At 36.5% G+C, this 57671-nt stretch carries 45 protein-coding genes and 3 pseudogenes (1 of these 48 only partly in view); 7 read left to right on the forward strand and 41 right to left on the reverse strand.

The window, feature by feature from the left end:
- Window positions 1-671: 671 nt before the first annotated feature.
- From IGJ49_RS08545 to IGJ49_RS08570, 6 genes are all read right to left on the reverse strand, one after another.
- Window positions 672-2408 (reverse strand): glycosyl hydrolase family 28-related protein, encoded by a 1737-nt coding sequence (locus IGJ49_RS08545; RefSeq protein ID WP_438723119.1) that lies wholly within the window; start codon window positions 2406-2408, stop codon window positions 672-674.
- Window positions 2409-2689: 281 nt separating this feature from the next.
- A complete protein-coding gene (locus IGJ49_RS08550; protein WP_010735208.1) occupies window positions 2690-3703 on the reverse strand; it encodes an RnfABCDGE type electron transport complex subunit D in 1014 nt (337 codons plus the stop codon).
- Complete coding sequence (locus IGJ49_RS08555) at window positions 3700-4293, reverse strand: SLBB domain-containing protein (RefSeq protein ID WP_349519696.1); 594 nt, start codon at window positions 4291-4293, stop codon at window positions 3700-3702. The genes IGJ49_RS08550 and IGJ49_RS08555 overlap by 4 nt, the downstream gene beginning before the upstream one ends.
- A complete protein-coding gene (locus tag IGJ49_RS08560; protein WP_224434845.1) occupies window positions 4293-4970 on the reverse strand; it encodes a hypothetical protein in 678 nt (225 codons plus the stop codon). The genes IGJ49_RS08555 and IGJ49_RS08560 overlap by 1 nt, the downstream gene beginning before the upstream one ends.
- A 522-nt stretch (window positions 4971-5492) precedes the next feature.
- Entirely contained in the window at window positions 5493-6389 is an 897-nt protein-coding gene (locus tag IGJ49_RS08565; protein ID WP_023519838.1) for a 6-phosphofructokinase, read from the reverse strand.
- A gap of 596 nt (window positions 6390-6985) precedes the next feature.
- Window positions 6986-7243 (reverse strand): hypothetical protein, encoded by a 258-nt coding sequence (locus IGJ49_RS08570; protein ID WP_023519839.1) that lies wholly within the window; start codon window positions 7241-7243, stop codon window positions 6986-6988.
- Window positions 7244-8349: 1106 nt separating this feature from the next.
- Here IGJ49_RS08570 and IGJ49_RS08575 point away from each other — a divergent pair.
- Window positions 8350-8808, forward strand: coding sequence for a helix-turn-helix domain-containing protein (locus IGJ49_RS08575; RefSeq protein WP_023519840.1), 459 nt, complete (start codon window positions 8350-8352; stop codon window positions 8806-8808).
- A gap of 49 nt (window positions 8809-8857) precedes the next feature.
- On the opposite strand, the gene IGJ49_RS08580 is transcribed toward IGJ49_RS08575, so the two are convergent.
- The 20 genes and pseudogenes from IGJ49_RS08580 to rpsB form a co-directional block, all read right to left on the reverse strand.
- Window positions 8858-9709, reverse strand: a complete 852-nt coding sequence (locus IGJ49_RS08580) for a GRP family sugar transporter (RefSeq protein ID WP_169058790.1) — start codon at window positions 9707-9709, stop codon at window positions 8858-8860.
- A gap of 10 nt (window positions 9710-9719) precedes the next feature.
- The gene (locus IGJ49_RS08585; RefSeq protein ID WP_010735201.1) at window positions 9720-10505 is read right to left on the reverse strand and encodes a glucose-1-dehydrogenase; all 786 of its coding nucleotides are present in this window, start codon (window positions 10503-10505) and stop codon (window positions 9720-9722) included.
- A gap of 190 nt (window positions 10506-10695) precedes the next feature.
- Complete coding sequence (gene ribF, locus IGJ49_RS08590) at window positions 10696-11640, reverse strand: riboflavin biosynthesis protein RibF (protein ID WP_062805094.1); 945 nt, start codon at window positions 11638-11640, stop codon at window positions 10696-10698.
- 7 nt (window positions 11641-11647) lie between these two features.
- Window positions 11648-12571 (reverse strand): tRNA pseudouridine(55) synthase TruB, encoded by a 924-nt coding sequence (gene truB, locus IGJ49_RS08595; RefSeq protein ID WP_438723125.1) that lies wholly within the window; start codon window positions 12569-12571, stop codon window positions 11648-11650.
- Between the two features lie 504 nt (window positions 12572-13075).
- Complete coding sequence (gene rbfA / locus IGJ49_RS08600; RefSeq protein ID WP_010735198.1) at window positions 13076-13423, reverse strand: 30S ribosome-binding factor RbfA; 348 nt, start codon at window positions 13421-13423, stop codon at window positions 13076-13078.
- Window positions 13424-13447: 24 nt separating this feature from the next.
- Window positions 13448-15337, reverse strand: a pseudogene (gene infB / locus IGJ49_RS08605) (translation initiation factor IF-2); the annotation flags it as partial.
- A 138-nt stretch (window positions 15338-15475) separates the two neighbouring features.
- Window positions 15476-15898: pseudogene (locus IGJ49_RS08610) on the reverse strand (translation initiation factor IF-2 N-terminal domain-containing protein); the annotation flags it as partial.
- Between the two features lie 12 nt (window positions 15899-15910).
- On the reverse strand, window positions 15911-16222 hold the full coding sequence (locus IGJ49_RS08615) for a YlxQ-related RNA-binding protein (protein ID WP_010735196.1): 312 nt from the start codon (window positions 16220-16222) through the stop codon (window positions 15911-15913).
- Complete coding sequence (gene rnpM, locus IGJ49_RS08620; RefSeq protein ID WP_010735195.1) at window positions 16219-16512, reverse strand: RNase P modulator RnpM; 294 nt, start codon at window positions 16510-16512, stop codon at window positions 16219-16221. The genes IGJ49_RS08615 and rnpM overlap by 4 nt, the downstream gene beginning before the upstream one ends.
- Window positions 16513-16535: 23 nt before the next feature.
- Window positions 16536-17723 (reverse strand): transcription termination factor NusA, encoded by a 1188-nt coding sequence (gene nusA, locus IGJ49_RS08625; protein ID WP_010735194.1) that lies wholly within the window; start codon window positions 17721-17723, stop codon window positions 16536-16538.
- Between the two features lie 21 nt (window positions 17724-17744).
- Complete coding sequence (gene rimP, locus IGJ49_RS08630; protein WP_010735193.1) at window positions 17745-18218, reverse strand: ribosome maturation factor RimP; 474 nt, start codon at window positions 18216-18218, stop codon at window positions 17745-17747.
- A 205-nt stretch (window positions 18219-18423) separates the two neighbouring features.
- A complete protein-coding gene (locus tag IGJ49_RS08635) occupies window positions 18424-22776 on the reverse strand; it encodes a PolC-type DNA polymerase III (protein WP_137072540.1) in 4353 nt (1450 codons plus the stop codon).
- A 404-nt stretch (window positions 22777-23180) separates the two neighbouring features.
- The gene (locus tag IGJ49_RS08640; protein WP_010735191.1) at window positions 23181-24890 is read right to left on the reverse strand and encodes a proline--tRNA ligase; all 1710 of its coding nucleotides are present in this window, start codon (window positions 24888-24890) and stop codon (window positions 23181-23183) included.
- Between the two features lie 58 nt (window positions 24891-24948).
- Window positions 24949-26217: an RIP metalloprotease RseP gene (gene rseP / locus IGJ49_RS08645; protein ID WP_062805088.1), complete on the reverse strand. Its 1269-nt coding sequence runs from the start codon at window positions 26215-26217 to the stop codon at window positions 24949-24951.
- A 200-nt stretch (window positions 26218-26417) separates the two neighbouring features.
- On the reverse strand, window positions 26418-27218 hold the full coding sequence (locus tag IGJ49_RS08650; RefSeq protein WP_023519848.1) for a phosphatidate cytidylyltransferase: 801 nt from the start codon (window positions 27216-27218) through the stop codon (window positions 26418-26420).
- On the reverse strand, window positions 27215-28021 hold the full coding sequence (locus tag IGJ49_RS08655) for an isoprenyl transferase (RefSeq protein ID WP_010735188.1): 807 nt from the start codon (window positions 28019-28021) through the stop codon (window positions 27215-27217). The genes IGJ49_RS08650 and IGJ49_RS08655 overlap by 4 nt, the downstream gene beginning before the upstream one ends.
- A 180-nt stretch (window positions 28022-28201) precedes the next feature.
- A complete protein-coding gene (gene frr, locus IGJ49_RS08660; protein ID WP_023519849.1) occupies window positions 28202-28759 on the reverse strand; it encodes a ribosome recycling factor in 558 nt (185 codons plus the stop codon).
- Between the two features lie 3 nt (window positions 28760-28762).
- Window positions 28763-29485 (reverse strand): UMP kinase, encoded by a 723-nt coding sequence (gene pyrH / locus IGJ49_RS08665; protein WP_010735186.1) that lies wholly within the window; start codon window positions 29483-29485, stop codon window positions 28763-28765.
- Between the two features lie 234 nt (window positions 29486-29719).
- Entirely contained in the window at window positions 29720-30601 is an 882-nt protein-coding gene (tsf, locus tag IGJ49_RS08670) for a translation elongation factor Ts (protein ID WP_010735185.1), read from the reverse strand.
- Between the two features lie 102 nt (window positions 30602-30703).
- The gene (rpsB, locus tag IGJ49_RS08675) at window positions 30704-31486 is read right to left on the reverse strand and encodes a 30S ribosomal protein S2 (protein ID WP_010735184.1); all 783 of its coding nucleotides are present in this window, start codon (window positions 31484-31486) and stop codon (window positions 30704-30706) included.
- Between the two features lie 374 nt (window positions 31487-31860).
- Here rpsB and IGJ49_RS08680 point away from each other — a divergent pair, with 374 nt between their 5' ends.
- The 4 genes and pseudogenes from IGJ49_RS08680 to IGJ49_RS08695 all read left to right on the forward strand — a co-directional run bounded on the left by IGJ49_RS08680 (window position 31861) and on the right by IGJ49_RS08695 (window position 36214).
- Window positions 31861-32340: an arginine repressor gene (locus IGJ49_RS08680; RefSeq protein ID WP_010735183.1), complete on the forward strand. Its 480-nt coding sequence runs from the start codon at window positions 31861-31863 to the stop codon at window positions 32338-32340.
- Between the two features lie 400 nt (window positions 32341-32740).
- On the forward strand, window positions 32741-33724 hold the full coding sequence (locus IGJ49_RS08685; protein WP_438723133.1) for a hypothetical protein: 984 nt from the start codon (window positions 32741-32743) through the stop codon (window positions 33722-33724).
- Between the two features lie 53 nt (window positions 33725-33777).
- Window positions 33778-34776, forward strand: a pseudogene (locus IGJ49_RS08690) (hypothetical protein).
- Window positions 34777-35230: 454 nt separating this feature from the next.
- A complete protein-coding gene (locus IGJ49_RS08695; RefSeq protein ID WP_023519855.1) occupies window positions 35231-36214 on the forward strand; it encodes a hypothetical protein in 984 nt (327 codons plus the stop codon).
- 333 nt (window positions 36215-36547) lie between these two features.
- On the opposite strand, the gene IGJ49_RS08700 is transcribed toward IGJ49_RS08695, so the two are convergent.
- The 5 genes from IGJ49_RS08700 to arcA all read right to left on the reverse strand — a co-directional run bounded on the left by IGJ49_RS08700 (window position 36548) and on the right by arcA (window position 44510).
- Window positions 36548-38581 carry an EndoU domain-containing protein gene (locus IGJ49_RS08700; RefSeq protein ID WP_438723135.1) on the reverse strand — a complete coding sequence of 678 codons (2034 nt, stop codon included), beginning with the start codon at window positions 38579-38581 and terminating at the stop codon, window positions 36548-36550.
- A gap of 356 nt (window positions 38582-38937) precedes the next feature.
- Complete coding sequence (argS, locus tag IGJ49_RS08705; protein WP_010735177.1) at window positions 38938-40629, reverse strand: arginine--tRNA ligase; 1692 nt, start codon at window positions 40627-40629, stop codon at window positions 38938-38940.
- Between the two features lie 459 nt (window positions 40630-41088).
- A complete protein-coding gene (arcC, locus tag IGJ49_RS08710; RefSeq protein ID WP_438723138.1) occupies window positions 41089-42042 on the reverse strand; it encodes a carbamate kinase in 954 nt (317 codons plus the stop codon).
- 113 nt (window positions 42043-42155) lie between these two features.
- A complete protein-coding gene (gene argF, locus IGJ49_RS08715; RefSeq protein WP_438723140.1) occupies window positions 42156-43175 on the reverse strand; it encodes an ornithine carbamoyltransferase in 1020 nt (339 codons plus the stop codon).
- Between the two features lie 105 nt (window positions 43176-43280).
- Window positions 43281-44510 (reverse strand): arginine deiminase, encoded by a 1230-nt coding sequence (gene arcA, locus IGJ49_RS08720; RefSeq protein ID WP_062805084.1) that lies wholly within the window; start codon window positions 44508-44510, stop codon window positions 43281-43283.
- A gap of 459 nt (window positions 44511-44969) precedes the next feature.
- Here arcA and IGJ49_RS08725 point away from each other — a divergent pair, with 459 nt between their 5' ends.
- On the forward strand, window positions 44970-45671 hold the full coding sequence (locus IGJ49_RS08725) for a Crp/Fnr family transcriptional regulator (protein WP_023519859.1): 702 nt from the start codon (window positions 44970-44972) through the stop codon (window positions 45669-45671).
- A 504-nt stretch (window positions 45672-46175) separates the two neighbouring features.
- Window positions 46176-46292: a transposase gene (locus IGJ49_RS08730; protein WP_438723142.1), complete on the forward strand. Its 117-nt coding sequence runs from the start codon at window positions 46176-46178 to the stop codon at window positions 46290-46292.
- Between the two features lie 230 nt (window positions 46293-46522).
- On the opposite strand, the gene IGJ49_RS08735 is transcribed toward IGJ49_RS08730, so the two are convergent.
- The 10 genes in view from IGJ49_RS08735 to IGJ49_RS08780 are tightly spaced (at most 16 nt apart) and all read right to left on the reverse strand, a layout consistent with a single transcriptional unit that may run on beyond the window.
- Entirely contained in the window at window positions 46523-47947 is a 1425-nt protein-coding gene (locus IGJ49_RS08735) for a lipopolysaccharide biosynthesis protein (RefSeq protein WP_438723144.1), read from the reverse strand.
- Window positions 47922-49049 carry a polysaccharide pyruvyl transferase family protein gene (locus tag IGJ49_RS08740; RefSeq protein ID WP_438723146.1) on the reverse strand — a complete coding sequence of 376 codons (1128 nt, stop codon included), beginning with the start codon at window positions 49047-49049 and terminating at the stop codon, window positions 47922-47924. Before IGJ49_RS08740 ends, IGJ49_RS08735 begins: the two co-directional genes overlap by 26 nt.
- 11 nt (window positions 49050-49060) lie before the next feature.
- Complete coding sequence (locus IGJ49_RS08745; protein WP_438723148.1) at window positions 49061-50221, reverse strand: glycosyltransferase family 4 protein; 1161 nt, start codon at window positions 50219-50221, stop codon at window positions 49061-49063.
- A 16-nt stretch (window positions 50222-50237) separates the two neighbouring features.
- The gene (locus tag IGJ49_RS08750) at window positions 50238-51395 is read right to left on the reverse strand and encodes a glycosyltransferase (protein WP_438723150.1); all 1158 of its coding nucleotides are present in this window, start codon (window positions 51393-51395) and stop codon (window positions 50238-50240) included.
- Complete coding sequence (locus tag IGJ49_RS08755; RefSeq protein ID WP_438723152.1) at window positions 51373-52581, reverse strand: O-antigen ligase family protein; 1209 nt, start codon at window positions 52579-52581, stop codon at window positions 51373-51375. Before IGJ49_RS08755 ends, IGJ49_RS08750 begins: the two co-directional genes overlap by 23 nt.
- Entirely contained in the window at window positions 52574-53659 is a 1086-nt protein-coding gene (locus tag IGJ49_RS08760) for a glycosyltransferase (RefSeq protein ID WP_438723154.1), read from the reverse strand. Before IGJ49_RS08760 ends, IGJ49_RS08755 begins: the two co-directional genes overlap by 8 nt.
- Window positions 53656-54780, reverse strand: a complete 1125-nt coding sequence (gene wecB / locus IGJ49_RS08765) for a non-hydrolyzing UDP-N-acetylglucosamine 2-epimerase (protein WP_438723156.1) — start codon at window positions 54778-54780, stop codon at window positions 53656-53658. Before wecB ends, IGJ49_RS08760 begins: the two co-directional genes overlap by 4 nt.
- 3 nt (window positions 54781-54783) lie before the next feature.
- Entirely contained in the window at window positions 54784-55893 is a 1110-nt protein-coding gene (locus IGJ49_RS08770) for a capsular polysaccharide biosynthesis protein CapF (protein ID WP_438723157.1), read from the reverse strand.
- Window positions 55890-56912 (reverse strand): polysaccharide biosynthesis protein, encoded by a 1023-nt coding sequence (locus tag IGJ49_RS08775; protein ID WP_438723159.1) that lies wholly within the window; start codon window positions 56910-56912, stop codon window positions 55890-55892. The genes IGJ49_RS08770 and IGJ49_RS08775 overlap by 4 nt, the downstream gene beginning before the upstream one ends.
- A 2-nt stretch (window positions 56913-56914) precedes the next feature.
- A protein-coding gene (locus tag IGJ49_RS08780) for a glycosyltransferase family 4 protein (RefSeq protein WP_438723161.1) crosses the window boundary here: on the reverse strand, window positions 56915-57671 show its 3' portion. Its footprint extends 455 nt past the window's final position; the window shows 757 of its 1212 coding nt (coding positions 456-1212); its start codon lies off the right edge, out of view — the gene reads right to left on this strand; its stop codon occupies window positions 56915-56917.

Raw genomic sequence — 57671 nt, forward strand, 5'->3', positions numbered from 1 at the left:
AACCTAATAACATAGTTATTATTCAAACTAATCATAAAAACTTATTTTGAACGCATAAACGTTAAATTTATCTCAATCAAGTATGATAAAATCAGCAAAACAAAAAAAGCCATACACATATTTCTTGGATGACTTCAGTATCCAATCCATTTTACCCTAACCAACTAATCCTTTCTGTCTTTTATTCGCTTCATCTGTTACATATTTCATTCCAGCATAAAATTCTTTCGCTATGACAATCTCTACTAAATCCACAATACTTTTATTTTACATTTCTTGTACCTTTTCCTTTTCACTTTATAAGTGTATTTTTATTTAACTGATTGATAAACTACTTAGGCAAAATAAAAATCAGTTGAACATCCTCCGTCTTTATACTATGTCTATAAAAAGAAGGAATGTTCAACCAACCTTGTTTTTTGGTGCGAAAAAATAGAAGAGATATAAGTAATTTCATGCATCTGTTCTTTTGTCGAAATCACCTATTTAGCCAAGCTCATTAACACCGCCTTTTCAATCGAAAATTAAGCGGTAAAAACTTGGTATTTCTGATAAAATGACTACTTGTAAATCTTTATCGAGCGAAAATATTTCTAACTCTTTCGACTTTGGCTAGAAAATGATATGCCAAGAAGTTTCAACTGGTTTTTGAATCGCTTGAACTTTTTATATTATTGAAACATGACTGTCACATTTGCAACCACACGCACTGTTCGTCCATTTGGATATGAAAGCATTAGCTCTAGCTTATGTTGACCAACTTTTGATAGAACTTCAGGATTCAAAATAGTGATTTCAGGACGATCGTTTTCTTCTATATGGGTTTGCTCAACAAAATCAAATGGATCATAAGATTCACCTAAAATAATCTCAACCGTCCGACCAACAGGAAATGCATCTTGTATTGGTATTTGCGTTTCTTTATATTGATCATACATTGTAGAATCGATCAAACTTCTCCAATCCTTTGGCATTTTGTCATACTCTGCTGAGGTCCAATACTCAACATTTAATTGACGATCAGATGTGTCATCACGTGTATTGCCAGAAACATATGTTGACTCTCCTTTAAAACCTTCAGAAGCTTGATTCATGATCAATAGCTCTCTCCGGCGGTTGGCTGGAATATTGTGATAATTGATAAATTTATTATCAATAAATACCCCATTGTATACGTTGTCCTTTCCAGTATGCCGATTATACTCTATCCCAATCGCGTATTTATCCTGCCACTCTTTAAAATCAAACACGTTATTTGCTACGAACCAATTCGATAACTCAGCTACTTGACCTTGAGCAAAACTATCTCCTAATCCAAATTCTGGTGTTTCATACATGATAATACCGGTATTACGTAGATAATTATTCATGATCGTGATGTTACGTCCTGATTTGAATTTAAATCCACCATAAGGTCCATTGTGCAATCCACGAACGTGATTGCCTACAACCTGTACATTCTGTGATCCTCTTAGATAGATGGCATGATCACCTACCACACCATATCGATCCTCGTTCTCGTACATCTGCTGGAAGAAATTATTTTTTATCAAAACATTCTTCGAATTACTATATGAATTGACACCACAAGAAAGATAGTTTTGTTCGTTATGTTCAAGAGACATTTGCTCAGACTCCAATGCAGATTGTAGACGATTGATGGTTTTGATAATCTCAGGATTGCTAAAGCTCTTGATTGCTTCTAACTCATTGATCCGTAATCCAAATAGATTATCTGTAATCTGTACATTTTCCATATACTCATATCTTCCAACCGTCGAAAAACCACCAATATAGATTGCCCGATTTTCTGTATCTGGCGTGGCATGTTCATGATCTCTCATAAATATATTATTTTGCATAGTTGCCCCATTGGATGTCTGTAGGTTGATCGGATATAAAGAGACAGGATGATAAAACACATTATCATTGATGGTAATGTTATTTGCTAAACGTGTAAAAATTCCTACTCCATCGAAAAACAATGAATGAATCTCAATATTGTAGCTTGTCTGGTAATTTTCATCTGACAAATAAACGTTTTGTCCTGTTTCATTTTTCAGTATCGTTGGATTCTCTTCTTCTCCTTTGATCTTAAGACCGCTTCTTAACACTACATTTTTGTTGATAATATACGTACCAGCTGGAATATATAACTGTTTTGTTAAAGAATTGGCATGATCAATAATCGCTTGTAATTGATTTGACTGATCTTCTAAACTCTCACGTCGCAGCGCGTGCTCTCCAAAAATCGTCGCATCTGTTGCATCTAACCATTCGGTGTGCTGAGCCGAAAAAGTTTTTTGGCCCTCTAACTCATTCGTTGCTTCTGCGTTTATATTTGCTGGTATGCTTATTACAAACAGAACCAGAAAACATAACATCATTTTTAGTTGTCGTTTGTTCATTTGTCTCTCCATTCTTTTTAGCTGTGATTGGCTATCGTTCTAAACAGGAAGTATTCTTTTATTTTTGATGTTAGGTACCTTTTGTTTTAAGACACTATAAAATAACGAACGATATCCATTTGTAGATTAGCAGATAAATAAATAGTTTGGCACTCAATAATTTCATTCACAGGTGAAATTATTGAGTTCTTTCACAAAAAAAATAGTTGAGCAACAGTTTTACCTAAAAAGACCCGACTAAATTTCTCTAGTCGGGTAACAGTCCTATTCCTTATAAATTATCACTTGAAACTTGATAATCCTTTTCTATTTTCTTTATCAATCATCGGGGTTATCTTAAACTCTTTTTCACTATACACCCGATGCATCGTCCACTGATCAATGAATGGTACCGCTAGATTCATGACAACAATCGCTACGCCGATCCCCCCTGGCAAATCTAAGACGATTCTTAAAACAGCACATAGTAAACCACAGCCGATAGCGAAATAATACTTCCCTTTATCGGTTGCAGGTGAAGTCGTATAGTCTGTTACCATGAAAACAGCTGCCATGATCAATGCTCCACTAAGCAAATGAGCTGTAGCAAAGCTAAAATTAAACCCACTATAAATTAAAATCGCTAGATAGAAAGAGCTTAGGGTCAACAGAGGAACGAATGGATGGATGATTTTTCGCACGATCAAATAGCCCCCTGCAATCAATAAGAGCAGTTTACTTGTTTCCCCCATTGGACCGCCTAGATCAATCCCTAAGAAAAGTTTCCACCATTCAGGTGTGGTCGCGCTGATTTCTCGAGAAAAATGAGCAAGTGCCACAAGTGGCGTCACAGTAGTGATCACATCTGGTCCTGGTGCGATCCAATTGGTGATCCAAGGAGATAAAAAGAGCTTTAGAAGGACTCGTGCTGCTACTGCGGGATTGATCCAGTTCCTTCCTAACCCGCCTCCTAGATGCTTTACAAGGACGATAGCAATAAAGTCTCCGACAAGCACTGTCCATAATGGTGCACTAGTAGGTAATGTCAAAGCTAACAGCCAACCTGTGATCACAGCAGTCAAATCATTGACCGTGATCGGTTGTTTACTTACTTTTTGGATAACCCCTTCAAGTAATACACATGTGAGGATACTGGTAATGATCATCACTAACGAACGCCAACCAAAAAAGTAAGTAGCACCAATCGTTGGAAATATAAGGGCAATCAATACTTGTTTCATTTTCCATTGGCTTGTCCAATCATTACGGATATGCGGACCATTGATCGTTCCGTTTCCTAGATATTTCGTACTCATCCTTTTGCCTCCATGATCTGATTTTTTACTGCTCTGATATCTTTTAATAAATTGATTTTTGAAGGACAGATAAATGAACAAGCACCACATTCTAAACAATTCAACGCGCCTAACTGTTCGGCTGTCTGAAGATCCTGATGACGGTACGCTTGACTGATCAAGATCGGATGTAGACCGATTGGGCACGCATTCACACACTCGCTACATTTGATACACTTTTGTTCCTTGGGGATCATTGCCTCTGCTGCAGACAATGCTAAAATCAAATTAGTCGTTTTTGTGACTGGTTCATCTAATGATTGGATAAGTTTCCCCATCATCGGTCCACCATTCAATACCTTAAGAGGTGACGACACAAATCCACCACAAGCATCAATCAATTCCTCTACTGGTGTGCCAATTCGTACTCGTAGATTTTTTACTTCTTTGATCGGTGTACCTGAAACTGTTACTACCCGTTCGAAGGATGCGACCTGCTTCAACGCAGCACTAAAAATACTATGTATCGTCGCTACATTCAAGGTGATCACTCCGACATCAAAAGGGAGCTTGCCTTTAGGTATTTCTTGAGATAATACATGCTTGATCACTAATTTTTTCGCACCTTGAGGATATAGATCCCTAGAATATGTAACTGGATTCTTGGATCAATCAGATGTTTATGTAAATGTTCAATCACTTGTACAGATGATTTTTCGATCGCAATCCTTGCTTTGGGGATTTGATAAGTATCCAAAATCATTTGTTCAGTATCTTCAATCAATAATCTTCTATCACTAGTAATGGATGGTTCACATTCTGCTGCGTTAATGATCAAGGTATGGATCTTTTGTTCTTCTTTAGGTAGTAGCTTTAAGTCAGTTGGAAAACCAGCGCCTCCCATCCCTACAATTCCTGCATTCGCGACGATATTATGTAAAACTTTGTTTTTTGTATGTAATAATTCCATACGGTCAGAAAAGTCATTTTCTATAATGACCACTTCAGTCGACCGATGATTGACCATGCGGTTCTCGATTTTTTTTACGACTCCTGCCACTGAACTATGTACATTGGCAGATATTGGTCCATCTTTTTCTCCGATGAGTGTCCCAATTGCCACTTTATCGCCTACTTCAACAACGACTTTAGCAGGTTTTCCAAGATGCATAGACATTGGTAAAATAATTTTCTTTGGTGGCGTTAGTTTCTCGATGGCTTGTTGTGCTGTATGTTTGTTTTTATCAAGATAGACGCCATTCAACCTTTTTTTTACTATTAATTTCATTTTCATTCTCCTAACGATAGATAAAAAAGTAATAAATCAAACCGATAGCTACTAAAACTAATTGCAAACCTAATCCGATCCATTCATATTTTTTTCGATAACTAATTTTTTTCATTTCTCCCCCTAGAATAACAATTATTTTTTATATAAAACAGTTGTTTTATTACTCGAATGAATATGAACAAAATAGTATATATTCGCCCAAACTCTACTAAAGAAAATGATTTATAAGTGAAATATTTTACTATTTCCGTTTATATAAAAGTAAATAAAATAACTGTTTTTCACAAATATAATAACATTATATAACGTAATATAAAAGATTAATTTATAAAAATTTTTATCTTATCTTTTTTACTAAATGACAATAACAAAAAAAACTAACTCATGTGTTGCTTTGAGTTAGAATTTTTTATTGATTTGCTTGCGAGAAATAATTTGAAGGGTTACCTTTTTGCCAGATCCTGATTACCGAAAATTATTTCGTGGAACGTGACATTCTATCCTGTAACAATCTTCTTACTAATAGTTACTCCACCGCTTGTTTTTCACATTTTGATGATAAGGACTTTGTTCAAACAACACCTTCCCATGTGAGAAATACAATTCAGCGTCTAAACATTGCCTGTCGTTAAGTAAATCAGTTATGACATTCGCTAATTCAATTACCGCAATTCGATCAAACGCGGTGATCATCGACTGTCCAATGGCTAAATTATCTAAAACAATACTTCTATAGTCGGATAATGTGGGACAAAACGTTTCAACAAAAGAATCGATTGAACTAACTGAACGGTTCAATAAAAAATGCATAGGATGGCTATTCATATGTTTCAAAAGATATTTTTTATTATTCGTTAAATCAAGTTGATTAGCAATACAAACATCGATTTCATTTGTCAAAGATAGTTCTCTTGTGACTTTACCTGTGATGGTATCGTCAATTTGGATGAACGTTACTTTTTGATGAGAATGTCCAGTATCGACTATCCGATCAATCACTTTTGTTACGCCGTTGATAAATGTATCTGAACCTACTGTATAGTCACCACTTGGATAATCAAGATAGTTGGATACTGGTACAGTGATTACTGAAAGTCCATGGCTACGTAGCTCATTTGCAAATACAACACTCGAAGTCCCACCTAATAATACGAAGGAGTCGTAATTTGCCTCTTTGATCAATTGAATAAATTGATAGTTTACATGGTTAGTTTCTGAACATAAATAGGAACAATCAAATAAATGCCAATTATTTATATTTTGATCCAACTTTGTTTGGATATATTGTTCTTCAGAAAAATTGATTGCGAATAATTCGATTTCTTGTTCAGGTATGGAAAGCACAAGCTGTTCCACTAATCGCTCTCCCCCTTTTACATAGCCTTCTATTGATAAAATCCCAACTTTTTTCGCCATATTCTTTTCCCCTCACTGTATTCTTTCATTGAATTTCTATACTAAGTTAGTTCCAAGAGCTATCTTCCTCAGTCAGTAGTAATTTCTCATGCCGATCAAATAAATAGCAGCCCTATGTAATCGGTATCATTTAATCGTAAAAGTTTTCGAAAAGTCACTTAATTTTGTGATTTCCATAGGATAAACATAGTATCTTTCCGCTGTTTTCTATTTAAGTAAAATATACCATATTTATTCCAATATAGCATAGAGGTTTTTTTATTGGTAGAAAAAAGTATAGGAATACTAAAATAATAGTAGCAATTGCGACAAAACAAATTATGATATTTTTGTCTCACGGCAACACCTAGAAAGCGAGAAAGACAAAGACATTTCTTTTATTGGTGATCATCGAATCAGGCTTTGGATCTGTCTTCAACAAAAAAATAGACCGCAAGTGTGACTTGCAGTCTATTTTTAACGTTCGATAACTCAAAATAAAACAGCTTTAAACTTATTGTACCTCCAGCTGTAACATGTATATTTTATTCGTAGCAACAATTAGAGCTGTTTCATGTTGAATGATCCAACATAGAGTTAGATAATGTGCTTTTCATTTAACAAACAATCGATCGCTTCGACAAATCAGTTAAAAAATTTTCAATAAATAAATCTGTTCCTTCTTTTGTCAGTTCATTCGCGTGACTAAACTTTTCTTTTACTTTTAATTTGATTTCTTTGATGGTCTGTTCCTTTGTCAGAAGATCGAAGATATATGTCGCTACTTCATTCTCCAGTAGAAAGATTCCCTCATCTGATGACAAGTAGATTGTATTTCCTAATTTTTCATAAGCGATTGCTTTGTTTAACTTCATTTCTTTTTCTTCCTTTCCTATAACTCCATAACCAATAGTTCTACTATTGATTGTCTTCTTTAAACAGCAATTCTTCGAAATTGATGGTGTTCTGAATATTACTTCACTTGGACTGCCTTTTCAAAAGCATTAACCGTATTACTTGTTCTTATTCCTTATTCCAAAGATAAGAGTTCTTTTATTCTTGGCGGGTGATCGATTCTTGCATTTACTTTACATCGTAAAATAATCAAATGCGAATAAGTAGTAGTTTTCATCTCAAAATGGTATGTATACACATAAGATTCACTATATAGATAAGGTTTATCCTTCTTATCTGATCTTGGTCATCGTTAACTTACAATTGATTATTGTGAGGCAAATCATAGACGAAATCATTTGCCTCACAATATGGGGATTTTTAGGAAACTAAAGTTAGTCTGTACAAAAAAGGGGAGTTTTTTAGTGTACTAACTTCGTTTCTACCATAAAAAAGAACGGTGTAAGCTTTGGTCCATTTGCTAATCATCTAGAACAACTACATGACTTCACTTTGGTATACGGTCATTTAATGTGCTTAGAGACTCTTCACAGATCCTTTGAGCTAACTATCACTGTCCTCCTCTCTAGTATTTAGGAAAAAATTTCACTTTTTTTCCTAACATTAGTATAACGCGATTAATGTAAAAGTCAATATCTTTGTTAGGAAAAGTTAGGAATAAGTTTATTTTTATTAAACAGCTTATTCGTACTGTTTTCATGGATTGCAGGATTTTAGACACTGAATTAAGAAGTAACTAGCTATCCTATATTGAAACACTCACAAATTTTAGAGAATGTTTTAGAAAAGGTTTAGGCGGATTGTTTACAGACTTGATATTTACCTTATCGATATTTTGCAAAAGTTTAAAAACATAACAATAATCTTCAAAAATTATGGTTTTAATGCTTTATATTGAGTATAATAATTTGAAAGATATCCTTATTTTTTCTCTATTTATTTATTATTTTACGCTATATTTATATAATTGATAGGCAAATCATAATAGCAAAAATCATTTACCTAACTCGTAAATGGTACTAGTTATTTGTTTCTATCATTCAAGAAAACGGAGGAAGGAAAACTGATGAAGAATTATTATTCAGTCAATGAAGTTGCAGAGATTCTAGGAGTAACTACTCGTTCTGTACGAAATTATCTACGCGAGGGAAAACTACAGGGGATAAAGGTTGGAGGAAAATGGAAATTCTCAGAAGAAAATCTGTCAGAGTTTCTACAGTTCTCTCTTAAAAACAAACCAAGCTTCGTAGGAACTGACCAACCAATAAATAGTGCAGTAGTCCTAAAATTCTACCTTCAGTACGAAACGTTGGAGTCATTGCACCAATTTAGAGATTGTATGATCAGCTATCATCAAGATGTTTATTCAAATAAAGAAGATCGTTATTTTTTTTATAATGTCTTAGATGATACCTGCGCGGAATTTATCATTAGCGGGAATTTTAACTATGTTCAAAGTTTTGGTACTTGGTTTAATGAAGCTGTTTTAAAACGAACGGATATCTCATTGACCGCACCAAAATAAAGCAGTGTAAGACATTTTTGTTAGTCGATGTCTTACATTGCTTTATTTTTTAAATCAGCACAGTAATCATACTACCCCCGACAATCAAGGCTAACCCGATCAACGTGTATCTTAATTCTTTTTTGCTCTTCTTTTCGTGCAAAATAACCATACCACCTAATGTTGAGATCACTACGTTCAGTTGTGTGATGATATAGGCAGTAGCTACTCCATTGGCACTAGCTGAAAATATATAAGCAAATGCGGCTAAACTAAAAATGACTCCGACGATCGTCGCTTTCCAACTTTTTCCATCTCCGTACGCTTTTGGTTGCTTCAAGACGACGTAAATAGCCGCTGCTAAGAAAACACCTAACATTTGTGGAAAGAAGATAGCTACACCATCTGCATTGACTAATTTAGGTAGTGCACTGTACACCCAATAACCAATACTCGTAGAAGCAAGAATCGAAATTCCTTTAGTTATTCCACCTTGTTTACTTCCCCCATCAGTTACTGCTGTTAGTGCAGAACCAATCACTAGCAAGACGATCGCTACTCCACCAATCACTTTCCCTGTTGTTCCTGACCATTCGCCAAAAGCAAAAACACCAATGAGTGACGTTCCAACAAGCTGCATCGCAGTGGAAATAGGCATTGTTTTGGATACGCCGATCAAATTGAACGTCGTATATTGTCCGATTTGGCCAATGACCCAAAACGCCCCAGATAAAAGACTGATCAAAAATGTAGTAATCGAAATACCACCGGGTGACATGAACAATTGAACAACTAGACCAACGAGTAATGCCCCAATACCTGTACCCAATATTTCATTGGTGGGACGTCCACCGATTTTTTTCAAAACCAGTGGTTGGATTCCCCAGCCAATCGCTGGTATTAATGCAATTAAGATTCCCATCAATCAATCCCTACCCTTTCCCACCTTGAAATGAAGGATAAAGCGTCATACCACCGTCTACAAACAACGTGATACCTGTAACGTAGCTTGATTCATCTGAAGCCAACCAAGCAGCCGCAGCGGCGACTTCACTTGGTTTTCCAATGCGTTCCATCGGGATCATGCTTTCTGTTGTCGCTTTTTGCTCTGGATCATCAAACTTTTCGGCATTAATCGGTGTTTTGATCGCTCCTGGTCCGATACTATTGATACGTATTCCTTCAGGCGCATACTCCATCGCAACACTTTGAGTGAATAGTTTTACCCCACCCTTTGAAGCGGCATAATGTGAGAAGGTCGGCCATGGGATTTGTTCATGGACAGAGGAAAGATTGATAATACTTCCTTTTACTTTGTGTTTTTTGAAATAATTGATCGCGGCTTTTGTTCCTAAAAACACGCCAGTAAGGTTGACTTGCATCACAGTTTCCCATTCTTCCAAGCTTAATTCGTGCGTAGGTTTTTGGTTTTCAGTGCCAGCATTGTTGACCCAAACATCCAACTGACCATAGGCTTTTATCGCTTGATCAATCAAAGTCTGCACGCCTTCTTCTGTTCCTACATCCGCTTTGACAGCTAATGCTTGACCCCCAGCTTCTTCAATCGCTTTAACTGCTTCTTCTGCTCCATCAGCATCCGAATGGTAATTTACAACTACTTTCATCTTCTCTTCTCCAAAACGCTGAGAAATGGCTGTACCGATCCCTTTGGACCCACCAGTCACTATAGCTACTTTCTGTTCTAATTCTTTATACATAGAAGACACCCTTTCTTTTATCACATTAATAACAGATATTTTAAAACATTCGTTATTAGCTATAAAGACAGTGTACACTACGCAGTGTAGGTGAAAGCAAATCATACGCACTAAAAAATTCTTTCCAAAAAAGAAAGCCCTTCAGTTATCCTAATTGGGCTTCTTCCTTATTCTCGAATACTACATTTGCTTATTCAACATGTTCAAAAAAATCAGCAGTTACTCGTTCGTCTGCTTTTAATTGCTCGATCAAAGCTTCTGCTCCATCAAACTTCACTTGATCTCGGATAAACTCGTGCCAACGAATGTAGACATGTTCACCATAGATATCTTGATCAAAATCTAGAATATACAGTTCGACTGTCAATTCACGTCCATCGCCAAATGTATCATTATGTCCGATTGATCCCATCGCTGGGTACCACGTCTCACCGATTTTGATTTCACAAACATAGACCCCCACTTTTGGTAAATGAACGGTGCTTTTAACTTTGACATTGGCTGTCGGAAATCCTAATAAGCGACCACGTGCGTCCCCGTGGATGACCACACCGTCGATTTCATAAATATATCCTAGCAAATGGGCCACACTCGCGACATCCCCAGCATCCAAGTCTTGACGAATCCGTGAAGAACTGATTTTTTCCCCTTCTTGTTGCTCTTTTGGTACAGTGACTACTTCAAAGCGACCTTTTGCATAACCTGGGAGATGAGGGACATCCGCAATTTCTTTTGGACCATACGTATAGTCAAAGCCAGAAACGGCATACTTAGCATTTAGCCCTACAATATATTGATCAACGAAATCTTGAGGGGCTAAGTGAGCAAATGCAGAAGTAAATTCAATTTCGTAAAGATAATCAATCCCAAGTTCTGCCATTTTTTCTTCTTTTTGTTCTAACGTAGTCAAGTATTTGACGTTACTTGGATTGATTTTTTTAAAGACGATTGACGGATGTTGATTAAATGTCATCAATGCCAATTTCAGACCCTCTCTTTGAGCAATTTCTCGCCCCGTTTCAATCACTTTCTGATGTCCTAAATGAACTCCGTCAAAGAAACCTAAGATCAATACGACGTCTTCTTTCGGAATTTGAGAAACTTGATAAGGGTGTCTGATTTTGATGATTTCCATTTTTACATTAAACCTCATTTCTTAAAACTTTACTTGGTTTTAACTTATTTTTTTCTTTTGGATTTGGTTGGTAGATACTCACTACTTTTCCTTGATAAAAAAGGGCAATTTCTTCTGATGGCATCTCGGATAGACCGAATACTTGGTAATCTAAGCGCATACCATTCTTGACTTTCTGCCACACTGTTTCATCGATATCGACCTGTTTGAACTTTGCTACACCCGTTTCAATGGGTAATAAATACTCTTCGATCGTACCATTCTCCATATATGATGCTACTTCAGCTAAAGTAATTGCTTGGGATTCATCCATGCCGGCACTCGCTGTTCTCGTCAAATCTGACATATGCGCAGGATAGCCTAGCTTACTCCCCGTATCTACAGCCAACGTCCGAACATAGGTACCTTTGCCACATTCGACTTCAAACCGCCACGAAACGGTCCCTGCTTCTTTTGACCAGAGGATTTCACTTGTTCGTTCAAAACGATAGATCTGTGCCTTGCGAACAGGTCGTTCCACTGTCTCATTATTTCGAGCATATTCATATAAACGTCGACCATTGACTTTCACAGCCGAGTACATCGGAGGAATCTGTGTGATCTCACCGACAAAAACAGCCATTGCTTCATCTACTTGCTCCTCTGTCAATGCTTCGGTGACCGCTCGTTGTTCAACGATTTCACCTGATTTGTCTTCAGTCGTCGTACTGTAGCCAAGTGTGATTTCTCCTTTGTAGGTCTTCCCCGAATCCGTCAGATATTCAATGACTTTAGTGGCTTTACCAATACAAATTGGAAGAACACCATCTACATCAGGATCTAATGTCCCACCATGTCCGATTTTCTTTGTATGTAAAATTTTTCGTAATTTGAATACACAATCGTGGCTAGTCATGCCGCGTTCTTTCCATAAAGGTAATAAGCCTTCCATCTTTTGTTCTCCATTCTTTTAAGTATTAACTGAATTATTATAACACATCGGATCAAAAACTGACGGGATTGATCCTTAAATGTACGATTATTTTGTTTTAGAAACATAAACGTAACAAAAGTTCACACTGTTGTAAATAGAAAGGTGGTATTCTTTTTGTAAAGGAGGGAGCACCTATGGAAAATCTTTTCTTTGCACCTTTTGATTGGTTATACGGATGGTTATCTGGTAGATGATCGGATGATTCTTTGATCAGTCAATTCTTATCTTTTGCTTTTATGATGAAACATGTTTTCCCCAAAAGCGGACAATTCAGCGATGATCATCTGCTACGAATACAACGAAAAAATTCGAAAATGGCTCCTTTTATTTTTGGATTCTTTCGTTGTATTTTGTTTGGCTCTCTAGTGTCGAATGAAAATAGACAAAAAAAAACAGGGAGGATACAGTTATTGTATCCTCCCTGTTCGACCATTGATACGAACGATTTAACTCGCTAGAACATTAGTCTTTGTTTAAATTACGCAATAATTCATCGATATGATTACCATAGACAACTGATTCGTCTAGCTCAAACGTCAATTCAGGTGTTTTATAAATGCTCATGTTATGTCCTAATTCACGACGAATCAGTCCACTTGCTTTATTCAACCCTTCTTGCGCTTTTTTCTTATCTGAGGCTAAGTCAGATAAGAGGCTATAATAAATCGTTGCTTGTTGCAGATCACCCGTGACATGCACATCTGTGATCGTTACGTTTTCCACACGTGGATCACGTACCTTTTTGCGTAAGATATCATTCACTTCTTTTAAAATTTCTTGACCGACTCTGCGGTCACGATAGTTAGCCATAATGAGCGGCCTCCTTTTTTTAAATTAGTCGACTTTGATTTCTTCCATGATAAAGCCTTCGATAACATCGTCTACTTTAAGATCATTGAATTTCTCTACCATTGCTCCACATTCAAAGCCCATTTTCACTTCTTTGACATCGTCTTTGAAGCGTTTCAAGCTTGCTAATTGTCCTTCGAAAATGACGATGCCATCACGAATGACACGTACGCCGCTATCACGACGAATGTAACCATCAGTGACAAAGGCACCAGCGATCGTTCCGACTTTTGATACTTTGAAGGTTTCACGGACAGTCATTTGACCAGTGATTTTCTCTTCAAATTCAGGATCTAGCATCCCTTTCATCGCTGTTTCGATTTCTTCGATGGCTTTGTAGATGATACGGTGAAGACGGATATCCACTTCTTCTGTATCTGCTTGGATTTTCGCTTGTGGTGTCGGACGAACATTGAAACCAATGATGATCGCATTACTTGCCGCAGCAAGCGTTACATCACTTTCATTGATTGCTCCAACAGCTGAATGGACGATCTTGACACGTACGCCTTCAACGTCGATCTTCTTCAATGAAGCAGCTAGTGCTTCTGCTGAACCTTGTACATCAGCCTTGATGATGACATTGACTTCTTTTAATTCGCCTTCTTTTAAGCTTTCAAACAAGTTATCTAATGTCACACGGCTAGTTGCTGCACGTTGTTCTAACATCGCACGTTTGCCACGTTCTTCACCCGCCGCACGAGCTGTTTTCTCATCTTCAAAGACAACAAAACGATCGCCTGCTTGAGGTACATCATTCAATCCTGTGATTTCAACTGGTGTTGCTGGTCCAGCTGTTTTTTCACGGCGTCCTAAGTCGTTGACCATTACACGTACACGACCATATGTGTTTCCGACAACGATTGGGTCTCCAACATTCAATGAACCTTGTTGAACAAGTAATGTTGTCACAGGACCTTTTCCTTTGTCTAATCGTGCTTCAATCACTGTACCGATCGCACGTTGTGTTGGATCAGCTTTCAAGTCTTCCACTTCAGCGACTAAAAGAATCATTTCTAATAGTTCTTCGATGTTTTGACCGAATTTCGCTGAGATTTCTACAAAAATCGTTTCGCCACCCCATGCTTCAGGAATCAATTCATATTCACTTAATTCTTGCATCACATGTTGTGGGTTTGCACCTGGTTTATCGATTTTGTTGACTGCAACGATGATTGGCACACCAGCTGCTTTCGCATGGTTGATCGCTTCTACAGTCTGTGGCATTACGCCATCATCGGCGGCAACAACTAAAATCGTGATATCAGTGATACTTGCACCACGCGCACGCATACTTGTAAAGGCCGCATGTCCTGGTGTATCCAAGAATGTGATTGGTTTGCCATCAATATCGATTTGATACGCACCGATATGCTGTGTGATACCACCGGCTTCTCCGCTTGTTACGCGAGAATGACGTAAGGTATCGAGTAAAGTTGTTTTACCATGGTCAACGTGTCCCATGATCGTAACAACTGGAGGACGTGAGACTAATTTTTCTGGATTCACTTCATCCGCTTCAAAGAATTTGTCAATATCCGCAATATCTACTTGAATTTTTTCTTGTGGTTCCATCCCGTAGTCTGTTGCTAACAATTCGATCGTATCTTTATCTAATGCTTGGTTTTGATTGACCATCACGCCTAGCATAAATAATTTTTTAATGATCTCTGCTGGTTCGCGGTGAATTTTCTTCGCGATATCTGCAACATTCATACCTTCTGTATACTCTAATACTTCAGGTAACTCACGGAATTTACGTGGTGGAACTGCTGGCTTGTTTGACGTTTGTTGTTTGCCTTTTTTTCCTTTTTTGTTGAAACGATTGCGGTTGTTATTGTTGAATTTGCCGCGATTGTTATTATTGTTTCTATTTTGGCCGCCGCCTTGGTTTGCTCCTTGACGGTTTTGGTTACTGCCCTGAGTGTTTCCTTGGGTAGAGCCTTGGCGGTTTTGGTTGCTACCTTGGCTGTTTCCTTGGGTAGTTCCCTGACGGTTTTGGTTGCTGCCTTGGTTGTTACCTTGGCGATTTTGATTATTGTTTTGAGTAGATCCTTGACGGTTTTGATTGTTTCCACCTGTCTGGTTACTCTTATTCTGATTTGTTGATTGGTTTTTTCCTTGATTCACTTGACCGCTCCCTTGACCGCGATCTTGATAGTTGCGGTTACTTTTATTTTTTTGTTGGTTCGATGGTTCGTTTGTTTTCTTTTGGTTACTTGGCTGTTGTCCGGCTGGTTTTTGGTTTGCTTTTTGTACTGGTTGCTTTTTCTGCTGTGGTTGGTTGAACGCTTGTTGCAGTTTCTTTTCATCTTGTGTGCTGACCGCACCCATGTGATTTTTCACATCGATTCCAAGTTTCTGCGCTTTATCAACGACCTCTTTACTAGACTTGTTCCATTCTTTCGCTAGTTCATAAATTCGTTTATTGCCCATGCAATCACCTTCCTAACCTTCAATTAGCTCCTTGACCTTTTTTGCAAAGCCGGTGTCCGTGATTCCTATCACTTTCCGAGGTTTACCGATCATCTGCGTGATTTCTTCCTCAGAAAACAGCTCAAAGCAAGGAACTTCGTAGTACGAACTCTTATCTTTGATTTTTTTTCTGGTATTCTCACTGGCATCACTTGCGACGAAAACGATCTTGGCTTTTTGACGACGGATGTCTCCGATCGTCAATTCTTCACCTGTGATCATTTTCCCTGCACGCATCGCTAGACCAATAAGATTCATGGCTTTTTGCCGATTCATTCCATTCATTCGCCAAATAGCTCTTTTCGGGCTTTTTGGTGAGTGACGTAATCTAATAGTTCTTGATAAAATTCATCTGTTAGCTTAGCTTCAAGTACACGATCCAAGAGATGTTTATCCCAAGCTTGTTGTACTTCCTCCGGCTCAAGTGAGACATACGCTCCTCGTCCAGGCATTTTTCCAGTAGGATCGATCGATACCACACCTTCTTTTGAACGTGTGACACGAATCATCTCTTTTTTTGGTTTCATTTCACCTGAAACCACAGATTTGCGTAAAGGGATCTTCCTTTGTTTCATCTCTTTGCCTCCTTCACTAGCAGTTAAATTTCTTCTTGTTCAGTTACTTCAGCTGTTTCGTCTTCAAATGCGATTGTTTGATATTCATCATCTGTCAAATCTGATTGGATGATTGCTTCATCGTGTAATTCTTCAGAGATTGCTGCTTCTGCCTGAGCTTTTTTCTCATAGAATTCAGTCATGTCTGACTCTGATTTGATGTCGATTTTGTGGTTCGTCAATTTGGCTGCTAGACGCGCATTTTGTCCGCGTTTACCGATTGCCAATGACAATTGATAATCCGGTACAACGACCGTACAAGCTTTTGGATTTTGTTCGTCAAAAATGACATCCACGACTTGTGAAGGATTCAATGCGTTCGCAATGAACACCGCAGGATCTTCATCCCACTCGACGATATCCATGTTTTCGCCCTTCAATTCATTCACGATCGCTTGGACACGTTGGCCTTTAGGACCAACACACGTGCCGACAGCATCGATATTCGGATCCGTTGAGCGGACAGCCACTTTTGAACGATCGCCTGCTTCTCTAGCCACACTGACGATTTCAACAAGTCCATCATAAACTTCTGGTACTTCTTGTTCGAACAAGCGACGCAAAAGATCAGGATGACTACGGCTAACAAAGACTTGAGGGCCTTTTGATGTATTCTCAACACGTGATACATATACTTTGATACGATCATGTGGTTGATAAAATTCATTTGGCATTTGGTCTTGTTTTGATAGTACCGCTTCGATTTTACCTAAATTGACATAGATATAACGTTTGTCTTGACGTTCAACGATCCCTTGCATAATGTCTTTTTCATAAGCACTGAATTCGTTATAGATGATCGTGCGTTCTGCTTCACGTACACGTTGCAAGATGACTTGCTTCGCTGTTTGGGCAGCGATACGACCGAAATCTTTTGGTGTGACTTCAAAACGGATCTTGTCACCGATCTCGTAAGCAGGATTGATCAACAAGGCGTCTTTCAAAGATACTTCTAATTGTGAGTCCATCACTTCTTCAGTGACTTCTTTCACTGCATAGACATGGATCTTGCCTTTTTTTTGTTCAAATTCTACTTCTACGTTTTGTGCTTGCCCATAATGGCGTTTGTATGCAGAAACTAACGCAGCTTCTAAAGCGTCGATCACGATTTCTTTTGAGATTCCTTTTTCAGCCTCTAAAGCATCTAACGCGTTCAACATTTCTTTACTCATTCTTCTGTTTCCTCTCCGTGATTAAAATTGGATTGCTAAGCGAGCTTTGGCAATATTCTTACGGTCAAAAACAATTTCTTTTTCCCGTGTCTTTATGCGTATCTTCAATGTAAGCTGTTCAGCATCAAATGATTGGAGAAAACCTTCGTATTGTTTTTCTCCGTCAACTGGTTGATATAAAGACACATGGATATACTCTCCTCGTGCTTTTTCATAATCTGCCTCTTTTTTCAAAGGGCGTTCTGCGCCTGGAGATGATACCTCTAGGAAATATGCTTGTGGTATCGGGTCTGGCTCTGTCGTATCAAGTTTCTCACTTAATTTTTCACTGACAAATGCGCATTCTTCAATGTCGATTCCGCCTTCTTTATCTATAAACACCCGTAAAAACCAGCTTTTTCCTTCTTTGACAAATTCTACTTCTACTAGCTCAAACTTTTGTTCATCTAAGATCGGTGTCACCATTTCTGTGACTGTTTCAACGACGCTACTCAAAGATTTCGCCTCCTTAAAATTAGATCCGTAATTCCATTAAAAAGAGTGAGCGAAAATTCCGCTCACTCACAGTTAGTATCATTACCTTAAATAACTATAACATAAATCACTCTAAATGACAAGCCATATCATTAGAACCAACTGGCAACCAGCTTTACTAATCTTTGCTTTCATTTTGATTCATTTTCATTTCTCACGTTGACTTTTATAACATATCAAATAACGATAATTGATTTTCATCAGGTAAATCTTTCAAGACACCATTTTCTGTCATATACTCGATCAATGTCTTCGAGACTTTCCCACGAGTTGCCAAGTCTTCTTTGGATAAGAAAGGACCATCTTTTCTAGCTTCGACGATTTGTTTCGCTACGTTGGCCCCTAAACTTGGTACCGCACGGAATGGCGCAATCAGCGTGTCTCCTTCGATCACAAAGTTTACTGCATCGGATTTGTATAAATCGATCATTCCGAATTTCAAGCCACGTTCTAGCATCTCATTGGCTAACTCTAAAACTGTCAACTGATTCTTTTCTTTTACAGAAGCATCTAAGCCTTTATCCGTGATTTCCTTCATCGCCTCTTTCACTGCTTCTTTTCCTTTGCACATAGCGACAAGATTAAAGTCATCTGCACGAACGGAAAAATAGGCACAGTAATACAATATCGGAAAATAAACTTTGAAATAAGCAACCCGTAGCGCCATCAAGACATAAGCAGCCGCATGGGCTTTCGGGAACATGTATTTGATTTTCGAACAAGAATCGATGTACCAGTCAGGTACGTTATTTTCTTTCATTGCGGTCAAATACGTTTCACGCAATTCGTCAGGGATCTTATTCCATAATCCTTTACGCACCGTCTCCATGATTTTGAACGCCATCCCACTATCTAAGCCAGCATGGATCAAATAAACCATGATATCGTCGCGACAGCCGATTACTTCAGCCAGCGTCGCATCCCCACGTTTGATCAATTCCTCTGCATTCCCTAACCAAACATCCGTACCATGAGAAAGACCAGAGATCTGCAATAATTCCGCAAAAGTCGTTGGGTGTGTTTCCTCTAACATCCCACGAACGAAACGTGTCCCAAATTCCGGTATCCCTAATGTACCTGTTTTAGAATAAATCTGTTCTTGTGTGACTCCCAAGACTTCGGGTCCAGAAAAGATCCGCATGACTTCTGGATCATCGGTTGGGATCGTTTGTGGATCAATCCCAGATAAATCTTGCAACATCCGGATCACCGTTGGATCATCGTGTCCCAGGATATCAAGTTTCAAGACATTGTCATGGATCGAGTGGAAATCAAAGTGGGTCGTTTTCCATTCTGAATTCTGATCGTCTGCCGGATATTGGATCGGCGTGAAATCATATACATCCATATAATCGGGGATAACAATGATCCCTCCTGGATGCTGTCCGGTCGTTCGTTTGACCCCAGTAGCACCTTTGGCTAAGCGATCCACTTCGGCGCTGCGGTAATGCAAGTTGTGGTCACGTTCAAACCCTTTAACGAATCCATACGCCGTTTTATCCGCAACAGTACCGATCGTTCCCGCACGATAGACATATTCTTCGCCAAACAATACTTTCGTATAATGATGGGCTTCTGCTTGATAATCCCCTGAGAAGTTCAAATCGATATCGGGTACTTTATCGCCATGGAAACCTAAGAATGTTTCAAACGGAATATCATGCCCATCTTTATTTAAACGAGTACCGCATTTTGGACATTTTTTCTCAGGCATATCAAATCCTGAACCATAAGTTCCATCTTCATAAAATTCCGAATACTGACAATCTGGGCAATAGTAATGAGGTGCCAATGGATTGACCTCTGTGATCCCTGTCATGGTTGCGACGAAACTAGAACCAACCGAGCCACGAGAACCTACTAAATAGCCATCTTCATTACTTTTATGCACTAACTTTTGTGAAATCAAATAAATCACTGAGAAGCCATTACCATTGATCGAATCCAGCTCTTTTTTCAGACGCTTTTCTACGATATCCGGTAATGGATCACCATACATTTGTTTTGCCTTCGAATAACTTAGATCCGTGATTTCATCTTCCGAACCAGGAATTTTAGGGGTATATAATTCATCTTTCACTGGCACGACTTCTTCACAGATATCTGCAATCTTATTGGTATTTTCAACTACGATTTCTTTTGCTAAATCCGTACCTAAGAAGGAGAATGCAGTCAGCATCTCATCTGTTGTTCTGAAATGCACTTCGGGCAGACTGTGACGATTCAATGGATTGGCTCCCCCCATCGAATTGACCAAGATTTTACGATAGATCGCATCTTCTTCATTCAGGTAGTGGACATTTCCTGTCGCTACAACGATTTTATCTAATGATTTGCCGATTTCTACTAAGTTACGAATGATTTCTTCTAAGTCATGTTCATTTTTGACAAGCTCTTGCTCCAGGAGTGGTGCATAGACAGCTTTAGGCATGACTTCGATATAGTCATAAAATTTCGCCCGGTTACGTGCTTCTTCTACCCCTTTTTGCATCATGGCTTCAAAAATCTCACCCTTGTCACAGGCAGAGCCAACTAACAAATCTTGTCGGAATTTTTTCAGCTGTGATCGGGGGATTCGTGGCACGCGTTCAAAATAATCGACGTTTGACATCGAGATCAATTTGAACAGGTCTTTTAATCCAGCTTGGTTTTTAGCCAGTAATGTGACATGGAAAGGTCGCGCCCGTTTGTAAGAATCACCTTCACCTACATGGGCATTCAACTGATCGTGATAATACATTTCGTGGTTTTCCATCGCTTCTTTGATAAATATCCAAGCCAGATGTCCGGTTGCTTCCGCGTCATAAATCGCGCGGTGATGTTGTTCCAAGCTAACACCGAATTTTTTGGATAGTACACCTAAACCAAACCGTTTGAATTGTGGATATAAATAACGAGCTAATTCTAAGGTATCTATAACTGGATTGGCTGCTTCAGGGATGTTGTATTTGGCATAACTTGTATTCAAAAATCCCATATCGAATGCCGCATTATGGGCAACTAGGATCGCATCTTTTGAGAATTCCAAGAATAAGCGTAAAACTTCCTCCTCAGATTTTGAACCGCGAACCATTTCATCCGTGATCCCTGTCAAATCAATGGTTGTTCGTGATAAGGGATGTCCAGGATCGATAAATTCATCAAAACTTTCGATGACATTTCCTTTGTACATCTTAACAGCAGCTAACTCGATGATCGTATCATAAACAGCAGACAAACCTGTTGTCTCCACGTCAAACACGACATAAGTGGATTCACTCAATGAATCATGGGCGTCATTATACGCAATCGGCACCCCATCATCGACCACATTCGCTTCGACACCATACAAGATCTTCACACCAGCTTTTTTCCCTGCACTATGTGCCTCTGGAAATGCTTGTGCACCGCCATGGTCAGTGATTGCAATTGCTTTATGTCCCCACTTACCTGCCTGTGCCACAAGATCTGAAATATTGTTCGTTGCATCCATAGTACTCATATTACTATGAAGATGTAATTCGACACGCTTTTCCCCTTCAGGAGAATAATCTTTACGTGGTGCATGTTTGACTTCTAAAATGTCTTGGGCATTCATCACTAGGTCACGAACAAACGTGTCTTCTTGTACACTCCCACGAACTTTCAACCAACTACCCGTACTGATTGCTTCAAAGATTTGTTCATCTTTTTCATTATTTGAAAACTTTTTGACGATAAATGAAGAAGTGTAATCTGTGATCTTCAATGTCAAAATCTTACGTTTTGAACGAAGCTCGCGTACTTCTTTATCGAACACGTAGCCTTCGATCGTTACCCGGCGTTCCTCTTCCAAGATATTGATCATCGGTGTGATAGGCTCATCATTCGGGATATTTCTACCTAGCTGGATTGGCCCGTCAAGCGCTGGTAATTGCTCTTTGCGCTCTTTTTTCTTTTGTTCATGAACAATCAAGCTTTCAGCTGCTTGTTTCATGAACGCCTCAGCCTGTTCTTGTCGTCTTTCTTCAAAAAGCTTTAGGACTCTTTCTGCTTGTTGCTCATCAACTTCTGGTTCGATTCGAAACTTAGGAAAACCGTAACTAACAAATAACTGTTCTACTAATGGCAGATATTGTTGTTTAAGATAGCCGATCGCTCCTTCACCATCAACAGGCAAAATCACCTTATGCTCTTTGATCATTGGTACTTGCGTCTTTAATACCTTTTGTACTAAAGGTGTATCGCATTGCTGACTTTCCAGTGCTTGCGACCAATAATCTTGTAAGAGTTGTTCATCGAATGTTTGATCCGCTGCTTGGACTGTGATTTTCACCTCAGCAATTTCTTTGAATGCAAGTATAACATGCTGCACCAGCGAGCGATAAAGCATCACAGGCAAAATAGCTGGAAAACGTAACGTAAACTCCCACAGACGAGATTTACGATGGACCACCACCTGTTCCATTTCCCCAGCAGAAATAAGCGGATGTGCTTTTTCTGTTTCTTCTAATTGGATCTGCTCCAATAATTTCTCAAATAACTCTCGTTTTTCTGACAAAAATATACGCCCTTTCTGTCAAGACCAGAAATTATTCCATTTCCGACCCTTACTTTTCAATACTATTTAGTATAACCCTTTTTAGGGAAATTTTCATTAAGGTTGTAAGAAAAGCGCTCTGACCTGAGCAGTAAGATGGAAAATCAGAAAATAGCTTTTCATATTTTTTAATTTTCCAGCTTAATGTTGAAGGTTAGCTTTTCGAAAACCGTTTATCAGGTTGTGAAAAAAGCGATCAGCACTGAGGAATAAGACAAGAAAATCGAAAAATGGCTTTTTCATTTTGATTTTTTTGGCTTATTATTGAAGTGTTGCTTCTTGAACACCGTTCATTAACTGAAGAAAAGGAAATGAAAAAGTCGCTTCCGTCTTCTAAAAGACTGATACGACTTTTCCACTCTTATTTATTCGCCTTGATTCAATAAAATCGGTAGTGTATTTACGAGTTCTTCTTTCCGAACTTCGACCATTTCACCTGTTTTTTTGATTTTCACTTCGACGATGCCATCTACTGCTTTTTTACCGACGGTGATACGGATTGGACATCCGATCAAATCAGAATCAGCAAACTTAACACCGGCACGCTCATTGCGATCATCAACAAGTACTTGATAACCGGCTTCGTTCATTGCTTTTTCCACTTCATTCGTCAAGTTCGTTTGGAACTCATCTTTTAAGTTCATTTGTACGACATGCAAATCAAATGGTGCAATGCCTTTTGGCCAGTGAATACCGTTTTCGTCAGCATTTTGTTCAACGATCGCTGAAAGTAGACGGCTCACACCGATACCATAGCAACCCATGATCACGTGTTTTTCACGACCATTTTCATCAAGAACAGTAGCACCCATTGATTCACTGTAACGTGTACCTAGTTTGAAGATATGCCCAATCTCGATTCCTCGAGTGAAGGCTAATACGCCATTATTATCTGGCGAAGGATCGCCTTCTTGGACAAAGCGTAAGTCTTCATATGCTAGGACATTGAAATCACGTTCTGGATTGACATTGATATAATGGTAGCCAGTTTCATTCGCTCCCGCAATCGCGTTGGCCAGATCTTGAACATGACGATCCGCATAGACTTTGACTTCTTCTGCTACACCGATTGGTCCAACTGATCCAAAATCAGCGCCTAAATAGTTTTTCGCTTCTTCTTCTGTTGCTTCTTCTAAGAAATCTGCACCTAAGAAGTTTTTCAATTTCACATCATTGACTTCATGATCGCCGCGAACTAAAACTAGAACAGGCTGCTCATCTGCTGTGAAAAGTACAGACTTAATGATTTTTTGTGGTTGAACGTCAAAGAAAGCTGCAACCTCTTCGATGGTTTTCACATCTGGTGTTTCTTTCTTTTCCATTTCCAATTGTGTTTCATGGGATTTTTTTGGCACATAGTAGCTCGTCGCCATCTCCAAATTTGCTGCATAGTCACTTTCTGTTGAATAACAAATCGTGTCTTCACCAATTTCTGAGATTGCCATAAATTCTTTTGAGTCTTTTCCGCCCATCGCCCCACCGTCACCGATGATCGCGCGGAACTCTAGACCACAACGCTTAAAGATCTCTGTATAAGCTTTTTCATAATCTTTGTATGTTTCATCCAAACTCTCTTGAGACGCATGGAAAGAATAAGCATCTTTCATGATAAACTCGCGTCCACGCAATAGTCCAAAACGGGGACGTTTTTCATCACGGTATTTTGCTTGGATCTGATAAAGATTCAAAGGTAATTTTTTGTATGAATTGACTTCATCACGGATCAATTCTGTAAATGTTTCTTCATGTGTTGGTCCTAAGATCATCTGACGATCGTTACGATCATTCAAGCGATACAAGTTGGGACCGTATGTTTCATAACGACCAGATTCTTGCCATAACTCAGCAGGTAAAATCGCTGGCATCAACATTTCTACTGCGCCGATTTTTTCAAATTCTTCGCGCATGATCGTTTTTAATTTTTCTAATACACGATTTGCAAGTGGTAAATAAGAATAGATTCCAGCCGAAACCTGACGAATGTAACCGGCACGTAGTAAGATTTGATGACTTAATACTTCCGCATCATTTGGAACTTCTCTTAATGTTGGAATCAACATTTTTGATTGTCTCATTATATAAACTCCTTTATTCCTCAAATAATCTAACGCATGTCATTATACCCTACTTTTTCTAGAAAAAGAATCGTTGAATGTCATTCCATGTTACTAATACCATCAATAGCATCAGGAAGCCAAAACCAACGAGCGTCAAAACGCCTTCTTTTTCCTGACTAAGTGGTTTACCACGGACACCTTCAAAAATATTCAAGACTAGTTTTCCACCATCTAATGCTGGAATCGGTAATAAATTGACGATCCCTAAATTCATGGATAAGATAGCCATCAAACCAATGACTGTCATGATCCCTTGATTCGCTGCCTCAGAAGACAATTGGAACATCATCACCGGTCCACCTAATTTGTCCAAGCTAAAGCCGGTAAATAATGAACCTAATGCTTTGAATATTTCCAAAGAGCTACTAAATGCACGTTGTGTTCCACCAATGATCTTATCGAAGAAGCCAGTTTTCATTGGCGCTTGTATCCCAAGTTGACCAATTTTTTCACCATTTGACTCAATTGCTTTCGGTGTCACTTCAACAGAAGAAACCTGTCCATTTCGTTCAACTTCAAAATCAAGTGGTTTATCTGGATTTTCAGTAATGATCGCTGTCAGATCATTCCATGTTTGGATTGATTTTCCCTCTACTGAAAGAATTTCATCATTTTCTTTCAGTCCGGCTGCAGCCGCAGCTCCGTCTGGCGTAACAACACCGATTTGGTTGGTATTTGTGACAGTCACCCCGCCTTGCATGAACGCTAATACGATGAATAATAGAATTGCTAGAATAAAATTATTCATTGGACCTGCAAAGTTAGTTAACATTCGTTGCCATAATTTGGCTGATTGGAACTGCACATCTCTCGGTGCGATCCTCAATTCAGTCCCATCCGCCTCGATGATCGAAGCATCGTGATCCACTGCATACGTTACTTCTTGCGTTTCATCACCATTCACATAACCTGTGATCGTGAGTGCTTCATCAAGATCATAACGGATCAATTCCATTGGGATCGCATTGGTCAATTGGATCTTTTTGCTTAAATTGATTTTCTTTACGACATGATCTGAATCCATCAAGAGTGATAACGGCATTCCTGGGGCCATTTCCGTTTCGTCGTCCCCATTCCCAGCCATTCTCACATAGCCACCGATCGGTAACAAACGCAATGTATAAGTCGTGCCGTCTTTTGCTTGATGACCGTAGATTTTAGGTCCCATGCCAATCGCAAACTCGCGAACTAGGATTCCTGATCGTTTCGCAAAGAAGAAGTGGCCAAATTCATGTACGATCACTAAGATGCCAAAAACGATAATGAACGTGATAATTGTTCTCATCCTATTCTCCTTTACATTAATCATTATTTTTTATTCAGTTAAAATAAAACTACTTAATTTTACCATATTATCGACACTTCACCAAGCACCTATTAAAATGTAAAAAAATAAAAATCCTGTAAAGAATCTCCTTACCGATCGTGTCTGATTGACGGACGAAAAACTTTTGGCTTCGGAAGCTTCTTTTACAGAATTTTTATTTATATCAATCCAAATAAGTACATGACTGGAAAGACGAACAATAGACTATCGAATCGATCTAAGATCCCACCGTGTCCAGGTAAAATGTTCCCTGAATCTTTGACCTCATAGTGGCGTTTAATTGCCGACTCGACTAGATCCCCAAATTGGCCTACGATCGATAGAATGATCGTTAGGAGTAACATGACGAATAAGCCATGTCCAAACAATTCTTGTGGTGGATAAAGTAAGAAATATAGTAAGGCAACAACTAACGCACTACCTATTCCCCCTAATGCACCTTCAATCGTTTTATTGGGTGAGATATCTGGCCATAGCTTACGCTTACCAAAACGTCTACCAACTAGATATGCGCCAATATCGGTTGCCCAAACGATGAACAAGCCAAAAAGTAATACGTTGATTCCTTCTGTACGCGCACTAACAAAGTTTTGAAAACCAAAACCGACATATAAACTAGTAACAACTGGAAAACCAGCTTCATCGATCGTATACATATTTTTTGAGAAGACAGCGGCACCCAATAGGATCATCACAGTCAAATAAAACAACATAAATTCATTTGTTTGTTCAGGTAAAAAGAAAAACCAGCGCTCTTTCGGCAGGACAAGAAAAACTGCACCAATGGCAGAAAGAACTCCTTCAAAACTTAATAGTGTCAATCCTTTCATACGAAAAAGTTCATAGACACCAACTACTGCTAATAAAGCCGCTACTAGCTCAAGACCAATTCCTCCGATCCAAATGATCGGAATAAATAATGCCAATGCTACGACCGCAGTGATCACACGTTGCTTCATGATTGTTCTCCTTTATCTACACTTTTTACGCCACCAAAACGACGGTCTCGATGTTGATAAGAAGCGATTGCTTCCTCTAAATGGGCGCCGTCAAAATCTGGCCATAAGGCTTTTGAAAAATATAATTCACTATAAGCAATCTGCCACAATAAGAAATTACTGATCCGTTCTTCGCCACTTGTCCGGATGACTAATCCTGGATCGCGAAGTTCGGGAGGTAAGAAACCGGTCATCAAATGATCCGCGATCATGTCCTCGTCGATGTCTTCCGTAGAAAGATCGTTTTCTTTTACTTGTTCACTGATTGCTTTGACTGCAGAGATGATTTCTGCCCGACTACCATAATTCAGTGCGAAGTTTAAGATCATTCCCGTATTTTCTTTGGTTTGTTCAATGGCACGGCGTACTGCATCTTGCGTATGTTCCGGCAAAAGTTCTTCATAGCCCATCACTTGTACCTTGACATTTTCAGCAATCAACTCAGGGACGAACGTATCAAAAAAGTCTACAGGTAATTGCATCAAAAAATTGACTTCCTCTTTTGGACGTTTCCAATTTTCGGTTGAAAACGCATAGAGCGTTAACACCTTTACCCCAAGTCGAGAAGCTTTTTTAGTGACTTTCTTAACGGTTTCCATGCCTTCTTTGTGGCCAGCCACTCGTGGAAGACGACGGTTTTGTGCCCAACGACCATTCCCATCCATGATGATGGCGATATGTTTCGGGATATCTCTCTGCGCATCAAAATGGTGCTCACTTTTTTCTTGAATATATTTGTTTTTTTGCGGAAAAAAACGTAACATTCTTTTTCCTCCCATACTAAAAAATTACAACTATCTTTACCATTATAGCAATATCTATCGTTATTTCCTATGGTATAGCCCTTTTTTTACGCAAATTCAAAGGATTTTTTAGTTTTTCTTAGTCAAAAAGTAAAAAACAGGAGACAGCACTTCACACTGTCCACCTGTCTTTATTGATTCTTATACTTCAAGCAATTCTTTTTCTTTGTCTGCAGCGATACGATCTACTTCTTTGATACTATCATCTGTTAGAGTTTGCACTTCTTTTTCTAAGTCACGCAAATCATCTTCTGTGATATCGCCATTTTTTTGTTGTTTCTTGTACTCATCGATTGCATCACGACGAATGTTACGGACAGCGATTTTCGCATTTTCAGCTTCTTTTTTCACGTCTTTCGCTAATTCTTTCCGACGTTCTTCTGTTAACTGAGGAATGACTAAACGGATCACATTTCCGTCATTTGTTGGGCTGATACCGATGTCGCTTGCCATGATCGATTTTTCGATGTCTTGAAGCACACTTTTATCGAATGGTGTGATCATCAATACTCTTGCTTCTGGGATCTGGATCGATGCTAATTGGTTCAATGGTGTTGGTGCGCCATAATAATTAACAGTTATACGATCTAATAAGCTCGCATTCGCACGGCCGGCACGGATCTGTCCAAGTTCACGTTGTAGATTTTGTGCTGCTTTTTGCATCTTGTCTTTTGCTTCTGTCATAATTGCATCTGCCATTGTTTATTTCCCCCTTACGGTTGTTCCGATATTTTCACCTAAGATTGCTCGGCGAATGTTTCCATGTTCATTAAGATTGAACACAAGTAACGGGATATCATTGTCCATACTCAATGAACTAGCAGTTGAATCCATTACTTGTAATCCTTTTGCAATGACTTCCATGTGTGTCAATTCATCGAATTTCACTGCTGTTGAATCGATTTTTGGATCGGCAGAATAAACACCGTCAACATTGTTCTTAGCCATTAAAATAACATCAGCGCCAATTTCAGCTGCACGTAATGCCGCAGTTGTATCTGTAGAAAAATAAGGGTTTCCAGTACCACCGGCAAAAATAACGATGCGCCCTTTCTCTAAATGACGCTCTGCTTTACGACGGATGTATGGTTCTGCGATTTGTCGCATTTCAATTGAGGTTTGTACGCGTGTAGGAACACCAACATTTTCTAATGTATCTTGTAATGCTAAAGCATTCATCACAGTTGCTAACATGCCCATGTAATCCGCTTGTGCACGTTCCATCCCCATTTGTGCGCCAATTTGACCGCGCCAGATATTTCCACCGCCGACAACAATTGCCATCTCTACGCCTAACTCGTGGACTTCTTTGATTTCTTGGATGATTTCTTTGATAACTGGTGGTTTGATTCCAAACCCTTCATCTCCAGCTAAAGCTTCTCCACTTAATTTTAAGACGACACGCTGATATTTTGGTGTGACCATGTTCATTCCTCCAATATTTTCTATTGACATTCTACCATATCCAGATAGTTTAGGCACGAAAATACCTATGCTCCTGATATCTCTTGCCCTAAAAAAAAGAGCTGTGACGAATGTCGCTGCTCCTCATTTCATTCAAATAAGCGATGGAATCGATGGGGGCACAAAGAAAACGGAGAATGATCTTCATTTTCTTTGCCCCAAACATCGTCCCATTGATCAAGTCTATAAACCGGATTATTTTTTCACTTGGTTCATTACTTCTTCTACAAAGTTATCTTCGCGTTTTTCGATACCTTCGCCGACTTCAAAGCGGACAAATGATTTCACAGTTGCGCCTTTAGAAGCAACAAATTTTTCAACAGTCATATCAGGATCTTTAACGAATGGTTGGTCAACCAATGCGATTTCAGCTTTAAATTTGTTTAAGCGTCCTTCAACCATTTTTTCAACGATGTTCGCTGGTTTGCCTTCGTTCAATGCTTGTTCAGTCAAGACTGTACGTTCGTGATCTAATTCAGCTTCAGGAATTTGTGTTTCGTTTACATAACGAGGGTTGATCGCTGCTACGTGCATCGCTACGTCTCTAGCTACTGCTTCGTCAGTTGTACCTTCTAAAACAGCTAATACAGCAATACGTCCACCCATGTGTAGGTAACCGCCAAATGCAGCGTTGTCATCTTTTTCGATTACTTCAAAACGACGGAAGCTGATTTTTTCACCGATAACTTGTGTTGCTTCGATCAAGTCAGATTCAACTGTTCCTTTTGATGTTTTGATTTTCATTGCTGCGTCCATGTCAGCTGGTTTGTTTTCAGCAACTAGTTCAGCGATTTCTTTTACTAAGTCTTGGAACATTTCGTTTTTAGAAACGAAGTCTGTTTCTGAGTTGACTTCAACGATTGCTGCAGTATTACCTTTCACTGCAACTGAAGCAAGACCTTCAGCGGCGATACGATCGTTTTTCTTCGCAGCTTTAGCCATTCCTTTTTCACGTAAAAGATCTACTGCTTTTTCGATGTCACCTTCAACTTCAACCAATGCTTTTTTCGCGTCCATCATTCCTACGCCAGTCATGTCGCGTAGTTCTTTTACCATTTTAGCTGTAACGTCTGCCATTTTTTCTTCCTCCTAGTTGTATGCTTTTTCTTTAAAAAAAGCTGTTTCAAAGGAGAGTGAGGCTTGTCGCCTAGCCTTTGAAACAGCTCCATCATTTAAAAATTATTCTGCTGAAGAGTTGTCGCCTTCAACAACATCAACGATTTCTTCGATTGAAGTCGCTGTGTTTTCTGCTGAAAAATCTTCTTCAACTACTTGATCTTCCCCTTGATTTCCTTCGATGAAAGCATCAGCCATTTTTGAAGTAATCAATTTAACGGCACGGATTGCGTCGTCGTTTGATGGGATAACTACGTCGATCTCATCTGGATCACAGTTTGTATCAACCATTGCTACGATTGGGATATTCAATTTGTGTGCTTCTTGAACGGCAATGCGTTCTTTACGTGGGTCAACGATGTACATTACATCTGGGATTCTTGGCATATCAGCGATACCACCTAAGAATTTTTCAAGACGTTCACGTTGTTTGTTCAAACCAGCAACTTCTTTTTTAGGTAGAACTGCAAAAGTTCCATCTTCTTCCATTGCATTGATTTGTTTCAAACGAGCGATACGTTTTTGGATCGTATCCCAGTTTGTCAATGTTCCACCTAACCAACGGTGGTTTACAAAGTATTGTCCAGCACGAGTAGCTTCATCTTTGATTGCTTCTTGTGCTTGTTTTTTTGTACCTACGAATAAAGCAACGCCGCCTTCTTCTGCTACGCTCTTCATGTAATCGTAAGCTGCATCTACTAATTTAACTGTTTTTTGCAAGTCAATAATGTAGATTCCGTTTCTTTCTGTGAAGATGTATTTCTTCATTTTTGGGTTCCAGCGACGCGTTTGGTGACCAAAGTGTACGCCGGCTTCTAGTAATTGTTTCATTGAAATTACTGCCATGTTTGTTTCCTCCGATTTGGTTTTTATTTTCCCTCTTCTTGTCTTCCAACTCGCTAGCCAACTTTTACAAGCACCGACCAACGATCCAACAAGAATGTGGATTTATTGAGTAGTGACGCAAGATACACCAAAGTGATCTTTTTCTGCTCAACATTCAATAGTTTAACTGAATTGGGCATAAAATTCAAGAAAAAAAATCAACTTACTTAATTTTTTGTGTCTTCTTTTTCTCCCTCTCATTTTTTTATTTTATTTCTTTGTTTTTTTATAAGGAATTCGTGAAAAAATAAACAGGTAACTGGAAAATAAAGATGGGCAATTCAACGTTTTTTTGTTATGATACTTGTGAAAAGTTTCGTTAAAGGAGAACTAAAATGCGAAAAACTGAGCGACACTTGTTGATTAAACAAATCATTGAAGATTATACGATCCGTACACAAGATGAAATGTTAGCTAAGCTGACTGAAATGGGTGTATCTGCGACTCAAGCGACGATTTCAAGAGATATACGTGACTTAAAAATCGTCAAGGCGCCTGATGAAAATGGTGTTTCCCATTTTGTCCTGTTCAAAGAAAAGGAGACAGCTGAATCAAAAAGCGAAGATGAAAAACGTTTGATCCAGATGATTGAAGATATCGTGTTAAAAGTGGAACGAGTTCATTTTTTGACTATCGTCCATACCTTACCAGACAACGCACCATTGTTCGCTGCTGTCTTAGATGAAATCAAACCGCCTCATATCGTTAGTACGATTGCTGGCTTTGATACAACGATCATTATTTCGAAAGATGATGAAGATGCGCAGTTAGTTGAAAACTTCTTGCATCATCCCACTACAGCTACAATTTTTTAAATACCATAACAAATAGTAATTGTATCTATATTTTTTGATGTTGGTGAAATTTGCCAGCATCTTTTTTATTTGAATCAATACTAGAGAAGAACCTTGAACCTCTCTCAAGTTGACTTAACCTTCAGTTACTACGAAATTTCCGCTATACCTCGCACTCAATGCCTCATAGAAACAACAATAGTAATGTTTTCCACTAGTAGAATAAATACAAATTTGAGAAACACCACAAGCGCTAAAAACCATATAAAGCTTATTTAACTTTGAATTAGGCAGGTATTGCTTGTTCCATTATAAACCTCTACTTTTTTCTGATTGACGAAAAAACAGGCCCCCACACTCCTTATTTACATGTCATACTTTAATTTAAAAAACTTTTATAGCATAGAAAGGAAAAACGATTATGACCTTCTTTCCCTTTGTCGATCCCAACCGTCGACCACAAGCAGAGATCAAAAAAATGACAGAAGAACTTACTCGAAAATTTCATGCAATCGATCCAGATTTGACTTTGATACATAATGATAACTTTATTGATTATGGTCCAGAGGTCTTTCCACAACTTTCGTCGATTTACTGGGATCCTCGCGTGGCAAATCATCCGATGGAACATTTTGCGTACTCGGAGTACCAACTTAGATATAAAAACTATCCTCTTTACTGGTTTACTCCTTATGGTGAATGGCTTTACGAAACTTATAAAAAACCTGGAGGAACTCCAGATCCAGAAAGAAAAACTTTAAAAATGATTGAACAGACTTTCCTAAGAATCATTCATGACTATCAAGTGCGTAACCTACTCTACTGGAAAGACTTATTTACAGAAAAACAATTTGAACAGGAAAAGTTAGAACCTTATAAACGATTATCACAATTCGTTGGACCAGTAAAAATCATTAGTTCGCCAATTAGTTTCACTGACCCCAAACATCGATCTTTAGCTGCTGTAGAAAAGAATACCGAATTTTTAGAAACTCAATTAGATCACTTAGATTCTCAATTAACGGTGATTCATGATGATTCTTATATTGATTTTGGTCCGGATATTGGCCATTTTCTTGCGGAATGTCCTTATGATCCTGAAGAAGACGAGCCAGATGATCCTAGACGTTACTTATCTCACTATGATTACCACATTTATTTTAATGAGACAGCCATTTACGGACTTTCTCCTTATAGTATAGGAACTAGTTTTCATGGCGACTTCTTTAATGGGGGGATTGCTAATGTTACGTACCTTGGACTTAGTAAGGAACTAGATGATGCGATCGAAGTGATTATGAGGAAATATATGCTCTATAATAAATATTACTGGCGCAACAATTATTCCTATGAAGATTTCCAAAAAATAGTGCGTAACTATAAAAAGACATGGAAGTTGAATTAATTCAACATCTTATGATTGAACTAAAAAAATCTTGAACAGAAAGGATAGTAACTATGACCTTCTTCCCCTTTGTCGATCCCAACCGTCGACCACAAGCAGAGATCAAAAAAATGACAGAAGAACTCACACAAAAATTTTAATCAATCGATCCAGATTTGACTTTGATACATAATGATAACTTTATTGATTACGGTCCAGAGGTCTTTCCAAAGCTATCGAAAATTTATTGGGACCCTCGTGTGCCAGATCATCCGATGGAACATTTTGTGTATTCGGAGTATCTGCTTAGATATGGCGGCTATCCTCTTTACTGGTTTACGCCTTATGATGAACAAATTTACGAATATTATAGAAGCCCTGGAGGGAATGCAGACTCGCGAAGAAAAACTTTAAAAATGATTGAACAGACTCTCCTAAGAATCATTCATGACTATCAAGTTCATAACCTTCTCTATTGGAAAGATATATTTACAGAAAAACAATTTGAACAGGAGAAGTTAAAACCCTACAAGAGAGTATCGCAATCTATTGGACCTGGCGAACTAATTAGTTCACCAATTAGTTTCACTGACCCCAAGCATCGACCTTTAGCTGCTGTAGAAAAGAATACGGAATTTCTAGAAACTCAGTTAGATCAATTAGATTCTCGATTAACCGTGATTCGTGATGACTCATACATTGATTTTGATCCAGATATCGGTCATTTTCTTGCGGAGTGCCCTTACGATCCAGAGGAAGACGAGCCAGATGATCCTAGACGTTATTTGTCTAATGAAGAGTATACAATTAGTTACGGCGGTATTTCTTTATTTGGTTGTTCCCCTTATCAATTAAGCTATGGAATACATGGGGATTTTTATAACGAATGGATGTTTAATACGGACTACCTTGGTTTAAGCGAACAATTGAATAATTCAATTTTAGCTATCATCTATCAATATCAACAGAACAATTTATATTATTGGCGTACTGTGTATACACCTGAAATGTTTCAAAAAAAAATCAATGAATATAAAGAAAGAGGTTTAAGCAGGCTTGGAAAAAAACTTTAAATAGATTCCGATAAATAAAAAGACCAATATCAAAGCTTGAAAAATAGTTTTGACATTAGTCTTTTTATAGTTAATTAATAAGTCCCACATCTGCGTTTCTTATTCACCCATGTCATTAGAAAATCTTTTACTTCAGAGTATATATTTATTTTAAAATAGGATATGCTGATACCACCAGTTACTACGAAAGTTCCGCTATACCTCGCACTCAATGCCTCATAGAAACAACAATAGTAATGTTTTCCACTAGTAGAATAAATACAAATTTGAGAAACACCACAAGCGCTAAAAATCATATAAAGCTTATTTAACTTTGAATTAGGCAGGTATTGCTTGTTTCATTATAAACCTCTACTTTTTTCTGATTGACGAAAAAAACAGTCCCCAACACTCCTTATTTACATGTCATAATTTAATTAAAAAAATTTTTATAGATAGAAAGGAAAAAACGATTATGACCTTCTTCCCCTTTGTCGATCCCAATCGTCGACCACAAGCCAAGATTCGAAAAATCACAGAAGAACTCACACAAAAATTTCAAGCAATCGATCCAGATTTGACTTTGATACATAATGATAACTTTATTGATTATGGTCCAGAGGTCTTTCCACAACTTTCGTCGATTTACTGGGATCCTCGTGTGCCAGATCATCCAATGGAACATTTTGTGTATTCGGAGTATCGGTTGAAATATCAATTTTATACGCTCTATTGTTTTACACCTTATGGCGAACAAATTGATGAACATTACGGAAAAGTAAATCATTCGGATCGAAAAACGCTACAAGCAATTGACGATTTGATATTAACTGTTATTCACACTTATCAAGCAAAAAACTTATCTTACTGGAAGGATTTATTTCCAGAAGAACAATTCCAACAAACAATCGCATCTCATTATCAAAGAACTTCACAGATGATCGGTGAAGGTAGAAAAAGTAGTCGACTAATCACCTTCACTGACCCTAAGCATCGACCTTTGGCCGCTGTAGAAAAGAATACGGAATTTCTAGAAACTCAGTTAAATCAATTAGATTCTCGACTAACTGTGACCCATGATGATTCATTTATTGATTTTGGTCCAAGTGATGGACATTTTCTTGCTGAGTGTCCTTATGATCCAGAGGAAGACGACCTAGACGACGATAGACGTGGTCTATCGGAGGAAGAATATGAGATTTGCTATGAAGATATTCCTCTATTTGGTTGTTCTCCCTATAACATAAGCTTTGGTATACATGGAGATTTTTACAGTAAATGGATGTTGAATATTGATTATCTTGATTTAAGAGAGCGATTGAATAACCCTACTTTAGCTATTATTCATCAATATCAGTTAGATAATCTATATTACTGGCGTGATCATTATTCCACTGAAAAATTCCAATCTGAAGCCCTTGATTCCAAAGAACGCGGGCTACGACAAATCCACTCCTGAATATTCAAAATGGTGTACTTAATGCTCAGTCAATTACAAAAAAATGACAGAAAGACTCTTGTAAAAAAATAATACTTTATCTATAGACTTAATTTAATTATTTCACAAAATGTTTTTTTATTTTCGTTTAAAAATTTGCTAAAAACCCTCTAGATTAAGCTTTCTATAATAACCTTAATATTTTATATAGTAGGTACCATAAATACACAAAAAAATTATTAAAGTGTGAACAGTTCTAAAATATCTGAAAAAGACTAATAACTCAATTTTTTTTAGAGTTATTAGTCTTTATTATTTTGTTGTAAATTATAAATATTTTCTAATCTCTTAACTCTAATTTATAAATGGGTACGCTGTCACAACGTTTACCTTTCCATTTGCTTTTACATTCACATGTATTTTTATTTCAAAATTACCACTGCTTTCCTTTTCAATATAATCTTGTGGACCTGGAACATTTGTGACATTTTTCTCTACAATCCTTTCAACCTCACTAGTAATTTTTTCTGCATCCCAATTATCTGGAAAAACGGTAGATCCTGCTCTCTTGAAATCTTTCCCATAACTCACATCGGATTTAAAAGGTTTTCCTTCCACCACCGTTCCTGTCGGTTTATAAACTACCCCACTTTCCGGATTATAAAAATCAGGATGGCGCGAATGAGCACCTGATATAGTCAATTTTCCATCTTTCCCCGGTCTTACCTCTCCCGCCACATGGCGCAAGGCTTTACGGTTATAGTATTCGGTGGTTGGTAACTTCTCTACCAAGGCTTCATTTGGACACCCTTTGGTGATTAGAGCCTTTTCCGCTTCCAATACGCGAGCGGCTTCGGCTTCTTCGACTTCAATCGCTGCTAGGATAACTTCTTCGGATTCAACTGCTTGTAAGACAGAAATCATTTCAGACCATGGTAAGCACATGGCGATGAGCAAGATATCCACTGGTTCGAGCTTCAATTGGGACTGCTTGATGACCCAGTCGGTATTTTCGTAATTTGGTAAGTGCTTCAATACACTACCACCGACTTCAGAAATCGCTGCAATGGTGGTGTCATCTAAACTCTTTGGCAAAGAATTCGTGCGTTCTTCATCAAACAAGCCATCGGCTAACGCATAGTAGTTGCAATAGACACCGAAAAAGCTTTGCACTTTGCGGATCGTATAGATGATTTCTTGGTTAAAGCCGATGTCGATTTGGTCTAAGGGAACAATTTCTTGCGTTCCCCGATACACAAACTCACCTTCCCGATCAATGACAACTTCTTTGTCATTGGCTTTCGCTGCGATCCGGAATAGATTGGTCTGAAACGTATCAGGCAATTGATCAATCAGCGCATCCCGCTCATCGATCATCTGACGGGTGATTTCTTTTCCGATGTCATTGACGGAATCGACATCTGTTGGGACTACTGCTCCAAATTGGACCGAAGAATATTCTTTGACCAGTTCCAAGGCTTGTTCAGGTGTGGCGATTTCTGCTAAAAATGTGTCGAAATCCGTTTCTAAAGGAATCGTGATGCCCCGAATATCATATTGCGTGTATAGTTCTTGGCGATGATCATAGGCGGTATAGCTCATGGTCACATTGACATAGGGTGTTCCTGGACCATTATATGGAGAAAAATTGATTTGTTTCAGGGCGCCGATCCGTGGAGGTAATTTTTCATTTCCCGGTAAGTATTCATTCAGCGAAGTATCTGGATAAACTAATAGACTTTGATCATTCGTGTCTTTAGGAACGAACAATCCGCTCATACCGTCTGTGCCAGTTCGCATCTCATATCCAGATAGTTCTGGTGTTGTTTGTATGTATTCAAGGAACTGGTTTTGGACCGTAATCCAGCTAGCCAACTCGATTTTGGTGGTCGGATAAATCTCAACGGGGTCTTCTGGGGCATCAATGGCATCACCGAGCAAGCTGATCGACTGCCTTAGGATACTTGTCGAAGTCAAACGGTACAATTGGCTGACAGCTGTCTCTTTGGTTGATTCTTTTAAGTAGGGTCGGGTAAATTCAGCAAAGGCGGTAGCTTGGATGATCGGTGCAATTTTTGAACGAGCAAACCGAGTACTGAGGGGTAACGTACTTGGCCCTTCCATCACGTCTAAATAATCCGCTAGAACTAAATTATCAAATACGTTATGTTCGGCAGTCAGGGTATCCGTAAATCCTCGGAGTTTTGCCCATTCGTTCCATGTTTTTTCATCCTTTGCTGGCGAAGTGCCACTTAAATCAATCGCAACAGCCGGACGCGAGGTCGCTTCTTTGAAGGATCGATCACTCGCAAAGGCTAAGAGTGTCGGTTGGAAAACCGACGACAACAACATTACAACCATCAACAACGAGAACCATTTCTTTTTCATTTTTCCACTCCTTTTCTTTTTTATTGACACCGAGAGTATATCCCAAGAAAAGAAAGCGCTTAATAAAAAGTGAAAATTCTCATGAAACGACTTTTTCTAAAATAAGAAAAGGAAATTCAATTATTTATTCATAAAAATTTTTGTATGTACAATTCAACATAAAACAACTATAAGAATGTATGCCGTACCAAAAATACGTCAAAAAAGCCGGGATTTTTTCAAATCCCGACTTGGCTCGTTTCTAAAAGAAACCCTTCTAGATAAAAATCAATTCAATTGTAAAATATGCCATGGATTATTGACTGGAACATAACATTTAGATTTCTCTTCAGAAAATCTTTAAACAATGAAACTTTTTACATTTTATCTGGTGCATGTAATCCTAATAGACGTAAGTCTTCTTTTAGTAAAACAGTGACAGCATAAACTAACGCTAAGCGCGCATCTTTTTGGTCATCATCCGCTAAGATTTTTGTATGTGCATAGTACTTATTGAACGCTTGTGCCAATTTGATCGCATGTTTTGCAATGATCGATGGCTCATATTTTTCACCAGCTTGAAGCACTGTTTCAGGATATTTCTGTACAAGCTTCACGACTTCCCAACTATTTTCGTCATTCAACGCATAAGCTTGATCTTTAGAAGGAACAAAACCTGCTTTGTCTAATAAACTCATCGCCCGAGCATGAGTATATTGGACATAAGGACCTGTTTCTCCTTCAAAACGAACCACTTCTTCTAAATTGAAGTCAAACGTATTCAAACGGTCATTTTTTAAATCGTGGAAAATAACAGCACCCACACCGACTTGTTTTGCGATGACATCTTTGTTTTCCAAATCAGGATTCTTTTCACTGATTTGTTGTTTCGCTGAGTCGATTGCTTCATTCAATACTTCTTCTAGTAAAACGATCTTTCCTTTACGTGTCGATAGTTTTTTACCACCTTGTGTGATCAAACCAAACGGGATATGGTGCATATCATCTGCCCAGTCAAAACCTAGTTCTTTCAAGACAGCTTTCAATTGTTTAAAGTGATAACTTTGTTCATTACCAACTACGTATAGTGATTGACTAAAATCATACGTACGTTTACGGTATAGTGCAGCTGCCAAATCACGCGTAATATAAAGTGTCGCACCATCTGATTTTTTGATCAAGGCAGGATTTAGATCATAAGCAGATAAGTCAACGATTTCTGCACCTTTGTCTTCTTGTAAGAGATGTTTTTCTTCTAGTAATTCGACGATTTCATCCATCTTGTCATTATAGAAAGCTTCCCCGTTCAATGAATCAAAACGAACTTCTAACAAGTCATAGATCTTGTTGAATTCTTTCATTGATTCGTCACGGAACCATTGCCATAACTCCATCGCTTCTTCGTCGCCTTCTTCTAGACGCTTGAACCAAGAACGAGCTTCATCATTCAATTCAGGTTGTGTTTCAGCTTCTTCGTGGAATTGGACATATAGACGCAATAATTCATTGATTGGTTCAGCTTTTACAGATTCAGCAGATCCCCATTTTTTGTAGGCAACGATCAGTTTTCCAAATTGTGTACCCCAGTCTCCTAAATGGTTGATACGTACTGGTTGATAACCTAATTTTTCCATAATAAAGCCAATTGAGTTTCCGATTACTGTCGAACGTAAGTGACCCATTGAAATTGGTTTTGCAATGTTTGGTGAAGACATATCGATTGGCACGCTTCCTTGGTTACCGATCGTGCTATCCCCATAGTGTTCTTTTTCTTTTACTACTGTAGCTAACACTTGCTTACTGATGATCTCTTTGTTCATAAAGAAGTTCAAGTATGGTCCGACGACTTCGATTTTTTCAAAATTTGTTGCATCGATTTTCTCAGCAAGATCCGCTGCGATCTGTTGTGGTGCTTTGCGGAAGATTTTTGCTAAAGAGAACGTTGGAAATGCGACATCTCCATGGTCCGCTGATTTTGGATTTTCAAGTAATTGTGCGACTTGCTCCAACGTCAAGTCATCTTGTACGACTTCATATAGTGCTTTTGCAACAACATCTTTGTTATTCATTTATTTTCCTCCTACATATTGTTTGCTGTAAAACAAAAAAATCTCTAGCAAATCCATATTTCCTATGAATTTACTAGAGACGAGAATTCCCGCGGTACCACTCCAATTGTCCTAAAAAAGGACCTGCTCGATCTGATATCGGTAGACGACCGTCTGTCAAAGACAGAGTTCTCCAAGTGCGCTTCATTGGGATTTGTCCGTCCGGCTTCCACTCTACCCAGACTCGCTTTGAACGAAATGACACCAATTACTCTCTTGTTCAGCAAACGTTGCTCTTATTTAACTTGATTTGAATTATAGCAGATATCCAATCTCCTGGCTAGAGTTTTCTTCATAAATAAACGGTGTTCGAAAAGCTGACCTTCAACAATAAGCTAAAATGTCCAGGAGGTCTAAAGGAGATTAAAAACCAACTGGACATTTTATACACATGGTCATGGTAAAACGATAAAAAGTTTCTTACGCTTCATCAGCAACAATGATTGTTCCTTCTTCTGAAGCTAATAGATTTTCAATATTTTCTAAGGAAGTAATAATTGCTTTCCCAGTAGGACGAGCCTCAACAAAGGCAATCGCTGCTTCCACTTTTGGCAACATGCTTCCTGGAGCAAATTGGTTTTCAGCAATATACTGTTTCACTTCTGAAACACCAACTGTTTCTAATTTCTTTTGATCTGGTTTTTGATAATTTACGTAGACATTATCGACACCCGTCAACACGATCAATAGATCTGCACCAATGATCTCTGCTAATTTTTCAGAAGCAAAATCTTTATCGATAACAGCTTCTTTTCCTTCAAGACCTGTTGCAGTTTCCACTACTGGAATACCGCCACCACCTACAGAAATGGTGATTACGCCTTGTTCCACTAATGTTTGGATGACTCGAGCTTCTTTGATTGAGATTGGTTTTGGAGAAGCAACGACCTTACGCCAACCACGTCCTGCATCTTCTTTGAATGTTACAGAAGAGTCTGCTTTCATCTGATCATTCGCTTCTTCTTCTGTATAAAACGGTCCAACTGGTTTGCTTGGATTTTTGAACGATGGATCATTTTCATCAACGATGACTTGTGTCACTAACGAAACGACATCTTTATCGATTCCTTTTTCCTTCAACACTTCGCCCATCGCATTTTGCAACCAATAGCCAATTGAACCTTCCGTCATCGCCACACATGTATCTAATGGCATTGCCGGTGTTTTTTCTGAATCAGCCGCTTGTTGTTGGATCAATAAATTCCCAACTTGAGGACCATTACCATGTGAGATGATCAATTCATCTCCTTGTTCAATAAATTTCACTAAGTATTTTGCTGTTTCCATCAATGCGTCTTGTTGCGCTTTTGCACTTGCATCTGTTGATAAAATCGCGTTTCCGCCTAATGCAACAACCACTTTTCTGTTTGCCATGTCTATCTCCCTTTCTTTCAGAACATTCTGAATTTTACCGATGACAAAACAAGCCAGCGTTCTTTCTGAACGATCCTCACGCTGACTCGTTTTGATTATTTACTTGTTAGTTGTTACACACGAGGAATGAATAAGTTTCCTAGTGTTGCTGCCATGATTGCTTTGATTGAGTGCATACGGTTTTCTGCTTGCTCAAATTGACGTGCATATTTACTGCGGAATACTTCGTCTGTTACTTCCATTTCAGTGATGCCGAAGCGTTCTTTCATTTGTTCACCGTAAACTGTCTTCGTATCATGGAATGCTGGTAAGCAGTGTAAGAAGATCAAACGATCTGTATTGTTTGTTTTTTCGATCATATCCATATTGATTTGGTAAGGTTTCAATAATTTGATACGTTCTTCAAATTTATCTTCTTCACCCATTGATACCCAAACGTCTGAGTAAAGAACGTCTGCTCCGTCTACCCCTTTAGCAACATCGTCAGTGATCATTAATTGTGCACCTGATTTCGCTGCAAACTCTTCAGCCATTTTCATGATTTCTTCTTCAGGTTGTAATTCTTTTGGTGCAACGATACGCATATTTGTTCCTAAGATCGCACCTGTTACTAACAATGAGTTCGCCATGTTGTTACGTCCATCGCCACAATAAGCAACTGTGATGCCTTCCACTTTACCGAAGTTTTCTTGGATCGTTAAGAAGTCAGCGATCATTTGAGTTGGGTGCCATTCATCAGTTAAACCATTCCATACAGGTACGCCTGAGAATTCAGCTAATTCTTCCACCATTTTTTGGCTGAAACCACGGAACTCGATTCCGTCAAACATACTACCTAATACTTTGGCAGTATCTTCTGTAGATTCTTTTTTACCTAATTGGATGTCATTTGCACCTAAATACTCTGGATGCGCACCAAGATCGATTGCTGCCGTTGTAAATGCTGCACGTGTACGTGTTGATGTTTTTTCAAATAGTAATGCAATGTTTTTTCCTTCTAAGTAATGATGTGGGATGCCACGTTTTTTCAAATCTTTCAAGTGTTGAGAAAAGTCGATCAAATATTGTAACTCTTCCTTTGTAAAATCTTTTTCTGCTAATAAACTTCTTCCTTGAAATACTGATTCTTTCATATGAACATTCTCCTTTAAAATTGTATTCTATTTGATAGTACATAAAGCACTTGGTATTAAGAGGAAATCTGATGGCAGCTGACAGTGACTGCCATCAGGAATAAACTATTTTAAATCTTCACGAACTAATGGTTGGCTCATGCAACGAGGGCCACCACGACCGCGTGACAATTCACTTGAAGTGATTTCCAATACTTTGATGCCGTAGCTTCTCAATAATTCGTTTGATACATAGTTACGATTGTAAGTAACTACCACCCCTGGAGCAATCGCTAATGTGTTTGAGCCATCATTCCATTGTTCACGAGGTGCAACAATCGCATCGCCATTACCTGTTGGGATCAATACAAGATCATCTAACCCTAAAACTGATTTCAATGACTCTTGTAAATCATCTGAATGAGAAATTTTGATATCATCGCCAGCTTGTTCAATTGTAAAGACGTCCATTTTTCCTTCTTTACTTTGGATCGCTGGATGGATTGTGAATTTATCATGGTCAACCATAGTAAATACTGTATCTAAATGCATCATGGCACGATTATTCGGGATCTTGATTGCCAAGACTTTTTCAAATCCTGCATTTTTCGCAAATAAGTGACGTGCTAAACGCTCAATCGCTTTTGCATTTGTTCTTTGTGAGATACCCACAGCGACAACTGTGTCACTAAGGATCAATTCATCCCCACCTTCGATATGATCTGGATTTTCGCGATCCAACCATACGTCAACCCCTTTATTTGCAAAACGTGGGTGGTGGTTCAAAATGTATTCTGTGAACATTGACTCACGACGACGTGCTTCAAATGCCATTTTATTGATTGTCATCCCATTCCCCATTGATGCGGAAGGGTCCCTTGTAAAGTATAGGTTTGGCATTGGATCCATGTAGAAAGGATAGTCGTCATCAGATGATAAATCGTATAAACTACGTGATTTCACATCGATATCTTTTGTACGGACACCCGCCATGATCTTATCTACCATATCTTGAGTTTCCATTGATAGAAGGAACTCATGAAGACCATCTCTAACAGCATTAGATGCAATAAAAGATTCATCTAACATTTTATTTAAAAATTCCTCTTTGACATTACCTGCATCGATTGCTTCAGCCGCTAATTTTTCTAAATATAATGTTTCAGCGCCTTCACTTTGGAGCACTTGTGCAAATTCATCATGCTCAGCTTGTGCAATCGGTAGATACGGAATGTCGTCGAACAACAAACGATCCATAATATCAGGCGTTAGATTTTCCACTTCTTGACCAGGTCGTTTTAATAATACTGTCTTTAACTTTCCTATCTCAGAGAAAACGTGAATCGGTTTATCCATGTTGTGTTGCCTCCTTCGTTTTGATTACATACTTAGAATAAACTGCTTTTGTAATCACTTTCATGCTTTTCTCGCATTTAAAAAGAGAAGAATCTCTCATTATTAAAGCTTAATTAAATAATTACACATTTTTGCATCTTTTATTAATAATTTCTCTTTTTTTTATACTGAAAACTCTCTCAAAAAAATTTTTATTCATCAAAAAAATTTTTTTGTATATTTTTAAATCCCATTTGAATTAAGGTTGTTAGCGTTTACTTTATGTATATTATTTGTTTTTTATACACTTTTATGATCACTCATCAAATTATATTCATCTGTTTTGTATAAATCCTACATAATAACAAACGCAATTAATATTTTACAAAATATAGCTTTTCTCGGAATGTATTATGGCTTTACAAAAGAAATAAAAGAAGTCACAATAGAAGGAGAGAATTATAGGAAGCAGGGATGTTCATGCGTGTAAATAAAATCGATTATCATTTTTCTAAACTCAGATATCAACCTGATTTTGAACACTTTACTGATGAGGAATTTGAAGAAATCAAAGAGCAGACTGTCCTACGTTCATATAAGAAAGGACAAGTGCTTTTTGATGAAGGAGATGAGCGGCAACGTTTCTATGTCTTAACAGAAGGATTGATCCGTTTAGAGCGTTATGACGAAAGTGCTACTTATTACTACTATGATTATGTCACAGCAAATAATCTCTTTCCAATGTCTGGTATTTTTGAAGAAGAACCTTATACGTATACAGCACAAGCCATGACAGATATCGAGACTTTTTATTTTCCTGTAGCTTGTTATGAAAAAATTGTCAAAAACAACCCCAATCAGTTGATTTACATGATCCAGAAGTTAGGAAAAGTCGTTCAGATGCACGAACTACGCATTCAAATCGGCTTGACCTCCAGTGCATTTGACCGAGTGAAACAAAACTTATTTGTTTTAAAAGAAGAATTAGGAATCCCTACAGAAGACGGTCATATATCGATACCCTATCCGATCACGTTGAAAGAACTAGCAGTCAATAGTGGTACCACTCGTGAAACCGCCGGACAGGTGATCAAACAGCTGAAAGACTCCGGCTTGGTGAATTATGACAAGAAGCGGTTCACGTTTTGTAAGGAGGCAGTGACACCGGGATGGCGGGAATAAATATATAAGAATTATATCATTAATGTTTAGTGTTGGCGGGAAACAATTTTGTTTTCTACTGACACTATTTTTATGAAGAAAATAAAAAGAGAGATATACAAATTGATAGAATTAAGTCGTTGAAAACAAATTACGTTAATAAAAAATAGCTTTGAATATCATGCTAAAAAATACTCAATCTAACAAAGAATATATTAACTTTTAAAAAAGCTCTTTTCGAAAAGAATAAAGAAGCGATTATATGGGTTATAATTCAAGGATGTTTAGATTACAAACCTTCAAACTCCACCAGCCATCACAGAGCTTTTTTATATTATCTGAACCCAAGTCAGTGGGCATAAAATCATTTATGCATTCAAACCATGGATACTTATAGAAAGATGATATCCTTAAGCGCAAGCGGTTCAACTGTTACTGGAAGTTATTTGTGTAGGATTCTTATATTATTCGGCTCACATCTCAATTTTGCTGTAATTATCGCTTCAAATTGTTGGTGACTCAAAAATGTCTTCCATCCCCCATAGTAAAAAGGCAATAGAAGGGGCACACAATAAAATCAAAATAACTAAACGTGTAGCTTATGATTACCGTAATTTTCTCCGTTTTTGTGATCGTATATAAATGATTCAAGGCTTAGTTTTCCAAGATCAACCAGAACGAAAAAGAATCGACCCTAGCTGGTTGCTAATATGATCGACTCTCTGTATAATTCTTTTATTTTAACTCACTAGCTTTATTTGCTGAATGGCATTAATAATTTATTTGAATTTAGGCTAAAAAATATAATAAAATTACGATTTATTCCCCTTATTTTTTCTGATTTATTTGCTATAAAACTTTTTTTATAAATTTTATCTTCTATTTTTTTTTATTAAATTAAAATAATAGTATATCTTGTTACGACTTATAAAAAGAAGTAAGAAAAATAATAGAAGCTGAAGTGAAAACATAGTTATATTATTAGATATATATAAAGCAATCCATTGGAACATATAGATAACATTTGCGAATAAGAAAAATTTCCGATCGATTTTTATAGAAATAAATTTTCTTGTATCCTTTAATCGGTATAAATAGATAACAACAAAACCAATTAAAGAACTTATTCCTGCTCCAACACCTCCATAGGTCGGTATAAGAAAATAGCTCACTAAAATACTTATTATTCCACCTGCTATACTAGAATAAAATATACCACTAGTTTTTTTTGCAGCTGTGTAAGTTGTTCCTATAAAACCTGCAAAACTTGAATATACTGCTGCAAGGACTAGCGGAGGAACAAACGTCCAACTTCTAAAATACGATGATTCTATAAAAATTAACATAATTGGTTTTAAAACAATTAGTAACGCACTGCTAGAAATCATCATCAACATAGAATATACGGTAAAAGTTTTACTAAAAAATGTCTCTCTATCTTTTGATTTATACTCTTCTACAGACGATAATTGCCAAGCTTGAGAAAAAATAGCAGCCAACATTGTAATCAAAGCTGGAAGCTTACTGGCAACTGCATATAATCCATTCTCGCTTGTGCCATTAAAATACAGAATAAAATATCTTGTTGAACTATTGACTACCCACCACATCACCATATTAGGAATTAAGGGAATAGAGTAGCGTAACATTTCTTTTAAATGTAAGCTTGTAACACTTTTAAACTCTATATAATTTATTATTCTCATTTTTATAGATAAAAAAACGATTGAGAAAAGGTTTGCTATTATAATTGAGTAAAAGTAACCATCAATACCTAATTTTAAAATAACTAAAAATACAATATTAAAAAGAACAGTTATCAACGTGAATAGAATGCCATTAATTGAGTAAGTTAATACCTCACCCCTTGCACGCGTAAATTGCGATATTAAAGACTGACACTGCTGAAGAACAAGAATTATAAGTAAATATTTAAACATACGTATATCTACATTGGGTATTAATTGAATTATAATTGGATAAAAAATACCTGCTATAACTGAAAGTACAAAGGTCAAAAGTAAGCCACTACTTAGTGTATTTTTCAAATTATTTGTATCGTCTATTGAAAATCGTAATATTGCTTCCGTAATTGATAGAAAAAATATTGGTAATACTAAGTTTGTCGTTGTTATAACTAGATCGATTTTCCCATAATCCGCAGAAGAAAGCACGTAAGTATACAATGGGACCAAAAGTATTGAGATAAACTTACTTCCAAAATTACCAATAGCAAATGTAAGTGAATTTCTAACTAACTTTGTATATCTATTAATTATTTTCAGCTCCTTTACCAAAACTCAAATTGGCTTCCATGTTAGACAAAATCTTTTTTTTATTTCTATTTAAGGTTGATAAATCCTCCGAATCAAATTTTAAATCTTGCAGTGCTTCTAATACACTTCTAACTTCATCTTTTTCAAAATTAAATACTAGTTCTTTGTGATGTATAGATTCAAAAAAAAAGTCTAGTTTCTTATCCCAAGCTAATGCTATTGATGGTATCTGTAGAGAATAAGCAATTATATGACTATGCAATCTAAACGAAATTATTTTATCAAATTGTGAAATAGTGTGGACCAATTCTTCAGGCGTTTGAGGACGTTTATCTATTTTAGAAATAGGTAACTCTAATTTTTTGATCAAGTTTTTAGCATATTGATAGTCACTATCTGAACCATTTACAAAAAATTTCCAATTTTTCTCTCTAAATTCCAATTCAGTGACTATCTGTTTCCAAAAATTGTCTAAAAGATGTTCCTTTTCTTTAAAATACATTATTCCCAATCCAATACAATCACTTTTTGATTTTTCAATTCCATACATTTCACTAGCAAATATCGCATTGTCTGGAACAAAAATTGCATTTTTTTCTGTAAGGTTATTAATTTTATTCAAATGATCTCTTACAGAAATTCTTTTTACAGAACTATTTAAAATATTTTTACTTATTTCCTTTTGAATAAATCTAAAATTTGATTCTTTGTATCCTAATGCGTTATAAATGACGGGGATATTTTTAGATTGACATTCATCAATAATTCGATTGATTTGGATGGTGAAATGTTCCATCAATAATTGTCCACCTGCAAAAATAACAAGGTCATAATCCTCAAAATTTACTAAATAATTAATTGAGGCGTTGCGATGGTTTAGAATGATTTTTTTTCTTATATTCTTTGGTACAATAGTTAATATTTTTGATTTAAAACTTATTTTTCCTAATTCAATATCATCCGCAAAAATAAATTTGTTTTTCCCTGAGATATCCATGATGTGTACTTCTTCAATATCAAAATCATATTTGAAGTATTTATTTATTAGTTTTTGTACAGTCTCACAAATGACTCCATCACCCAAATTTGTTGAATAATATTCTCCTACTACTAAAATTTTCACATAATCACCCTTTACAATGACTTATAAACATCTATAAGACTATCTGCTGAATTACTCCAAGTATACTTATTCATAATTAAATTTTTTCCATTTTCAGCAATTATTCTTGATTTTTGTCTATTATTATAAACTTCTGTTAAAACATTACCAATTGCTTCGCTGTTTTTAGGTTGAACTAAATATCCATTTTTATTATGTTCAATAATTTCTGAAATGCCTCCATTATTACACGCTACAGTGGGCATCCCGCTTAACATCGATTCTAAATAAACACAACCGAGAGCTTCGAAAAAAGAAGGCAAAACGAATACAGAGCTTCTACTCATCATTTCAGCAACTATTTTATATTCTATATTTCCATAGAAATGTACATATTTTTCAATACCTAAATTATTAGTTAAATTTTTAAGATTTTCCATTTCTGGTCCTTCTCCAACAATGTCCAATCTCACATTTTGACTTAAATTATTTTTTTCAATAAATTCGTAGAAACCTTTGATTAAGTATTTTTGTCCTTTTATCTTAGTTAAGTTTCCTACACTAAGAATAGTATAGTCATCGTTTATAATACGTTCGTCATTGGCGCCTTGCATAAAAATTTGTGGATCTGCTCCATTATAAACAACCTTTAGAGGAATATTTTTGACTCTTTCACGTACAATAGAAATAACTTTATCACTGACACCTACTATAGTATCTGCACGCTTCAAATATTTTTCTAAAACATATGATTGAAATTTCTCAATCAAAGGACGGATTGGATAATAATTATTCCAAACATTCAGCCCATGAAAATGTACTACTAGCTTACTTTTATTCTTATTTCTTACTAATTCTTTTAATATTGCTAAATCAATAATATGTGCAGACAGTATTTCAAATCTGTTTTTACTCAAAAAGGCACTTAGTGTATCTTGATCTTTTTTGTGAAGAATTCCAAAAACTTTATCTACATTTCTACAATAGTAATTAAATTTATAGCATTGTAGACCATTTTGTTCAAAAAAATGAATATCAGATTGATATTCTTTTTTATTTACTGGAACGGGAATTAAGATTGAAACGTCTAATCCCTTTTTTTTTAAAGCTTGCGCTTGTTGTTCAATAAATATGCAATACTGAGGATTAATTTCACTTGGATAAAGTGAGGATATAAATAATACTTTTTTCAAAAGAGAACCTCCTTAATTATATGTTAGTATATTTTTGAACAGGTTGAGCATAACTTGCAGGCCCATTAAACGGTATCAAATTCATATCTGATTTTTGATATGCTGAAATCAATTGGATTAAATTTTTTGTAGCTATTTTAGGCGACCACTCGTTAACTATTGTGAAATGAGCCTCTGTTCTCATTTTATTTATACTAATCAGATCTAAAGCCAAAATCTCCTCTAAACAATTATATAGAGTTTGATAATTTTTATGATCATAAATAAATCCGTTAACTCTATCTTTAATCAAGTATGGGCTACTACCGGCTTCAATACTTGCAATTGGAATACATCCATTTGCCATCGATTCATTCAATACAGCTCCCCACCCTTCATTATGATCACTAGAAAATATATAATAATCAGAGTATCTCATATATTCTTGTACATCATTAGAAGATACTTCTCCAATTAAAGTGAAAAAGTTGTCCAAGTTTTTTTGCTCAATTATTCTTTTTATTCTTTTTTGCTCTGGTCCATTGCCAATCATTTTTATATGAAACGGTTGTTGCTTACTAATAAGAAACTCGGCAATTTTTATACAGGTTTCAGGATGCTTCCAACTGACAAATCTTCCTACCCATAATAACTCCATTTTTTTGTTTATTTTTTTATACATCAGCTCCGAAAAACTAACCTTAGGAAAATATCCCCACTTATAAGTCCTATTTTTAAAAGAAAAACATTTTTCCATATCATTAGCAGCATATGCACTTGCCCCTAGAAATAAAAAGTTTGTTTTTTTTCGAAATGGAAAATTTCTAAGTATATATTTTATACGACGCAAAGTATTATGCTTTTCATCTTTAAATATATGTTCTGAAATTCTTAATGTTAACTTATTTGAGCGCAATCTCTTTCTAATAAAGCGATCTCCAGCAGCTTGTTGAATTAAAACATCCGCTTCCTCAACCAAGCTATTACAGAAATCACGTATGATTTTGCTTTCATAATATTTCAGATGATAGTTTTTTTTTAAAAACTCTCTATAATCTCCTCCTTTTGTGTATTCAAAAGAATCTGGTTTACATATTGATATAAAGATAAAATCACTACCATATATGCGAAATAATTCATCTGTAATCTCAGAAGTATGATGATTTAATACATTAGATATCCAAACTATTTTCATTGACATCACCTACTAACATTTTATTATTTATTTCAATCAATATGAAAATGAGAAAATAAAAACTAAAAAGGGAGGAGGGAACTATAAGTGTGTGCTCAAATAAAGATGTAATGATCCAAACTAAAAATATACTTTTACCAAAATATGAATTGTTAGGTAATCGCCAAAATAACGAAATCAGAAATATTATAATAAAAAATAAACCCACAATACCAATTGTAGTAATATAGTACATCAAGGAGCTATCGGTATTTAAAAGCGAAGCATATACATTTCCTGTACTATAAAAACTACTTGAATTAAGATTCCCAATACCAAAATAAAGATATCCAAATTTTTTCAAAAAATTATATGTGTTTATTTGATTATTCAGTCGACCACTTGTTAAAGTATCTAAATCTAGACTTTCCCAATTTCCAATATTCAATTGACTCAACATATTCCCAAAAAATACCATAAAAATTACGGAGCATATTGTGACAGAAATGATACGTATTTTCAGTGGCATTATTTTCAGAAATTTGAAATACATTATAAAGAACAAAAAAATCAAAATACAAAAAAAAGAAGTTCTAGATCCAGCATTGATTATTATAAATGTAATAAAAATTAAAGAAATCCAATTAAATACTTTATTTTTTTCTTTATTATAAATTAAATATATAGTACTTAATCCACCAACTAATGCAACCAAAGCTAAAATATTAGGATTGATAAAACCTAAATACGTTCTTATTCCTCGATTATTCGCTAAAATATTATTTAAAAGAGAAAATAAATTAATTGATATATCCCTATTTTGGATTGTCAAAAAAAGTAGAGAAAAAAATACAGAGTATTGTATCTGTTTACAAAATTCTATAGTATTACTAAACAAATCGACTGCTACTAGGATAAGAAAAATAAATAGTATATAGTATAAAACATTGATTAGTTGATTTTTTATAAGTATGTCCGTATATCCAATAATCATTAATATCATCGGCAAAAAAGCAAATGGAATTAACAAGACAGATAAAATTCGAAATACAGCTTTGTTTATTCCATAAAAATAAAAATAAGTTAACATACAAAATGATAATCCATATTTAAATATTCCAAATACTCCGTTATAAGAAGCTGTATAAGTAAAAATGTATGAAATCAAAAGTATAAAAAAAAGCGATTTATAAATATTTTTAATCATTATTGAATTCTTCTCCTATTAAATATTTATACAAGGTAACTTCTTGGATATTTTCCTCTAATTTTTTTTCAGATACTTCAAAATCATTTTTTATAAATGACTCCATAATTTTTTTCAACTTTAGATAGTCGTTTTTTTCGAAATAATAAACATTATCATAATCAAATAAAATTTCCTTAGAAAACTCTGTCTTGGATGATATTATTGGAGAATTTACTAATTTTGCTTCTAATAAAGGCAATCCAAAGGTTTCAATATATGATGGAAATAATAATACAGAATTCGTATACATATCAAAGACTCTATTTCGATTTATATTTCCTAAAAATTTAATATTAGACGGTATATACTCCAAGTAATGTTCACACATTTTTTTATCAATAGTCAAGTATACAGAAAAATTATTGATATTTTCTCCTAACAACTCATTTACAGCTTTAAATATAAGCTCATGATTTTTATATGGAATCATACTTGCAGGATAAAAAAATTGTTTTTCTTTTTGTTCTTTATAACTTTCTTCCGAGAAAAAGTATCTTTCCTCAATATACTTATTAATTTTTGGAGGAATTACATCTATAGAATTAGAAATTTTTTTACTAACGTTTTTTTTCATCCATTGACTTTGAACTATTATTCTGGCTCCACTTTTTTTTAACAAGATATTAAATATATTTCCGATAAGAAACTGATAAACTGCATACTTTCTTTCTTTTCTTTTGAAAATTGAGTATTTTTTTTCTTTCTGATATGGTAGTGGTTGATGTAGATACACTACTTGCTGACATTTCAACCCCAGTGTAGCTGTATTTTGTAAAGAAATATAAAGATCTGGTTCAAATTTATTTATGATTTTTTTACCATTGAAGAAGTCAAACTCTAACCTTTTTTTCCAGCTTTTTTTTATTAAAGGTAACGTTATTATTTCAATATTATCTCTAGGTTCTAAGTAATCATCACCTAGTAAAAAAATCCAATCGTTATTGTCATCGCTTGAAACAATTTCATCATAAAAATCACGTAAAATCGACAATGCCCCTCCCTCAGAAGCAGCGATATCATTAACTACTATTCTCATTTCTGCCACACCACCCGATTCACATAATCGGTATAGGACAAAATAATGCGTAATACTTTCTCTGAAACATTTGGCATTGAATAATCTGAGACCTTTCTCAAGGTATCATTCTCTTGTGTTTCTAACACTTCTAGACCTTGAAGGATTCTTTCTTTTTCAAGTCCAACCATCATCACACTTGCTTCTTCCATTGCCTCTGGGCGTTCATGTGCTTGACGGATATTCAATGCTTTAAAATTCAAGGTAGAAGCTTCTTCACTAATGGTTCCACTATCACTTAACACTGCTTTGGCGTTGAGCTGTAACTTATTATAGTCATTGAATCCCATCGGTTTCATTGTTTGGACCAATTGATGAAATTCGATTCCTTTCGCTTCAATCATTTTCATTGTACGAGGGTGCGTACTTACAATGATTGGTAACTGATATTTCTCAGCAATCGTATTTAGACTATCTACTAAATTCATAAAGTTGTTTTCGGAACTGATATTTTCTTCCCGATGGGCGGAAACAACAAAATATTTTCCTTTTTCCAGACCTAAACGTTGGATGATGTCAGAATTCTGAATGTCCTTTTTTCTCGAATGAAGTACTTCAAACATCGGACTTCCAGTTTTAATGATGCGATCGGCAGGTAATCCTTCACGTAAAAGATATTCTCTTGCAATATCACTATACGTAAGATTGATATCTGCTGTGTGGTCTACGATTTTTCGATTTGTTTCTTCTGGCACACGTTGGTCAAAACAGCGATTCCCAGCTTCCATATGAAAAATAGGAATATGTCTTCTTTTTGCAGCGATTGCACATAGACAACTGTTTGTATCACCTAATACTAGGAAAGCATCAGGTTTTACTTCCTCTAAGATAGGATCAATCTTGATTAAGATATTTCCTACTGTTTCAATTGCTGTGCCATTTGCAGCGTTCAAGAAGTAATCAGGTTTTCTTAATTTAAAATCTTCAAAAAATACTTCATTTAATTCATAGTCATAGTTTTGACCGGTATGAACTAGCACGTGGTCAATCGCTTCTGAAGTCTCTAAACGATTGATTACTGCAGATAGTCTGATGATTTCTGGACGAGTACCTACAACGGTCATCACTCTTAATTTTTTCATTCATTAAACCTCCACATAATAAGTATCAGGATGTTCTGGATCAAATGGTTCATTGACCCACATGACGGTTACCATATCTGATTTACCTAGATTCTCAATATTGTGTGTATAACCAACTGGGATATCCACTACTTCCAGTTTTTCACTGGAAACAAAATATTCAATCACTTCATCTGAATCTATTTTTCTGAAACGAATGACTCCTTCGCCATTTACTACTAAAAATTTTTCATTTTTTGTATGATGCCAGTGATTTCCCTTAGTGATCCCTGGTTTTGAAATATTAATTGATACTTGGCCACGATCTTTTGTTCTTAAAAATTCTGTAAAAGATCCACGATCGTCTACATTCATTTTTAAAAAATATGAAAATTCGTCTTCTGGTAAAAAACTTAAATAAGTGCTGTAAAGATTTTTTTCAATTCTTCTCGAAAAATCTGGTAAAGTTAAGCTCACTCGACTTTCTTTAAAAGAAATAATCAGTTCTTTCAATTCGCCAACAGTGATTTGATCAACTTCTCGAACAGAGCAATACCCTTTTTCCATATATGGTTTATCATTTAAACAAAAAATCAATTCCTTGACTACGTCATCAATGTAACACAATTCAATCATCGCATTAGGGTCATTGACTGTCACTTCTTCATCACGAGCAATCTTGTAACAAAAAGTAGCAACTACCGTATTATAATTTGGGCGTGACCATTTACCATACAAATTTGAAAAGCGATAGATATAAACTGGTGCGCCTGTTTCCTCATGATATGATTTTAAAAGATCTTCACCAGCTTTTTTACTCTTACCGTAAGAGTTATCCAAAGAAGCTTGAATAGATGAAGAAATCATCACTGGGCATGTATTATGATATTCTTTTAGCTTTCCAAGTAACTCTGAAGTAAATCCAAAGTTACCTTTCATGAACTCGTCCTCTTCTTTAGGGCGATTGACACCTGCTAGATGAAAAATAAAATCTGCTTTTTTGCAATATTCGTCTAATAAATTTTTGGGTGTGTCGATATCAAAGCTGAGAATATTTTCATATCCTTCATTTTTTAATTCAGCAATCAAATTTTTACCTACAAATCCATTGGCTCCAGTTACTAAAATATTCATTTTGTGCGCCACGCTTTCAACTCTTTTTTTACATAATCCAATTCAAGGAGCTTCTCTTTGATTTCTGCTACTGATAATCGATGAGTATTATCTGAATTGTACTCACCTTCTTGTGTTAATTCTTTACTACCTTCAAAAAAGTATTTATCGTAATTCAAATCACGCGTATCCGCAGGCACACGATAAAAATCACCCATATCTTTAGCAACTAGATACTCTTCTTTGGTAAGCAAAGTTTCATATCTCTTTTCGCCATGGCGTGTTCCAATCACATGGACTTCGTTATCTACATCAAATAATTCAATGATTGCTTGAGCTAAATCCCCAACAGTTGAGGCAGGTGATTTTTGAACCATGATATCGCCAGCTTTGGCATTCTGAAATGCAAAGATGACCAATTCTACAGCTTCGTCTAAACTCATTAAAAAGCGAGTCATTCCTGGATCAGTTACTGTCAGTGGCTTACCCTCTTTGATTTGCTCAATAAATAGTGGAATGACCGAACCACGAGAAGCCATGACATTTCCATAGCGAGTCCCACAGATCGTTGTTCGTTCATCCGCTACTGTTTTCGCCTTAGAAACGAAAACTTTCTCCATCATTGCTTTAGAGATTCCCATGGCATTGATTGGATAAGCTGCTTTATCTGTAGAAAGACAAATCACTTTTTTTATCCCCATCTCAACAGCTGCTGTAACTACATTATCCGTTCCGATAATATTTGTTTTTACAGCTTCCATTGGAAAAAATTCACACGATGGTACTTGTTTAAGCGCAGCAGCATGAAAAACATAGTCTACTCCGTACATAGCGTTTTTAACACTGTTGATATCTCGAACATCACCGATATAAAACTTTAATTTGTCATTATTGTATTTCTTTCTCATGTCGTCTTGTTTCTTTTCATCACGAGAAAAAATACGTATTTCTTTAATATCAGAATCTAAGAATCTTCGCATCACCGCGTTACCAAATGAACCAGTTCCACCGGTGATCAATAATACTTTGTCTTTAAACATATTTACTCTTCTCCTCTAAAGTGCTGCATGATCGTATTGTAAGTTTTTTTTACCTCATAATTTTCTTTCAAATACATATATGCATTCTCACCTAAAATTCTTCTTTCTTGTTTATCCAACAACTGAATAATATTATTTCTAAAAGACTCTATATCTCCATGTTCGGACCAAAATCCTAACTGTCCATTCATAATTATATCTCTCAAATCAGTATGTTTATCTGTCGCTGCCAATATTGGAATTTTGCTATTCATATATCCTAAAATTCGAGAAGGTATATTGGGAATTGTAAATCGTTTATCTAAAAATACTAATCCAACATCAGCAATCTGTTCTATCTTTTCATATTCTTCTTTTGGAAGCTGGTCTAACAAAATAGCATTGCTCGGTTGATTATCCAAGAAAAATTTTTCTAGTTTATATCTTTCTGTTCCATTACCAGCGATAATAAAAAAAGTATTTTCTATCTGTTCTTGTTTTAAATATTCAATTAGAAAGTCAATTCCTTGAGGTTTCCCAAGATTTCCTCCAAACATAAAAACAATAGATTCTTTATTTATATTAAGTTCTTCTTTGCGTTTTTCTCGTTCTTTTTTATTTATTGCTATTTCACGTATCTCAATTGTATTAGGATTGATTTCTACCTTTGAATTTTTTATCTCTGGATTGTGATTAATTAAATAATCAAGATTACCTTGGGACATGCAACCTATATGATCAGATATCTGATATAATTTTTTTTCTTTATTTCGAAAGAAC

Origin of the sequence: Enterococcus sp. AZ171, from assembly GCF_051714005.1 — a bacterium.
GTDB lineage: Bacteria > Bacillota > Bacilli > Lactobacillales > Enterococcaceae > Enterococcus_B > Enterococcus_B pernyi.

What these genes read in the sequence shown, in the direction of transcription:
- IGJ49_RS08545 (WP_438723119.1), bottom strand. Translation starts at nt 2,408, where the DNA reads ATGAACAAACGACAACTAAAAATGATGTTATGTTTTCTGGTTCTGTTT.
- IGJ49_RS08550 (WP_010735208.1), bottom strand. Translation starts at nt 3,703, where the DNA reads ATGAGTACGAAATATCTAGGAAACGGAACGATCAATGGTCCGCATATC.
- IGJ49_RS08560 (WP_224434845.1), bottom strand. Translation starts at nt 4,970, where the DNA reads ATGAAATTAATAGTAAAAAAAAGGTTGAATGGCGTCTATCTTGATAAA.
- IGJ49_RS08565 (WP_023519838.1), bottom strand. Translation starts at nt 6,389, where the DNA reads ATGGCGAAAAAAGTTGGGATTTTATCAATAGAAGGCTATGTAAAAGGG.
- IGJ49_RS08570 (WP_023519839.1), bottom strand. Translation starts at nt 7,243, where the DNA reads ATGAAGTTAAACAAAGCAATCGCTTATGAAAAATTAGGAAATACAATC.
- IGJ49_RS08575 (WP_023519840.1), top strand. Translation starts at nt 8,350, where the DNA reads ATGAAGAATTATTATTCAGTCAATGAAGTTGCAGAGATTCTAGGAGTA.
- IGJ49_RS08580 (WP_169058790.1), bottom strand. Translation starts at nt 9,709, where the DNA reads ATGGGAATCTTAATTGCATTAATACCAGCGATTGGCTGGGGAATCCAA.
- IGJ49_RS08585 (WP_010735201.1), bottom strand. Translation starts at nt 10,505, where the DNA reads ATGTATAAAGAATTAGAACAGAAAGTAGCTATAGTGACTGGTGGGTCC.
- ribF (WP_062805094.1), bottom strand. Translation starts at nt 11,640, where the DNA reads ATGGAAATCATCAAAATCAGACACCCTTATCAAGTTTCTCAAATTCCG.
- truB (WP_438723125.1), bottom strand. Translation starts at nt 12,571, where the DNA reads ATGGAAGGCTTATTACCTTTATGGAAAGAACGCGGCATGACTAGCCAC.
- rbfA (WP_010735198.1), bottom strand. Translation starts at nt 13,423, where the DNA reads ATGGCTAACTATCGTGACCGCAGAGTCGGTCAAGAAATTTTAAAAGAA.
- IGJ49_RS08615 (WP_010735196.1), bottom strand. Translation starts at nt 16,222, where the DNA reads ATGAATGGAATGAATCGGCAAAAAGCCATGAATCTTATTGGTCTAGCG.
- rnpM (WP_010735195.1), bottom strand. Translation starts at nt 16,512, where the DNA reads ATGAAACAAAGGAAGATCCCTTTACGCAAATCTGTGGTTTCAGGTGAA.
- nusA (WP_010735194.1), bottom strand. Translation starts at nt 17,723, where the DNA reads ATGAGTAAAGAAATGTTGAACGCGTTAGATGCTTTAGAGGCTGAAAAA.
- IGJ49_RS08640 (WP_010735191.1), bottom strand. Translation starts at nt 24,890, where the DNA reads ATGAGACAATCAAAAATGTTGATTCCAACATTAAGAGAAGTTCCAAAT.
- rseP (WP_062805088.1), bottom strand. Translation starts at nt 26,217, where the DNA reads ATGAGAACAATTATCACGTTCATTATCGTTTTTGGCATCTTAGTGATC.
- IGJ49_RS08650 (WP_023519848.1), bottom strand. Translation starts at nt 27,218, where the DNA reads ATGAAGCAACGTGTGATCACTGCGGTCGTAGCATTGGCATTATTTATT.
- IGJ49_RS08655 (WP_010735188.1), bottom strand. Translation starts at nt 28,021, where the DNA reads ATGTTACGTTTTTTTCCGCAAAAAAACAAATATATTCAAGAAAAAAGT.
- frr (WP_023519849.1), bottom strand. Translation starts at nt 28,759, where the DNA reads ATGGCAGATGCAATTATGACAGAAGCAAAAGACAAGATGCAAAAAGCA.
- pyrH (WP_010735186.1), bottom strand. Translation starts at nt 29,485, where the DNA reads ATGGTCACACCAAAATATCAGCGTGTCGTCTTAAAATTAAGTGGAGAA.
- tsf (WP_010735185.1), bottom strand. Translation starts at nt 30,601, where the DNA reads ATGGCAGACGTTACAGCTAAAATGGTAAAAGAACTACGCGACATGACT.
- rpsB (WP_010735184.1), bottom strand. Translation starts at nt 31,486, where the DNA reads ATGGCAGTAATTTCAATGAAACAATTACTAGAAGCCGGCGTACACTTT.
- IGJ49_RS08680 (WP_010735183.1), top strand. Translation starts at nt 31,861, where the DNA reads ATGCGAAAAACTGAGCGACACTTGTTGATTAAACAAATCATTGAAGAT.
- IGJ49_RS08685 (WP_438723133.1), top strand. Translation starts at nt 32,741, where the DNA reads ATGACCTTCTTTCCCTTTGTCGATCCCAACCGTCGACCACAAGCAGAG.
- IGJ49_RS08695 (WP_023519855.1), top strand. Translation starts at nt 35,231, where the DNA reads ATGACCTTCTTCCCCTTTGTCGATCCCAATCGTCGACCACAAGCCAAG.
- IGJ49_RS08700 (WP_438723135.1), bottom strand. Translation starts at nt 38,581, where the DNA reads ATGAAAAAGAAATGGTTCTCGTTGTTGATGGTTGTAATGTTGTTGTCG.
- argS (WP_010735177.1), bottom strand. Translation starts at nt 40,629, where the DNA reads ATGAATAACAAAGATGTTGTTGCAAAAGCACTATATGAAGTCGTACAA.
- arcC (WP_438723138.1), bottom strand. Translation starts at nt 42,042, where the DNA reads ATGGCAAACAGAAAAGTGGTTGTTGCATTAGGCGGAAACGCGATTTTA.
- argF (WP_438723140.1), bottom strand. Translation starts at nt 43,175, where the DNA reads ATGAAAGAATCAGTATTTCAAGGAAGAAGTTTATTAGCAGAAAAAGAT.
- arcA (WP_062805084.1), bottom strand. Translation starts at nt 44,510, where the DNA reads ATGGATAAACCGATTCACGTTTTCTCTGAGATAGGAAAGTTAAAGACA.
- IGJ49_RS08725 (WP_023519859.1), top strand. Translation starts at nt 44,970, where the DNA reads ATGCGTGTAAATAAAATCGATTATCATTTTTCTAAACTCAGATATCAA.
- IGJ49_RS08730 (WP_438723142.1), top strand. Translation starts at nt 46,176, where the DNA reads ATGTCTTCCATCCCCCATAGTAAAAAGGCAATAGAAGGGGCACACAAT.
- IGJ49_RS08750 (WP_438723150.1), bottom strand. Translation starts at nt 51,395, where the DNA reads ATGAAAATAGTTTGGATATCTAATGTATTAAATCATCATACTTCTGAG.
- IGJ49_RS08755 (WP_438723152.1), bottom strand. Translation starts at nt 52,581, where the DNA reads ATGATTAAAAATATTTATAAATCGCTTTTTTTTATACTTTTGATTTCA.
- IGJ49_RS08760 (WP_438723154.1), bottom strand. Translation starts at nt 53,659, where the DNA reads ATGAGAATAGTAGTTAATGATATCGCTGCTTCTGAGGGAGGGGCATTG.
- wecB (WP_438723156.1), bottom strand. Translation starts at nt 54,780, where the DNA reads ATGAAAAAATTAAGAGTGATGACCGTTGTAGGTACTCGTCCAGAAATC.
- IGJ49_RS08770 (WP_438723157.1), bottom strand. Translation starts at nt 55,893, where the DNA reads ATGAATATTTTAGTAACTGGAGCCAATGGATTTGTAGGTAAAAATTTG.
- IGJ49_RS08775 (WP_438723159.1), bottom strand. Translation starts at nt 56,912, where the DNA reads ATGTTTAAAGACAAAGTATTATTGATCACCGGTGGAACTGGTTCATTT.